The following is a 56209-nucleotide window of genomic DNA, read 5'->3' on the forward strand; positions in this document are numbered from 1 at the left end:
CGGCGTTCAGCGTATTGAGCGATACACTGCTGGATCGGCGCTAGCCTCGCGCGACAGGGTCGAAGCACACTTCGATTCGCCGGCGCGTCACATCGGTCGGTTAGCATCGCCGATGGCCGACTCGAATCGCCGCGATGACGCAGGATCCCGCGTTCCGTTGCATTCGACCGGCCGACCGGTTTCGATGTGCACGCGGCCGGCAGCACGATCCTTGCTCCGCGCCCCCTTTCGATTGTCAACGCGACGGCGGAGTCGGCCGCGTCTTCCTGCCACGGTCGGCCGCCGGCACGAAACTGCACATGCCCAGGAAAAAAACCAGCCTCTGGTTGCGTCCCCTCGAACTGCTCTCCGTCGCCGCCGGCGCGCGCCCGACGAAGCGCACGAGCAAGCCGCGACCGGCCGCCAAGCGGGCGGTCAAGCCGGTCGCCCGGCCAGCCGCCACCGTGCGTCCCGCCGGACGCACCGGCACCGTGCATCCAGCCCGCGCCCCGGCGGACAAGGCGCCCGGCACGTGGCTCCGCTCGTTTCATTCCGCCGGCCCGAGCGCCGGCCGCTACGTGAACCATCTTGCCTACGCGTTGTATCTCCCCGCCGCACCGGCGACGACAGCCGGCATGCCGGTCGTCGTCATGCTGCACGGCTGCAAGCAGAGTGCCGAATCGTTTGCCGCGGGCACGCGCATGTGCCGTCTCGCCGAACGCTCGGGGTTCGCCGTGCTGTTTCCCGAACAGGCCAAGACCGCGCATGCGCACCGCTGCTGGCACTGGCATGGCGACGCGACGGAGTCGGAAGCCGCGGCCGTCACGTCGCTGGTCGACGCCATCGTGCGACAGCACGGCTTCGACCGCGACCGGATCTACCTGGCCGGCATGTCCGCCGGAGCCGGGCTCGCCGCCGCACTGGCCATCCGGTATCCCGACCGCTTCGCGGCCGTCGGCCTGCACTCCGGCCCGGCCATCGCCCCGCCGTCGTCGACGTTGGCGGCGATGAACCTGATGCGTCGGGGCCTGCGCGACGACCCGATACGCGCGGTCGATGCGTGCGCCGACGTCGCGTCCTATCCCGGCATGCCGGCCCTCGTCATGCACGGCGCACTCGATACGGTCGTGACCGACCGGAACGCGACGCAGCTCGGCATCGCGTTCGCGCGGCTCAACCGGCTCGTCGACGAGCACGGCGCGATGCGGGTGGGCGAGCAACGCACCTATGCGCGCGACGATGCCGACTATGTCGACTATCTCAAGGCCGGGCGTCTCGTCGTCCGGGTCTGCATCGTTCGCCGGCTGCCGCATGCCTGGAGCGGCGGCGACCCGCGCGAGCCGTTTCATTCCGCCACGGGGCCGGACGCCACCGCGATGCTCTGGCAATTCTTTCGTCGCCAACGCCGCAAGCGGCTGCGATGACGTGCGACAACCGCGCCGGCCCGCGGCACGCGGCGCCGTCACGCGATCACGCCCGGTGCGCCAGCTCCGCCGTGTTCTCTCGATCGCCGGCCCGCCGGATCGGGATCCGGACGCAGAACGTCGTGCCCCGCCCGGGCTCGCTCGTCACGTCGATGGTGCCGCGATGGCGCTTGACGATGCCATGCGAGACCGACAAGCCCAGCCCCGTGCCCTGCCCGACCGGCTTCGTCGTGAAGAACGGATCGAAGATCCGCCGGACGACGTCGGGCGTCATCCCCGTCCCGGTGTCGCTGATCGCGATCGACACCTGCTCGCCGTCGCTCGACGTGCGGATCGTGATCACGCCGCGCTCGGGAATCGCGTGCGCCGCGTTCACCAGCAGGTTCATGAACACCTGGTTCAACTGCGACGGCAGGCATTCGACCTGCGGCACCTCACCGTAATCGCGCACGATGTCGGCCTTGTACTTGAGTTCGTTGTGGACGACGTTGAGCGTGCTTTCCAGGCCCGCGCGGAGATCGACCACGCTCCACTCGTCGCTGGCCGGACGCGAGAAATCGCGCAGGTCCTGCACGATGCGCCGCACGCGCAGCGCGCCGTCGATCGATTCGTCGATCAGCGTCCCGATCTCGCCGCGCACGTAGTCGAGGTCCGCCGCGCGACCCGTCGCCGCCAGCGCGTCGCGCGCGGCCGGGTCGAGCTGCGGCAGCGCGGCTTCATGCGCGGCGATCACGTCCAGAAGGCTACGCACCCATGTCTTCAACGTGTTGAGGTTCGCACTGACGAAGCCGATCGGATTGTTGATCTCGTGCGCGACACCGGCCGCGAGCTGACCGATCGACGCGAGCTTTTCCGACTGCAGGAGTTGCACGTGGGTTTCCTCGAGCACGTGCAGCAGGCGCCGCTGCTCGTCCTTCTCCTGTTCGAGCCGCGCCTGCGCGGCCTTGCGTTCGTCGATCTCGGTCGCCATGTTCTCGCGCGTGCGCTGCAGCATCGCCGTCGTCTGCTCGTAGCGGTGCAGCGCGCGCTCCAGTTCGACGGTGCGCAAGCGCACGAGCCGCTCGAGCGTGTCGGTCATCCCGCGCAGGAAGGTTGTGCGCGCATCGAATCGGGTCAGCAACAGCGTGACGACCAGGGTTCCCGTCGTGAACAGCGTGACCGTCGTCGCGAGCCAGGGCGTATCGACCCCGTTCGCGGCCCCGCACCGCGCGTCCGGCGCGAAATGCGCGGCCGCCATCGCCGTGTAGTGCATGCCGGTGATGCCGACACCCATGATGAAAGCCGCACCGACCCGCTGGGCGGTCGCATGACGCGCCTGCTGCACGCGCAACGCCTGCGCGATCCAGAGCGCGGCCGTCGACGCGATCACCGCGATGCCGATCGATGCGGCGAACAGCGCGGCATCGTAGCGGATGCCGGGTTCCATGTGCATCGCGGCCATCCCCGCGTAATGCATGCCGGCGATCCCGGCGCCCATCAGCGCGCCGCCCACGAGCAGCCGCCGCCAGCCCAGCCGTGCGCGCGTGACGACCGTCAGCGCGAAGTACGACACGAGCACGGCAATCGCCAGCGACGCGCCCGTATCCGGCCATGCGTAGCCGAGCGGAATCGGCAGCGAAAACGCGAGCATGCCGACGAAATGCATCGACCAGATGCCCGTGCCCATGGCCACCGCGCCGCCGCCCAGCCACGCGCGCTTGAGCTTCGGGTTGTCGAGCAGCGAAATGAAGGCGGCCAGGTCGAGTGTCGTATAGGAGGCCAGCGTCGCGATCGCGAGCGACAGCAGGACGAGCGGGAGATGGTAGGTGCCGTACATGATCGAGCGCCCGGATCGAGGTGAGTGCGTTGCCGCGGCGCGCAGTCGTGCACCGCGGCCATCAGGCCGCGCGGCCGGGCTCAGGCCGGCGCCGCGCCCGCATTCGGCGCGCTCTGCGCCGGCTTCGCCGCGGCCTGGCCGGCCAGCACGAGGATGTCGAACGACGTCCCCTCGCGCGTCTCGAAGCGGCGCACGAGCTCGATCTGGTGCGCCGACATCACGCTGCCCTTGGTCATCAGCAGCACGCCGCGATGCGTGCGCAGATCGTCGGCGAGCTGCATCCCCTCGCGCAGCTGCGCGGACTTGACCTCCGCGACGGACGCCGCGATGCCGAGGCTCGCCGGGTCCCGCATCAGTTCGGTCAGGCCGTCGACGATCCGCGGGTCGTAACGCACGCCGGCCTGCGAGCGCAACGCGTCGAGCGCCTGCTCGACCGAATGCGGCGCGCCGATGTCGCCATTGCGCAGCCCTTCGAAGTCACGCGCGATCGCCAGGATTCGCGAGCCGAGCGGGATCGCGTCGCCCGCCAGGCCGTCCGGCGTGCCGCGTCCGTTGAAGCGCTCGTACTGGTGCAGCACGATCGACGCGACCTTGTGCAGTTGCGCGACCGGTGTCAGCACCATCTGCGCGCGCAGCGGATGCTGCAGGAACAGGCCGTGCTCTTCCGCCGTCATCTTCGCGAGCGGCTTGCGCAGCAATTCGTCCGGCAGCGACAACTTGCCGATGCCGTGCAGCAGCCCCGCGAAATAGACGTCCTGCGCATGCAGCTCGCTCATCCCGGACGCCAGCGCGAGCCGCCGCGCGATCTCGCCGACCCGCATCGCGTGACCGCTGGCCGACCCGCAGCGTATCTCGATCATGCTCGCGCAGACCTGGACCATCGCGGTGAAACTGCTTTTCAGGTCGCGTTGCGCGGCTTCGAGGAACATCACGGTCTGGCCGAGCTCCTCCGTGCGTGCGCGCACCTGCGTTTCGAGTTCCGTGTTGAAACGGCGCAGCGCTTCGTTCTGCGCTTCCGTCAGCGCGGCCAGCCGGGCCGCTTCGCGCCGCAGGTGCCGCTGCTCCAGTGCGTGTTCGATGGTCAGCAGCAGGTCGTGGTCGTCCCACGGCTTGTTCAGGTAGCGATAGACGCCGCCGTCGTTGACGGCCTGCACGACCGACGCGATCTCCGCATAGCCGGTCAGCAAGATGCGCATCGTGTCCGGGTAGAGCGCCCGTGCGCGGGCCAGGAACTCCGCGCCGCTCATGCCCGGCATCCGCATGTCGGACACGATCAGGTCGACTTCGGTCGACGCCAGGATCTCGAGGGCCGCCTCGCCGCTTTCCGCGGTCAGGATCGCGTAGCCGGCGGGACGGAACACGCGCCTGAGCGCCGACAGCACGCTCGGCTCGTCGTCGACCAGCAGGATCGTCGGTACGCCACCCGCATCGTCGGATGTCGCTGCCGCCCCGGTCGTTTCAGGCGATACCGCATTCGGTCCGTTTGTTGCAGATGTCGTCATGATTGGCCTCGGATCATGTATTTGTATTCTCTCTGCATCATCGGCATGCGCCGCGCATTCCGTATCCGGGAAAACGCTGACGCGCTCACCCGGATCACACCGCGGATGCGATCTACACCGTCGCCGAACCCGGTGCGCGCACGTAGTAGATGTCCCACTCCGCTTCGTCGGCCTGCACGAAGCCGTGCCGGGCATAGAAACGGTTCGAATCGCTGCCGCGCAACGCGCCGACGCGAACGGGCACCTGCTGCGAATCGGCGTCGGCAAAGATCTTGCGCAGCACCGCCGCGCCGATCCCCTTTCCCTGATGCTCGGGCACGATGTACAGATGGTCGAGCAGCCAGTGATCCTCCTGCGGCCGGACCACGAAAAAGCCCGCGCTCACGCCGTCGACTTCGATCAAGCGGCATCGCGCCGGATCGAACGACGCGAGAAACCGGTCGCGCGCACGCTGGGGATCGAAGCGGCCGATGCGCTCGAGGCTGTCGCGCATCGCGGCGATGCGGATGGCGACCAGCATCTCGGCGTCGGATCGGGTGGCGAGGGGAAAGGTCAGGTTCATTGGCAAGTTGTGCTCATGCGGAGAAACGCCCGGCATCCCGGCGTGGGCGTCGAAGCCTGCTCGCGACGCCGGCCGGCACGAACCACGCGCGTCAGGGCGTCTCGATGCCGTCTGCCCGCGTCGCCAGGAATCGCAGGTACTTGCCGTCCTCGTCCTCGAACAGTTCCGGCCCGCCGCTCGCATAGGCGCGCATCAGTTCGTCGGCCGCGCGATCGAGATCGCCCAGCTCGAACTGGCACTGATCGAGCCTCAGGTGCAGGAACGGGTTGCCGATCGCGTTGGGGAAATGCATCGACTGGGCGAGATTATCGCGTCCGGCCACGTAGTTCTCTTGATGGAAATTCACGTCGCCGATGGCGGCCATCAACCACGTGCCGGCTTCCCAGTTGGTCCTGGGTTCGGGAAGCAGGTCGAATCCCGCCCAGAATTTCTCGAGCGCGCCTTCGTAGTCGCCGTCTTCCATCAACGCATCGCCCGCGTCGCTCAGCGCGCCGATCCGTTCGTACAGCGCGTTGTCCAGGTCTGCCATGTCGAGTCCCTGTTCCGGAGTTGAAGTCGGCCCGGTGCGGCCGGTGGTTGCGATACGATCGCGGTGATTGTTTGCAGTTTTGCCGTCCTGATCGCTGATCCGGCCGGCATTCATCCAGCATACTCGAGCTGCATGACGTGCGTGCCTCGACTTTCGGCGCACCGTCGTCTGCCCGGGCGCGTCGCTTGCCGCATTACACTATCTGCCGCCACGCTACGCGTCCCGACAATCCGTGTTGCCAGGCCTGCCGCTGACCATGATGCGGGTCGCGCTCACCTGGCGAATTTTCGTTTGACTATCGATCCATGCTCCGCTTCGACAATCTCGGCAAGCGCTACGACAAGCGCGTCATCTTCAAGGGACTCCACTACACATCCGGCGCCGGATGCGTGGCGCTGTGCGACGAAACCGGCAGTGGCAAATCGACGTTGCTCGCCATTCTCGCCGGCACGCTCGACGCGGACGAGGGCGAGGTGTGGATCGGCGGCCATTCGCTGCGCACCGCGCCGCACGATGCGAAATCCGCGCTGGCGTACGTGCCTGACGATTGCCTGGCGTATCCGCTCCAGACGGGCCGCGCGTTTCTCGATCTCGTGGCGGCCGGCAGGAAGACCGTCGTCGACGCCCGCACGCTCGAGCTGGCTGATCGATTCGGGCTCGGCCCGCATCTTGAGAAGCGCTTCGAGCAGATGTCGTTCGGCACGCGCAAGAAACTGTTCCTGACGGCCACGACGCTCGGCGCGCCCGCCGTCGTGATCGCCGACGATCCGGACAGCGGGCTCGATGCTGCGTCGCGTGCGGTGCTGATCGATCTGTTCAAGACACTGGCCGCAGACCGTGCCGTCTTTTTTTCGACTTACGATCCGGCGCTGGCGCGCGCGTGCGACGCAAGGGTCATCACTTTTGCGGAGCTTGGATTCGCTGGATAGACGGCATCGTCGCCGGCGCGCTCGGGGGGAAGGATCGGGGGTGGCTGATGGTTGGAGGGAGAACTACGCAGCGACAATCGATCGCCGTCTTTTGCCGCAAGGAAGTGCGAAACGGCCCCTCCCGCCTCGCACTTCCGTGACCTTCGCGATACGCACGGCCGGCGCACCGGGCCTCGATCAACCGACTGTCCGACACCCCAGCCGGCGATCGCTCGCCCCGCGCACGCGCCCGGCCATGCGCGCCGTCAGGCCTTCAACGCCCCGAACACCTCGTCCAGCATCTTCTTCGCGTCGCCGAACAGCATCCGGTTGTTGTCCTTGTAAAACAGCGGATTGTCGACGCCCGCATAGCCGGACGCCATGCTGCGCTTCATCACGATCGAGGTCTTGGCCTTCCACACCTCGAGCACCGGCATGCCGGCGATCGGGCTGCCCGGATCTTCCTGCGCCGCCGGGTTCACGATGTCGTTCGCGCCGATCACCATCGACACGTCGGCTTCGGGGAAGTCGCCGTTGATCTCGTCCATCTCCATCACGATGTCGTAAGGCACCTTCGCCTCGGCGAGCAGCACGTTCATGTGCCCCGGCATGCGGCCGGCCACCGGATGGATCGCGAAACGCACGTCGACGCCCTTCTCGCGCAGCACCTTCGTGAGTTCATGCACGGTGTGCTGGGCTTGCGCCACGGCCATCCCGTACCCCGGCACGATGATCACGCTCTTCGCATCGCGCAGCAGCTCGGCCGTCTCCAGCGCACTCACCGCCACCACTTCGCCGGCCGGCTGCGCACTGCCGCCGGCCGCCGCGGGCGCACCGCTGCCGGTGCCGAAGCCGCCGGCAATCACGCTGATGAAGTTGCGGTTCATCGCGCGGCACATGATGTACGACAGGATCGCACCCGAGGAGCCCACCAGCGCGCCGATCACGATCAGCAGGTCGTTGCCGAGCATGAAGCCGGTGGCCGCCGCCGCCCAGCCCGAGTAGCTGTTGAGCATCGACACCACGACGGGCATGTCCGCGCCGCCGATCGCCATCACCATGTGCACGCCGAACAGCAGCGACACCACCGTCATCACGATGAGCGGCGTCATGCCGTCCTGGACCGTCTCCGCATGCAGGAACGCGCGGCCGAACACGACCACCACCACCAGCGCGGCCAGGTTGAGCCAGTGCCGGGCCGGCAGCAGCAGCGGCTTGCCGCCGATCTTGCCGGAGAGCTTGCCGAATGCGATCACCGAGCCGGCGAAGGTCACCGCACCGATCAGGATCCCGACATAAATTTCCACCTCGTGGATTGCGTGCTCGGCACCCGTGAACTGCACCGACGTATCGATGTAGCTCGCGAAGCCCACCAGGCACGCCGCCAGGCCGACCAGGCTGTGCATCAGCGCAACCAGCTCGGGCATCTGCGTCATCTGCACCTTCTTCGCGGCGTAGAGCCCGACCGCGCCGCCGACGACCAGCGCAGCCACGATATACGGAACGCCCTCAACCGAGACACGCGGGCCGAGTACCGTGGCAAGGACGGCGATCAGCATGCCGATCATGCCGAGCAGGTTGCCGCGCCGTGCGGTTTCGGGATTGGCCAGCCCGCCGAGGCTGAGGATGAAGAGGATGGCCGCGCCGATATAGGAGACGGTAGTCAGATTGGAAGTCATTGTTATCGTCTCCTTACTTGCGGAACATCGCCAGCATGCGACGCGTCACCGCGAAGCCGCCGAACATGTTGACGGCCGTGAGCGTCAGCGCGCCCACCGCGAGGCCCAGGATCAGCCCGGACGGACGGCCCCCCGCCGCCGCGTCGCCCAACGGCGGCGCGACCTGCACCAGCGCGCCGATCGCGATGATCGACGAGATCGCATTGGTGACGCTCATCAGCGGCGTATGCAGCGACGGCGTGACGTTCCAGATCACCATGTAGCCGACGAAGCAGGCCAGCACGAACACCGTGAAGTGCGCGAGGAACGTGGCCGGCGCGAACTGGCCGACCAGCAGGAACAACAGTGCGCCGACGGCGAACGTGATGGCGAGCGACTTCGCCGACATCGGCGCGCCGCTGCCGTGGCCGTGGCCCTTGGATGCGGTTGCCGCGACCGGCGGCGTGGCGGGTTTCGGGGCGGCGGCCGGCTGCTGGATCGGCGGCGGCGGCCAGGTGACGTTGCCTTCCTTGATGACCGTGAGGCCACGGATCGCGTCGTCGCTGAAGTCGACGTTGATCGTGCCGTCCTTGCCCTTGCACAGCTCCTCGACCACGCGCAGCAGGTTGGTCGCATACAGCGTCGACGACTGTCGTGCCAGGCGCGAGGCGAGATCCGTGTAGCCGACGATGGTCACGCCATGACGTACCACGGCCTGGCCGGGCACCGTCAGTTCGCAGTTGCCGCCTTGCTCGCCGGCCATGTCGACGATCACGCTGCCCGGCTTCATCGACTGCACCATCTCGGCCGTAATGAGCTTCGGCGCCGGCTTGCCGGGGATCAGCGCGGTGGTGATGATGATGTCCGCCTCCTTGGCCTGCTGCGCGTACATCGCGCGCTGCGCCTGCTGGAAGCCTTCGCTCATCACCTTCGCGTAACCGCCGCCGCCCGAGCCTTCCTCCTCGTAGTCGACCTTGACGAATTCGCCGCCGAGCGACTTGACCTGGTCGGCCACTTCCGCGCGCGTGTCGTTGGCGCGCACGATCGCGCCGAGGCCCGCGGCCGTGCCGATCGCCGCGAGGCCGGCGACGCCCGCGCCGGCGATGAACACCTTGGCCGGCGGCACCTTGCCCGCGGCCGTGATCTGCCCGTTGAAGTAGCGGCCGAACGCATGGGCCGCCTCGATGACGGCGCGGTAGCCGCTCACGCCGGCCATCGACGTGAGGGCATCCATCTTCTGCGCGCGCGACAGCGTGCGCGGCAGCGAATCGATCGCCAGCACCGTGGCCCGCTTCGCGGCCAGCTGCTGCATCAGTTCAGGGTTCTGGGCCGGCCAGACGAAGCCGATCAGCATGCCGCCCTCGCGCAACAGCGCGACTTCGTCGCTGCTCGGCGGGCGCACCTTGAGGACGATGTCGCTGCGGCCCCATAGATCGGCGGCCGTCGGCACGACTTCGGCGCCGGCCGTGCGGTAGTCGTCATCGCTGAAGTTCGCGCCGGTGCCGGCACCGCTTTGCACGGCCACCGAGAACCCGAGCTTGATCAACTTTTCGACCACGTCGGGAACGGTCGCTACGCGCCGCTCCTCGTGGGCCGTCTCCAGAGGGACCCCAATCAGTAATGTCATATCCTGAACTGTCAGTAGTGGCCGTCGCGAGGAATTACGGCCTGCGTTTCACGTCACCCAACTCAATCCGTGTACGACTTTGCTCCGCGCGCAGCTTGGCACTCCCGCGCGGATTTCACAAACGATCGCTCCTCTAATCGATGGTCTTGTCAGGGCAAACCGGTTCATGCTTTTGCCTGATTATGCTGACGAATATCCGGCGCAGGTTCCGATCGGATAAAACCCGTCAAGCATATCCCGTGCCAGAGTCTTTCCAAAATTTATCTTTTGAATCGGCGCGCATTCAATCCATGAATCCCCTGTCTGGACACGACGGGCTCGCACCCTCGCGCTCACCGGCCGGAACCGCGCCGCACGGGCCGCCGGCACGTGAATCCGTTTGAAACGTGAATAATCGGCGATCGGCACACGAGCACCGGAATCGGTTTCATCGAGAATGCCCTTGCTTACCGGAACAATGCCATTTGTCGCGCGCCAACGACATAATCCGTGCGGCCGACGCGCTTCAGTGCCGGCGAGTTTAATGGAGAATACTGACTGACTGTTGCCCCCATCCGGTGACGATCATTCACGCAGCGCATTGACGTGGGCACGAATGCGGCGCGCGCCTTCCTCGGGCGTGCAGGTCGATGTGTCGATGCGCAGCGAATAGGGCCGTGAATAAGCCGGATGCCCGAACTGCGATCGCGCCATGCCTTCGCCTCGATCCGGTCTCGCGCGTTCGCGCTGTTCGAGGATGTCCAGCGGGCACGTCACACCGATGACGAAGGTCTGACGCGGCGACAGCGCAGCAATGCATGCGTCGAGCGCGCACTGATCCCGAAGCACGAGGTCCAGCACGATCTCGAAATGGCTGACCGCAATCCGCGCGAGCGTCGATTGCAGGTTGAGGTGGTGAAGTCTCAGCGCCTGATTCAGTTCGTCTTCCGATCGCATGTCACGCCGGCGCGACATTTCGACGAACGCGTCGAGCGATACGTGAAACGTCGGCACGTCCGAACACTGCTGGAGCGCCCGTGCCAGGCTGCTCTTCCCTGCACTGGTCGGGCCGTGCAATACGACAGCGACGGGATTCATGGCGATGGTCCGCGGGAGAGATTGCCGGTTGTCCGGGTGCAGCGCTAGATCAGCTCGGCGACGCGCACGATGACGAGCGCGGCCGGAACGAGCACTGCTTGCGCGCACAACGTGCCGAGCACGCGCGCGCCCGCGAGTGTCGTGATGGCGCGCCGAAAGCTGTTCTCCGAAATTCGCCCTTCGATGACGTCGTCGGTCATGACGGAAACCTGCGGGTCGATGACGACTGCCAGCATGACGGTCGCGAATCCGTTGATGACGGACGACAGGTTCGCGCACGTCACTCTCAGGTCGGGCTTCAGGTAGCCCGCATACAGCGACGCGAACACGCCGACCGTCCAGATCGCCATCGCGGCGACGTTCAGCGCAATGACGCCCCATGACACACCGGTGTTCGCGGTCAGTTGCGTGACGTTCTGGCTGGAAGGCAGTCGTGCGCCGACGCGCAGATAGTTGATCCCCGCGCGACTACACGCATCCAGCAGCAAGCGGGGAATCGAGCGGTTCACCTGGAAGTGTTCGACGGCGCGACTGAAATAACGCTGGAACGTGGGGATCAGGAACGACCCGACGATGGTCGCCACGGTGGCGGACAGCAGGAACCACCGGAAATCGGCCAGCAACCCGCTCCCCATCCGGTGCGCGATATCCATTTCAACGCGTTTCGCGATGAACGGCCCCTGAAAGGAATTGGCCGTTCGCGACACGAGCGCGATGATCCCGAACAACGAAAACGACAACGCGATGCGTCGCGTGCGCACGCCGGCGATCCGCACGGCATACGCCAGCGTCGCGATCACATGGATGACGAAGGTGAGTCCGCAGATGATCCAAAGCTGACTGTCCATGCTGGTGCCGCGTGCGTGACGGGATCACGAGTGTACCCGAGCACGACGCATCAGCCTGGCGATGCCGCCTTCACAAGCGTAACGGTTGGACGATGAGCATCACGCGCTACCGCGCGGCGCCAATCCCCGCGCTTCATCCAGCATCCAGGTCGCGAAGGCCCGCAACGGCCCGTCGGCCAGCTCGATCGGTTCGGGCAGGACGAGGCAGAAGTTTTTCGTCACCGTCTTGCCCTCCGGCCAAGGCGCAACCAGCCGCCCCTGCTCGAGCTCCGCGTCGATGTACAGGCGCGGCACCAGCGCGACACCCAGGCCGGCCAGCGCCGCTTCGATCAGCATCGAATGAAGGTCGTAGCGCGCGCCCACCGCCGAATTGGTCAGCACGATGCCGGCCGCCTGCGCATAGGCTTGCCACGCGTCGGGATTCTGTCGCCGATGAAGACGCGGCAGCGCATCCAGTGACGGCTTCGCCCCGGCGCCGGCGAGCAGCGCCGGACTGCAGACGGGCACCAGCACTTCCTCCAGCAGCGGATGCAGATGCATCCCCGCCCATGCCGGATGCTCGAAATGAATCGCTGCGTCGAAACCGCTCCCGGCCAGCAGGAACGGTTCCATCCGCTCGGCGATATGCACGGTGATGTTCGGATGTCGCGCCTGAAAATGTTTCAGCCGCGGGATCAGCCAGCGCGTCGCGAAGGTCGGAATGGCGGCGATATCGAGGCTCGCGCCTTCGATCGGCTGCCCCATCAGGTACAGGCTGTCCCGTTCGAGCCGATCCAGAATCTCGCGAACCTGCACCGCATAGCGCGCACCGTTCGGCGCCAGCCGTACCCGGTTGCCGATCCGCTCGAACAGCGTGACGCCCAGGAACGCCTCCAGCCGGCCGATCTGACGACTGACGGCACCTTCGGTCCGTGCCAGCTCCTCGGCGGCTCGGGCAAAGCTGCCGTGTCGGGCCGCGGCTTCAAACGCCTGGAGCGCGGAATTGCTTGGGATCTTGCGGGACATGGGCGTCTCGTTGGTCGAAGTGTGTTCGCCATCAGCTTGAGCAAATGTCACTGAAGGCTGACTTTATTTCGTTTTATGGCGCGGAATGGCGAGCTTAGCATTACGTTACCGCACTGACCATCACACTTCCCCAGATGAATGTGCAGCCTGCCCAAAGGACGATCCCATGATCTACACCGTGGAATGCAGCTTCGCCGACCTCGACAGCGAAGCCGAATGGAACGACTTCTACAGCCTTGAAAAGCTGCCCGCGCTGATCTCGGTCACGGGGTTTCACACGTCGCAGCGATTCAAGGCGATCACCGGCGGTTGCCCGGTTTATCTGGCGATCCACACGATCGACGGCCTCGATGTCCTGACCGGCGACGAATATCGCCGCAAAGGCGGCGGCAATTTCGCGAAGTGGCAACGACACATCACCGACTGGCACCGGAATCTCTACAGCGATATCGGCTTCGCGCCGGCCGTAAAGGACGGTGAGCATCTCGCACTGAGCGCCGGCGGCCCTGATTCGCTGATTCGATTGGGCCTCCAACCGCTGGCCATGCAGGCCGTTGCGCTCGAGAAGTGTCCGGCACGCCGTTGGCTCGCCGTCGTGCCACGGAACAGCGCGCGGCTTGTCGAGGCGCTTCCGGAAGACATTCACCTTTACGCGCCGCTGACGGAGCAGTTGACAAGCACACGCGCCCTTTCGATTGCACAGGAGTAGACCGCGATGCCGAACGTCACTTTCTCGATCGATGCAACGCGGATGCCGGCTGATGAAAGCCTTGCCGAGCTGTCGCGCGATTGCGTCGAACTCTGCACGCAGGTGCTTGAGGCTGAACTCAAGAACGTCCATGTCATTTTCCTGGCGGTTCGGCACGGGCACGGACATCCCGTCTTCGCCGACATCCGGTATCGCGTCGGGACGCCTCGCACGCCGGAGGTCATGAACCGGTTCATGGACGCGCTGGATCAGGCGATCGTTCGCCGCACCGGCCTCACCGCGCGCATCCGGTGCTTTGGTTACACCGCGTCGACCATTCACGCTCGCAACTAGCCGATTCGGAGCAACACGATGTCCACCCTTACCTTTCCTGTTCAACAAGTCGGGGATTTCACGATCACCGCCATCAGTGATGGCTATCTCACCGCCAGTCTCGACTTCCTGTCGAATATCGATTCGGATGACGCATCAAGAATGCAAAGTGCTGCCGGACAGAAAGAGCCGGCGGCCGTTCATATCAATTGCTACGTCGTACGCGGAGCGGGCCGCACCGTTCTCATCGACGGTGGGGCTGGCGGGTTCAAGCAATGGGGTGGCCAGCTGAAAACGAACCTGATGCTTGCCGGCATCGAACCCGCTGCGATCGACACCATCCTGCTTACCCACGCGCATCCCGATCACGTCGGTGGGCTGGTGAACGGTGCGGGACAGGCCGCGTTTCCCCATGCGGAACTGGTCGTGCATCAGCGAGAGGTCAGGTTCTGGCAGGACGACGGAAATCTCAGTCGCGCCAGTGAGCGGGCTCGCGGCAACTTTGCGAAGGCGCGTCAGGTGTTCGATGCCTATGACGACCGACTTCGCCTGTTCGAAGACGGACACGTGCTCCCCGGTATCCGCGCGCTGCCGCTGCCGGGACACACCGATGGACACACCGGATATGTCCTTGAATCCCGCGATCAAGGCCTGCTGGTGTGGGGGGACGTGGTGCATTTCCCGCATATCCAGATTCAGCGGCCGGACGTATCGATTGCGTTCGATCACGATGCGTCGCTGGCAGCAGCGACACGGTCACGCCTTCTCGATCAGGTCAGCGCGGACGGTCTTCTGATCGCGGGGATGCATCTGGGGGAACTCGGGTTCGCACGTATCAAGCGGACGAGCGGCGGCTATGAGTTGCTTTACGAGAACGAAGGCTGAAGCCACACGTGTACAGATGTGCGATGCCGCCACCTCACGCCGACATGCATGAGTCATTCGTTTGATCCAGGTGGCGTTTTTTGAGGGTTATACGACCTTTGCGCCATCCGCTTCGCGTTCCATACTGCACGTGAAGATCGAGCAGGGAAAAGCACAAACGCCATCGCGTCTTGCGCTTTCGGCCCGATCAATCACGACGTAGAAAGGAGCAGAAGATGAGGCTTAAAGACAAGTCGGCGTTAATCACCGGTGGTACCAGTGGCATCGGTCTCGCCACCGCGAAGCGTTTCATTGCGGAAGGCGCCCGCGTCGCGGTGACGGGTCGCGACGAGGCGGTGTTCGAGCGCGTGAGGGCCGAGCTCGGCGAGCATGCGCTCGTTCTCAAGGGCGACGTGCGTTCGATCAACGACATGCGGGCGATTGCCGCTGAAATCGGCGAGCAGTTCGGCGGCCTGGATATCGTGTTCGCGAACGCCGGCTGGGCGTTCCCGTCCGCAGTCAACGATATCGACGACGCGCTCTACGACGAGATCATGGACATCAACGTCAAAGGCGTGGTGTTCACGCTTCAAGCGGTGCTGCCGCACTTGCGAGCGGGCTCATCCTTCATTCTCAACACCTCGTTCGTCGCGCAGACCGGCAAGCACGGCATCTCGTTGACCGCAGCCGCGAAGGCCGCCGTGCGATCGCTTGCCCGCAGTTGGTCCTACGAGTTTCTCGACCGGAAAATCCGCTTCAACGCGATCGCGCCCGGTGCGATCGACACGCCGCTGCTGACCAAGTGGGGCATGCCGGACGAATGGGTGCGCAACCGCAAGGCCGAGTTCGCCAACGCCATTCCGGTGGGCCGCATGGGCAACGTCGAGGACATCGCCAACGCCGCACTCTATCTCGCCAGCGACGAATCCGCGTACGTCGTCGGCACCGAACTGGTCGTCGACGGCGGCGCCTCGCAGCTTTGAGCCTGCGGCGCCCGATTCCGGCGCCCTGCGTGTCATCGCGGCTCATCCACCTGTCTGATCTCACGTCCGCCACGCTTTGAGTCGCGGCGGCGATTTCATGCGGCCCAGCCTGGTAGCACGCGCAGCAGGGCCGACCCGCAAGGAGAATTGATCTTGACCGACAGTAGTGAAAACAATACTTCCGGATCGCCACTCACCCGAGCCGGCCAATCACGCCGCGATGTGCTCAAGTTCGGCAGCATCGCGACGCTCGGCGCCGTCCTCGGTGGCGGCGCCCTGCTTGGGCACGCGGCGCCTGCGCTTGCACAGACCGGCAGCGACGGCGTACTTGCCCCGAACGACCCGCTCGATATCCTGATCGTCAATTACGACGGCGGCACGCTGCTCGACTTCGCCGGCCCCAGCGAGGTCTTCCATCGGCTACCGAATACGAACGTTCGCTACGCGAGCCTCGATGGCGGCAACGTGACGCTCGAATTCGGCGTCGTGTACGGCAAGACCGAGCGGCTGGCCGATATCGACAAGACGGACGTGCTGCTGGTCCCCGGCGGGTCCGACCTGTCGGCGCCGATGCGCCCCGCCTATCAAGCGCAGATCCGGCGCCTGGCAGAAAGTGCCCAGCATGTGACGTCCGTCTGCAACGGATCGCTCGTGCTAGCCGCAACGGGAATTCTCAACGGCAAGCGAAGCGCCTGCCATTGGGCCTTCGTCAACAAGCTGGCCGAATACGGCGCCATTCCCGTGCCCGATCGCTTCGTCGAAGACGACAACGGCCGGTTCATGAGCGGCGGCGGCGTGACGGCGGGCATCGACTTCGCCCTTCGCGTGGCGGCGAAGCTGCGCGGTCGACAGGCCGCCGAACTCACTCAGCTCGTAATCGAATATGATCCCGCGCCGCCGTTCCACTCCGGCCATCCGAGAGATGCACGGCCGGAAGTCATCGCGATGGTCGACAAGAAACTGCCCGGTGCATCCAGGGGGCTCGCACGCGTCCCGGGCGTTCGTTGAATCGCTTGCAGGCAATGTGAGCCAACCCATCGACAGACTGCGATGAACACCGCGACCGACATTGCCTGCTTCATCCTACAACTTTCGCAGTCCTTTTCATTCAAACCATGCACGAAAATCACTCGATGCAACAGACCCGTGTTTTCACCGCTGCTCTTGCAGCCTGCTTCACCTTTTTTGCGTTTGCCGCGCCCGCGACTGCCGCTGGTTCGCCACGTCCGCCCGAAGCGGCCATCAAGGCCGAGAATGCGCGCTGGGCGGATGCCTTTGCGCGAGGGGATTACGAGGCGATCGGCCGCCTCTACACCCGCGACGGCACGCTCTTGCCGCCCGGAGGCAACAAGATCACGGGACGCAACGCGATCATCGGGTACTTCACCAAGGGGTATGCCGGATCAAAGCCCGCCACCGTATCGTTCAGCAATGACGAGTTCTACGGTAACGACCGGGTCGTGACAGAGGTGTCGGATGTGGAGGTCCGCGACCACGACGGACAACTCAAATTCCGCGGCAAGCAGACGCTCGTCTTTCTGAAAGAGGGCGGCGCGTGGAAGTTGCATCGCGACATGTGGAACGATGACGGCCCGCTGCCGCCGGATGGTCATTGAGCGTCTGGCGAAACGCAGAGTGACCTGCCCAAAGCGCCGCTAGTCCGTTAGGGATGCTGTTCATAATTCGCTTTGCCGCACTGAGCCATCAGCATAGATGCCGATGGGTGCAAGCAGTGCGGCACTTGCCTGGAATGCAGCGCGACGTTCGGCATAAAGAAGGCGCCGATTGCCTGCCCGCGCGGACGGCTTTTGCGCTCACGCAATGGCCTCGCCCATCAGTCGTCCACGCATCATCCATAGGTTGCTGAGGGCGAACAGCGTATGCCATTGCTGCGTGTTCTTCATCGGACACGATGGCACACCTTTAGATGCCGCCGTGCGCGGCGATGAACATGGCGACGGCCGACCGGGAATAGGATTCGATTTCGTTGTCGTCCATCGCTCTCGCCTCATCGAAGCGTGCGATCAGCAGGAGATCGGATCCTTTGAAAAGCGCGGCAAACAAGCGGGCAGACCTGAGCGCATCGGGTACGTTCAGAATCGCTTTCGCATGCAACTGACGCAACACGGCCTCGATTTGGGCGATGACATGGGCAGGCCCGGCTTCGTAATGGAGCTTGCTCAACGACTTTTGATTCGTCTTGTCGGCCAAGACCATGGCTTCGACACTGCGAACGTCCGGGCTCAACAGCGTGCGAAGCAGGGATGATCCCACCGCCATGAGCTGATCTTCGGCCGAACCGTCGACGCCTTCAAAAAGGGCCTGTGGTGCGAACTGATGACAGTGGGCCGCCATGGCCGCGCTGAACAGCGCCTCCTTGTTCTCGAAGTGCCGATAGATGCTGAGCTTGGATATCCTCGCCCGCTGGGCGACCTTGTCCATCGTCGTCGCTTGAAAACCCAATTCCACAAAGAGTTCGCAGGCGGCGTCGACTATCGTTTGGCGCAGCGCCTCGTTGGCGGGCCGGCCGCGCCGGCCCTGGTTATGTTCGGTCACGACAATTCCAGTACTTGACAGTATTCAAATTCTCACACTACGATACCATTCAGTATCTTAAATGTGCAAGCCAAGGGTAGCTTTCAACCGGGTGTCCCAGCCAGGTTTCCCTGGGCTGTCCAGCGCTATCGAATGCGGCATTGTCCAGCCGGTGATGACAGCCATGGGCAATTTTCACGCCAATGCCGAAGCACTGCTCGCTGACCGTCTCAAGCTGGTATCGCCGGACGATATTGCCCACCACGTCCAGTTCGCCTTCATCCACAACCCGGAGCCCCTCACCATGAATGACGTCATCATCATCGGCGGCAGCTTTGCCGGCCTCGCCGCCGCCCTGCAGCTTGGCCGGGCCTGCCGCAAGGTCACGGTTCTCGATACCGGCCGGCCTCGCAACCGCTTTGCCGGTCATTCGCATGGCCTGCTCGGCCACGATCACAAGCCGCCGCTGGACATCCTGGTCGAGGCACGGCAGCAGTTGTCGCGCTATCCAACCATCAGGCTCGTCGATGCCCGGGCGGAGAGCGTGACGGGCGCCATCGACGATTTCTGCGTCGTCACTGACGATCACGAAAGCCTGAGGGCGCGCCGCTTGATCCTGAGCTATGGCGTCGCCGACCAGATGCCTGATGTTCCGGGCTTTGCCGAAAGCTGGGGCACGTCCATCGTACCCTGCCCCTATTGTGACGGCTTTGAAGTCGCTGGCCAGCATTGGGGCCTCGTATGGTCCAGCCCGCAGTCGCACCAGTCTGCCAGGCTGTTCCGCGATTGGACCGACAAGTTGACCGTCTTCGCCGATGGCCATGACATTGCGCCCGATATCCAGGCCGATCTGGCGCGCCGCAACATCCCTGTCGTCGATGGCCGGATCGTCGAGATCGCCCATCACAACGGCCGTATCGCCACCGTCAATCTCGATACCCGCCGCAATGTCGCGGTCGACGTCCTGTTCGCCCATCCGCGCAACAAGCCGTCCGCAAGCCTGCATGAATCGCTGGGCCTCGCCACGGTCGACACACCCACCGGCATCGTCCTCAAGGTCGACGAGCGCCGCCAAACCAGCATGCCCGGCATCTACGCCGCCGGCGACCTCACCACGCCCTTCTTGCCCTCGGTCACCCAGGCATCATCGCAGGGCGCGATGGCGGGTATTTTCGCCCAGCAGTCGATGCTGGTTTGATCGCACGGATTCCCTTCCACGTTTGCATCGTCACCTTCGAAAGGTTGGCGTAGATCGGCGCGGTGAAGGACGGATCGTCGAGTCAAGGAGACGACATGGCAGAGCAAAGTGCGGATCAGGTCGGTGACTGGAATGGTCAAAGCGGGGCGCGCTGGGTCACCAACCAGGCCCGGCTCGACGCCATGGTGGCGGTGTTCGGCCAGGCCGCGATAGAAGCCGCCGCGCCCGCGACGGGTGAGCGCGTGCTGGACATCGGCTGCGGCGCGGGCGCGTCGAGCCTGGCGCTGGCTGCCCGCGTCGGCGCGGGAGGGAAAGTGCTGGGCGTGGACATATCCGAACCGCTGATCGGCCGAGCGCGCGCGCTTGCGCGACCGGATACGCCGGCCCGGTTCCAGGTGGCCGACGCCAGCAGCGCCGAGCTGCCCGAGGGCGCGTTCGACATCCTGTTCTCGCGTTTCGGGGTGATGTTCTTCGACGATCCGACAGCGGCGTTCGCTCACATGCGACGCGCGCTGCGGCCTGGCGGGCGGGTCGCTTTCGTCTGCTGGCGCGGCGCGGCCGAAAACGATTGGGTGCGCCTGCCGATGGGCACGCTCAAGGGTATCGTCCCGTCAAGCGCGCTGCCCTCTCCCGAAGCGCCCGGCCCATTTTCGTTCGGCGACCGGGGGCGCGTGGCACGCATCCTGACGGCGGCCGGCTTCACCGATATCGCTATCGCGCCCTTCGATGCTTCCGTCCCGTTCGGCGAGGGCGGGACGCGAGACGCGGCGATCGACGACGCGGTGAAGATGACGCTCGAGGTCGGCCCACTGTCGCGTGCGCTCGCTGGTCAGCCCGACGACATCCGCGCCCGCGCCTCGGCCGCGGTTCGTGTCGCCTTCGCGGGCCTCCCCGGCGAGCGGTCGGTGATGATCGACGGCGCGGCGTGGATCGTCATGGCACGCAATCCGGCACGCTGACAGCGATTAACAGGGGAGACGCCCCGCTCCGTGGAGCTGTGCGTCATTGGGCGCTCAGACTGGTATCCCTTCTGGTTTGGAAGCCGCCATTGGCGAGCTAGGGACTTTGATGGCAAGGTACGGCGCCGCGCGACACTCGAAATCGTGGGCGCACATGATTAGGAATGCCATTCAAAAATTCTGACGGCATCGCCAGTCGAAGAAGGACGCCCGGACAGAGCATTTCGCATCATCAATTGCCCGTTCGGATATCTGAACGTATCCTTGGAAAAACTTCGGCCAGGCAGCGCGCAGATCGTCCGGCTGACGGCGGTCGATCAGCGCGCGCCGTTCGATCGGCTCTCGCGTCGAATCGCTTGCGGCGGGTGCCCATGCAGTTTGATGAAGGCCCGCCGCATCCGCTCCGGGTCGGTGAACCCGACCGCCAGCGCAATCTGTTCGATCGGTTCGCTGCCGCCCTGCAGGCGCAGCCGCGCCGCTTCGACACGCAAGCGCTCGACCGCCTTCGCCGGTGTCTCTCCGGTTTCCCGGCGAAATGCGCGCCCGAACTGCCGCGGACTCAAACTTGCGGCTTCGGCGAGCCGCTCGACAGGCAACGCTTCCGCCAGGTGTTCCCGCGCAAAATTCAGCGCGATGCGGATGCGATCCGATTCCGGCTCCATCTGCGACATCGCCGAGAATTGGGACTGACCGCCCGGCCGGCGATACGGAACCACCAAAAGCCGGGAGACAGCGCGCGCAACCTCCGCGCCCATATCCTTTTCAATCAAGCCGAGCGCCAGGTCGATGCCGGACGCGATGCCCGCCGACGTCCAGATGCGGCCCTCCTCGATATAGATACTGTCGCCCTCGACCTTGGCGCGCGGGAAGCGCGACTGCAATTGAGCCGCGTATCGCCAGTGCGTCGTCACGCTCACGCCGTCCAGCAAGCCGGTTTCCGCAAGCAGAAACGCCCCCGTACACACGCTTGCCACCCGCGCAGCCCTGGCGCCCAGTTTTTTGGCGGCGGCGATGTTCTCCGGCGTCTGCATCGGATCGATGTCACCGCCCACGAAGATGACGGTGTCGAACGTGCGCCTTCCGATCGGCTTCGTGTCGACCGACAGGCCCGTATTGCCGGGAACCGGGCCGCCGGACTGCGAGATGACGTGGAGCTCATAGGGCGCGTGGCCCGCCGCCGTGGCGACCTGGTTGAAGGCCGACAGTGGCCCGCCCAGATCGAGCGCATCGTAGCCACGGCAAACGAAGAATCCGATTCGATGCATGACGAAGTCGTTAACTGGAAATCCCGAAAAGTCGCATTTTATAAGGAACCCTCAAATGGCGCCATCCAGCCTGAAATGAGGGAAATACGTCGTTTACGTCGTGATCGATTGTCCGTATGTCCGCTGAGATCCGAAGCAGGCAGCGCGACTTTTTCAGCAGCATCCCCATCTTCCCTGCTGAGCAATCGAGTCATGCGCTACGCTGCGAGTGACGCCAACCCGTTCCATCAGCCACTTCCCTCAGAGTTCCCTCAAACATGCACGGTACAGAATTGAAGGTGACCCCGCTGCCACGTCCGTTTCTCGACGCAGCGCTGGCTTTACTCTATTCGGCGTTCGAGCAAGACCCTACGCTTGGCTGGTGCCTGCTCGCCGGAAGTCCGGGATTCGACCAGCGGCGGGCACACTATCTAGAGCGCTACCTGAAGTATCACTACGATGCTCGCATGCCGGCCTTGGGCGCCTGGCGCAATGGCGACCTGGTGGCGGTCAGCTACTTTGCACCGGCCTCCTGCCGCGAATCGCCTCGCATGCTTGCTGCGCTGGGGCGCGACATCGAGATCGGTTGCGGCGCATCATCGTTGAGCAGGATTGATCTGCTTCGCGAGACTCCGCCCGCCAATTCTCCGGACATCGATTGCAGCCGGATTGAATTCATCGGTGTAGCCCCGGGCCGGCAAGGCGAAGGAATCGGATCGGCGCTTCTACGTGCGACGTTGTCACATCTTCGTGACATCGATCCGTCGGGGAACACATCGTTGGAAACGGGAGAGCCGCGCAATATCCCGTTCTATGAACGTCACGGGTTTTCGGTCAAGGCGTGCATGGAATATGCCGGACTGACGCAATACAGGTTGGAGACCATCTAACCGCCGACATCTGCCGTGCCACGATGGCGATCCGGTCCACCCTACTCCGCATTCACCTTCCGCCACTGCATCGGCGACATCTCGTACCGTCCTCGAAACGCGCGACTGAACGCCGCTTCCGACGTATACCCAACCCGACCGGCAATATCCGAAATCGGCGCGCGGCTGTACCGCAACAACTCCGCCGCCCGGTCGAGGCGCCAGGTCGTGAGATAGCTCAACGGCGGCTGCCCCACGACACGCTGGAACCGGTCCGCAAAAGCCGACCGCGACAGATTCGACAACTCGGCAAGATCACTCACGCTCCACGCCCGCCCGGGATCGGCATGAATGGCCGACATCGCCGGGTTGATCCGGCTGTCGATCGCGCCGGATAGCCACCCGTGCCCTGCCGAGCCCTCCGTCGCCCAGGTGCGCAGCAACTGGACGAAGATGACGTCCAGCAATCGGGAGATCATCGCGGCGGCGCCCGCGCGCGGACTCAACGCCTCGTCGAGGATGAAATGGCAGCTCAGCTCCAGCCACTCGAACGGCCGTTCCCGCAACCCTTTCAGCACCAGCACCGGCGGCAGCACGGACAGCAACCGTTGCGACAGCACGCCGTCGAATCCGAAGTCGCCGCACAGCCAGGTAGTGTCGCCGCTCCCGATCGTCAGGCGCTCGCGATCGTAGTACTGTGGCGCGAGATCCGTGACGAGACTCGCGGAGCGGCCCGGCCGGTCGGAGATGACATGGCCGTGGCCATGCATCAGCATGACCAGGTCTCCCTGCGACGCGTGATAGCGCTCGTCGATCCCGTCCACTTCGATCGCCACGCTGCCGCTGCGGATGATGTGCAGACGATACTTGCCGGCAGGAAAGCGCAATCCGAAAGGCGCCGATGCCGCGCACGTGAAGACCGTATTGCCGCGGATGCGGATCAGCTCCAGCACGTCGGAAAAGGCATCCCGCTTGAAGGCGAACGGATCTGCGTCATCGTCCAGCGCCGTCGGCGTTTGAGCAAAGAATTCCGGCTTTTTGGCCATGTCGCGTACCCGGATGGTCTTTATGATGGGCACATCATTCACGCTGAATGACGCCGGTGTCAAAGACTATTCTCGAGGTGCGTGGCATACGGCAATCGCGTAGTACCCCTTGTTTCGTTGCTGGCAAGCACGGGGCAGACGGCTCCGGAAATACCGAGGTGTCGTGGGCGTGACGTTGGTCATTCAGCGATCACAGGAGCAGGGATATGAATCCGGAAACGCGTACCGACACGGTTGTACTGATTCACGGTCTGTGGATGACACCGTTGTCGTGGGAACATTGGGTCACGCGCTACGAGCAGCGCGGCATGCGCGTCATCACGCCGGGATATCCGGGCGTCCAGCCGGGCACGGCCGGCGTCGAGGCGCTCCGCCGCGACCCGTCGCCGCTGGTGAATCTCGGCGTGCGCGAGATCTTTGACCACCTGGCCCGAACGATCGCCGCGCTCGACACCAAGCCGATCATCATGGGGCATTCGTTCGGCGGCGCGTTCGCCCAGCTTCTTCTCGACGCAGGCTACGGCTCGGCCGGTGTCTCGATCGACGGCGCCGGGGTGAAGGGTGTATGGGCGCTGCCGTTCAGCCAGATCAAGGCGGCGTTCCCGGTCCTGCGCAATCCGGCCAATCTGCATCGTGCGGTGCCCATCACCGAGCACGAGTTTCACTATGCGTTCACGAACAACCTGAGCCTCGAGGAATCGAAGAAGGTCTATGACCGCTACGCGGTGCCCGTGTCGGGGCGGATCCTGTTTCAAGGCGCGTTCGCGAACGTCAACCCGAATGCCCCGACGCGCTACAACTTCGCAAACGACACTCGCGCACCGCTGCTCTTTATCGCCGGCGGCAACGACAACATCCTGCCGCCGGCCGTACAGCGCGAGAATTTCGAAAGGAATGCGAAGGGCTCGCGTGCGATCTCGGCGTACAAGCTGTTCGACGGCCGCAGCCACTACACCTGTGGCGAGAAAGGCTGGGAGGAGGTTGCCGACTTCGCGCTCGACTGGGCGCAGGCGCCTGCGGCAGGGGATCTCGGCAAGGGTTGAGTTGCTGGTCAACGGCCCCACACGGCTATGGCCGTGAACCCGCCTACTCTCGTTCAACAACTCTACCGGGCGGCCGATCCAGCCTGGCACGTCGATTCTTTTATCGCTCGTGCATGAGGCGAGTCGCGCACGATTGGCCGGGAACATGTGAACACCGTGGAATCCTGAACGACGTCTTGTAGCGTCAACAGACCGTTGAACGACTTGTCGGCCTGACGCATTCTCCGGTTCGCCATTCGAGGCAGGCACCCCGTCGCGTTCCGTTTTCAATGCGCGAGCGGCACGTCGGCGGACATGGTGTTGGATTGCCCCGTCCTGGCACCCTCGGCCACGGGTGCAGGTCAGGCAATCCATCCTGGCACGCGTCACGCGCGCCGGCTTACGCGGCCTTGGCCAGCTCCGCGTCGATGGCGGCGACCAGCTTCGGGTCGTCCGCGGTCGTATCGGGCGAGAAACGCGCGACCACTTCGCCCGTGCGGCTCACGAGAAACTTCTCGAAGTTCCACAGCACCTCGGGCGCCGGGTTCGGTTGAATGCCGTAGCCTTCGAGGTGCGCACGGAACGGGCCGTCGCCAGCCGCCTGCGGCTGCGCCTGGGTGAGCGAGCGATAGAGCGGATGCTTGTCGTCGCCGATCACGGAGATTTTCGAGAACAACGGAAACTTCACGCCGAAGGTGCCGGTGCAGAACGACTGGATCTCCGCATCGGTGCCCGGCTCCTGGCCCTTGAAGTTGTTGGCGGGGAACGCCAGCACTTCGAGACCTTCCGCACGCTTGCCTTCGTAGAGCGCCTCAAGACCTTCGTATTGCGGCGTCAGTCCGCATTTGGACGCCACGTTCACCACCAGCAGCACTTTGCCTTCGTAGGAACGCAGGGTTGTTTGCGCGCCGTCGATGGCGTTGACAGGAATATCGTAAATCGTGCTCATGTCTGCATCCTTCAATTGATCAAATCGGTTGGCGAGCCGCGGGAATCGCGGTGTATCGCGTTCATTGGAAAACCTTGGACGTCGGTCGGCAAAGGCGCGTTGTCGACGCTCGTGATCTGCGCGTGGCAGAGCCCTATCCTACTTCGATCGGTCAACTTCCTGCTTGCAGCCGCGGGCCGTGGGGTCCAACAGGCGACCTGGAAAGGCCCAGGCTTCGATACAACGGCAGAATGGCTGCATAAGCATCGCCCCGTTGCCGGGGTACGCCATCAGCGGATGCGGTGCGTGGCAATATCCGAACCTTGGTCAGACTTCGGAACGCTCTACAACCACCTCGCTGATTTGAAGCACGGGCTGTATATCCGTGTACTTGGCGATGTCGGCCATGATCTCCTGCGCATGCGGGTCGCGCGCCGCCTGGAAAGCTTCGATAGAAGTGCAGACGAAGTCGCACTTGGCTACGTAGACAGGATCAGTGCCCGGAGCACCGCCTGCGATGCCCTTGTCCACCGTGTAGTACAGACATGCCGCACCGAGCCGCTGCTTCACCATTGGCATGTGCTTGTCGCGATAGTAAGCATGATCGAATCGCGCGCCTGCGGCGTACGGGTACATGACACTGACTTTGATCATCGGGTTCTCCTGTTGCTGCATGGGAATCGAGGCGCCAACGCTCGCGAGATGGCGTCGAGGTCGCTGATACAGAGCGCGGCGAAGGCTTCTTGCAGAATCGGCGTACCGACTCTTCTGATTGTAAGCACGGGCGAACCCGTCTTGCCAGTTCGGTGGCGCCGGGTGTCCAACGATGCGGGCGCAGTTCGGCGAGGTCGGACGCTTTGAGGGGCGGCAGTCAGGTGGGTACTCTTTCAGACAACTGCAGATCGTCATCACCGACAACCGACCGAATGGTGAAGCTCGAGTCGTCCCGTTTGGACCGCGATACACTCGGGTGGCCAAGCAACTTTTTGCGTTCACATGGGCACGCTCCTCACCGGAGCACCTGTACCCGTCGCTCCAATGATGCAGCAGTACTTGCGCCTTATTTGATAAGGCGCGGCGCGTAACCTTCGCCGCGACCTACGCCTTCCCTTTCGAGAATCGACCGTTTCCGACCCGGGGCGGTCGGTCACATGTTTCGGAGACGAATGTAGGCGCGTCCACGACTCGCGGTTGCTCATAAGTTCATCACCTGCCGTTTCGGAGTCGTGTATCGTGAGCGTCTACACTCATCGCTATTCTGCGCTCGAATACAATTTCACCCGACGCAAGTAGCCAGCCAATAAGACACGTGAGAGAGACCTACGCATGGAGAGCAAGACCAAGCTAGCGACGTTTGCCGTGGCGTACGGTGTGTTTATCGCAACTTGCTACCTTTGGACGTACTGGGGCGCATTCGGCATCAATGTGTTCGAGTACGCGAGCATCAGCGACGTGGCTACTCGGGCGATTCTTCCTGTAGCGGCTGCGTTTTTACCGTTGGCTGTCGGATCTGGCATTGCGGAAATCTCCCCACTAAGGCAAACGTTCCCCGTAGGCGGCGGACGAGATACCCGAGTCGGTCGTGTTTTGAACAAGCACCTGCGCCTTCTATCCACACTCAGCATAGTCGCGGGGCTCACTGTCCTTGGGATATCGAATAGCCCATGGCGCTGGTTTTCGGTAATCCCGTTCTTTTGGCCGGTGCTGTTCGTCGTAGAAGGTCATCCGCTAGCGGTCGAACTTTTCCCAGACGGACGGTTCCGAAGCCAGCTGCTAATGTTGGGGGTGGGTGCTATCTTCGCCGCAGCGGGGAGTGGAGCGCAAAACGCCGACAAAATCCTACGTGGCAACAGTGATCGCGTCGTTGATGAGTCAACCGTAGGAGTTCCCCTCAAGGCAACGCAAGCCCGCCCAGTGGAATACGTCGGCTACGTGGGGGGCACCTACTTCCTGTACGAAACGCAAACGCGAAGCGTGGTTATCTTAAAGCAGACCGATCACAACGCTCTCGTATTGAAGCCTAGAAACGTATCGGGAGCACAAACGTCAGACTGAAAGGTTTCATGCTTGGGGCGCCGTCCACTCCATTCGATTAGTGAACGCGATACCCCCAACCCCTTCACCGCAACTCAAGGTGCATTGCCCTGGCGGTTACCGGACAAAAACAGCCGCCTGAGACGAGCCCGTTGGGTGACTGCCCTTGGCCGAACTCGGCCGGCCGCCGCCCAGCGCACGCGACCGGCGCGGATCGACTCAAACCGGACCTTCGGAGTTGCGTGAATCGGTCAACTCGAGCGACTCCGGTAAGGGGCAGGCCCCCCCTGAATAGTGCTTTCGAGCACCTTGCAAAACGTTATTTCATCAACCTGCTAATCCTGTTCTAGGTCGGTGTCCTACGACAAGTATTTTTGTCGTCCCTGCGTGTCAAGACTTCATATACTAAATTTGCGCATTTGATGAACTGGGCCACGCAGCACGACCCTGTGCCGGCTACGAAGCCGCAGCAGGACCGGCGAACATTCTACTTGCGGCTAGGAAAGGAGACTGCACCCTGAGCCGGTGCGCTCCCAACGATCACTCGCCTCCGACCTCATCAGGTCGCCGCGCGGCCGCGGGAGATATCATGACCCACCAAGAGGAACTGTTTCGAACCGCTATGGACGGATTCGAGCATTTTGCACACTTTTATTTCGACACATACGAAAAAGAAACTCCGCAGGAACAAGCAAAGGTCCGCTCGGATCTGATTGAACATGAGGCGAGGGGCGACTGGCGATCAGACATTGGCGCCCAAGCGCAACTCCGTGTCATTGAGTTTCTTGACGCCCATCCCAGCTTGCATGCAGCGGTCCAGGGCTATTTGGAAGCTCGTGAGAAGGATGATCAAACGACTGTCATGACCGGCGACGGCAATGAAATGACGCGTGGCGAGGAGCGCGCGCGCGACGCAGCCGACGTGGCTCGGGGGCAATTAAACAACCTTACGGGAAATAGCATCGGTGCGGCCCTTCAAGGGCTAGCTAACGAAATCTGGCACGATCCTGCGGTGGCCCTGCGCTACGCGACGCCATTTGTCATCGCATCAGAAATGCTCGTCGCGCACTTTGAGGCGCGTGAAGCCGGGGAGGAGAAGGCACGAGCAATTGGGGCGGACGTCGAAGCCGGAAAATTGGGTGCGCTTGGTGAGCGCGGGCTCGACCTGCCGGGTTTCCAAGACTACCGTGACGTGGAAGAGAACGACCGGGCACTTCCAGACGAGTTAGGAGAGGGGCGGGAGCAAACACAAGCGCCGGACGACGACGGGATGGTCGTGACGCCGGACGACGCTGGAGTGGCACCGGACTACGACGGGATGGTCGTGACGCCGAACGACGCCGGGATCGCGCCGGACTACGACGGGATGGTCGTGACGCCGGACGACGCCGGGATCGCGCCGGACTACGACGGGATGGTCGTGACGCCGGACGACGCCGGGATCGCGCCGGACTACGACGGGATGGTCGTGACGCCGGACGACGCCGGGATCGCGCCGGCCGACGACGGGATGGTCGTGACGCCGGACGACGCCGGGGTGGCGCCGGACGACGCCGGGGTGGCGCCGGACGACGCGAGGGTGTCGCCGGACGACGCGAGGGTGTCGCCGGACGATGCCGGGGCGACGCCGGACGACGCCGGCATGCCCGGGCCGTGAATCGATGGCTCGGTCTGCCAACTCAAGAAAGGGAGTGTCGACGATGGGAAATGAAAAAGAGTTGCTCGCTCTCGCGCGAAAACTGTATGCCGAAGGTAAGCTCAAAGAGAGTGAGGTCGTATTCAACCAACTTAAGGTTTCAAATGATTTCGCGTCCGAGGCACTTTCCGGCTTAGGCATGATCCGGTTGAGAGCAGGGAACAACTCGGCAGCGAGCGAATTATTTGAAGCGGCGCTAGCGCGGAAAGCGACGAATGCAGATGCACACTATGGGTTGGGTGTCATTGCAGAGAGGCAGAGTACCTTGGAGGCAGCACTGGCTTACTATCAGGAGGCGCTGAGACTAAATCCGAAACATCGCGGAGCGGCCGATGGGATTAACAAGCTACAGAAAAATCCGAGTGGCCGCTCATCGGAACTGATGCACGATTCAGTATCGAGCCAAAGGGATACTGACGCGATGCGCAATGAGGTGGCTCGCGCAAGGACGCAGGGACAACCGGTAAGTCCCAACCCGAGTCCGGACGCCTCAGCTTTAGCGCTGGAATCTGGTGAATTGCTGGATTCCAAACACCGGACGATGAACTCGTTTTCATTTCATTTCCTGTTCACATTGATTGTGACTGTTCTGCTGGGATTGGTGTGCGGTTGGCTTAGTCTATTGGCACTATTCGCCTTCTCTAGTGGCACTAAGGATGAACACGTTGCCGGAGTTCTTGCATTTGTTGGGGCACTGTCGATCATCGTTATTTCTTGGAAGGTGCTTCGAATGAGAGCCAAGCGGACTGTCTATGATATTTACGAGCGCAGAATTGACATACGTGAGGGGCTCCTCATTCGCAAGGAGTCTTCGATTTGGACTTTCGAAATCACCAATCCGACGCTTCATCGGAGCCCGCTTGACGTAATATTGGGGAATGGGCGAATTAGCTTGATCGACAATCCCAGTGGGGAAACGAATAATGCAAAAATCATCGGTTTCGGTTCATTCGAGGACACCCGAGCGCTCTGGCAAGCATTGCGTGACACCGCAATTAAAGACCGGCTCACTATCAAACGCATGTGGATTTAATGTTGTGTTCCTGCGGCCGGCAGCTTTCGCTAGAAAAAACCGGTAGCGGCGTGCGTCTGTCGTCGATCGCCGGCCCGTGCCAACCGTGAAAGTCTTCTCGGTTGCAAGACCGATTGTCGACGATTCATTCGCCAGCTTCGATTGACCGCTTGTGGCCGAACTCGGCCGGCCACCGCCTGGCTCTCGCGACCGGCGCAATCGACCCTCAGCCGTTCTTCAAATCGAGCGTAATCGGTCACCCATCGATCACTAGCGGAGGGTACAGCGGTACGTAACGATCCCGTGGAAACCGACCTCTGCAAGGTCAGTCGCGAGTTGCTTGGCTGATGCAACGTCCCTTGCTGCGATCACTGTCTCCCGCCCCGCTAGACATCCATCGACTGAATGCTTTGCCTCCGCAAGACTCATGGGTGAATGCTGACGAATCAACCGCGTCGCTTGAACCTTATTCGCCCCGGCAGACCATGCCGTTAGACGAATCTGCGACTCTTCATAACCGTTAGGGTCACCGCACGCACGGTAGGCTTGGACGGACTCGGTAATTGGCCTGTGATAACTGACGGATATGATCTGGCCATCGTCCCGGCTGACAAACAACGGCGCATTTCCCGCCAACCTATCTCGGACGTCACCTGTCTCAAGGAAGCGCGATGATTGATAGAAGAAAACCCAACCCACATCGAACTCAAGGGTCGCTGCATCGATGATAGTAATGTCGACCGGCCCAGCCAAAGAACACAGCATGTGGCGAGCCTGTTGCGTCGCTTGCTCAAGCGTCCAACTCATCGTGACCATTCCAAACGGTAGGGGTGCATGTGTAGCGATGACTATTTGCGCATTGATTGTCAGCAATTCAGGTCATTGTGTCGAGTGACGCCTCATGACCGAACTCCGCCGGCCACCGCCCGGCCACGCGCAACCGACACCGATCGCCCAGAAAGGGACACTCGAGCTTCTCGATATCGGCCATTCGTTCGAGCAGAAAGTGAAGCGGGTGCGGAATCGCAGGATACTGGCGGCAGACGGCACCAAGAGGCACCAAACCAGTCCCTGCATATGGCCAGCCAGACGTCGCCGCGCTGCTGCGAACCGCACCCGTCACATACGCCTTAAAGCCCAAGCTCCTGTTCCAGTCGCCGCATTTCTTCCCGCCACTGTTCCTGTCGTTGCGGCTTCTGATGTTTCGGTTTGCGTGCGATTTCTGCCGCCAGTAGCGCCTCCAACTGACACCACCGCTGCCACTGTGCCTCAGCGTCACGGCTTGCGGACTGAACGCCGGTGTTGTTCGGTGTAACCGGAATCTGCTCAGGCGCCGCGGGAGCGCGAGATGTGAACAAATTTCGATACGCGCTTTCAGCATCGGGCAATTCCTGCAAGCGCCCGTTACGGATTGCCCAGAAGCGATTGCAACTGTGCTCGATCAATTCGCGGTCGTGCGAAACCAGGATGAAACCGCCATCGAACGCCGCCAGCGCGGCAGCAAGTTCGCGCTTGCCTTCCATATCCAGGTGATTGGTCGGTTCGTCCAGCCACAATAGGTGGTAGCTGGCCATGGACAGCGCGAGAAATAGCAGACGAGCCCGCTCGCCGCCACTCAGTGTGGCCACGGTCTGACCATGGCGTACGTACGCAAACCCGGCAGAAATCAGAGCCTGTCGTCGCTCCTTGTCGCCGACTGGCGCGAATTTATATAACGCGTCCGGCAAAGTGGCGTCGTCGGCCAGTTGATGCAATGACTGATCGTAGTAGGCGATGCGCGCCGCCGGATGATAACGCCAACCCATGGGCGTTTCTCCCTGCTGCAGATCGCTCCAGCACTGGCGCAGCAACGAGGATTTGCCCGTGCCATTGCTGCCCAGGAGTGCGATCTTGTCACCTGGCCGCACCCACAAATCGTGAACCTCAAACAGGATCGGCTCTTCTGCCTGGGCGCGTACATGCAGGCCTTCGAATGCCATCAGACGGTCCGCCGCTAATGGTCGTCCTTGTAGCTTCAAGCGCCATGGGCTGCCACGACTAACAAAGGTCTGGTCTTCCTTGAGCTTTTCGACACGCCTTTGCATGGACTTGGCTTGGCGCGCCAATTTCTCATTGTCGTGCTCGCGCCCCCAGATGGCCAGGCGTTTGCTGCTGGCGGCCAGCCGGTCGATCTCGTTTTGCTCGCCTGCATGACGCGCTTGTGCCGTTGCGTCGGCCTCGGCCAACGCGACCAGGGCCCGGCTGCACGGCATATCGAAACTGTACAAGCGCTGGTCGCGCAGAATCCAGCTTGTGTCGCTGAGACTGTCCAGAAGTCGCGCGTCGTGCGATACCAAGATGAAGCCACCCTGCCAGCGGCGCAGGAAATCTTCCAGCCACAATAACGAGGGGAGATCCAGATGATTGCTTGGTTCATCAAGCAACAGGAAATTCGGCTGCGCAAGTACTGCTCGTCCCAGCAGCAAACGAGTGTGTTGACCGCCGCTCAGGTCGGAAACGGGTGTGTCCGCCGCAATGGCCAGCTCCAAATCGTCCAGTAGGCTGTCTACCCGCCAATGCTCGGCCCGTTGCTCGCCGACGCTTGCCAGCAACGCCTCTCGCGTCGTCAGGTCGGCCAGTCTTGACGGTAGATGCTGCTCGACGTGTTGCAGACGGCACATTGCCGCATATTGCACGCTACCGGCGCTGGGTTCGCGGCTGCCCGCCAATACATCAAGCAGACTGCTCTTGCCGCAACCGTTGTGGCCGATCAGGCCGATGCGGTCGCCCAGTTTTACAGTAAAGGAAAGGTCCTGGAATAGCGGGCCGTGGCCGGTTTCCAGTTTCAGGGAAAGTGCGGAAATCAGGGTTGTCATGCTCTTGCTCTCGTTTTTTCGGGACGTGTTTGTCCCTGTCAACAGGAGCGCTGGCGACAACCTTGGAGTCGAGAAAGGACTCGGGAGGAGAAGGCTTTGCTCTGACTGGGCTATCGCAGCGCGATGGAACTCAGGCAAGAGCGGGCGAATGTGCTGAACCAATGTGCCAACATCAGTTGGCGCACTAACAAAACCATATTTACCTCCTTTTTAAAAAAGAGTTGGATGTCGCGGCGGAGTTTATCTCGGCTCACGTCGGTTATACAAGCCGCTGGCGTTGCGGCTCGCAATTCCTTCCAAGAAAGATCGCCGAACGCTTCGCGACAACTCGACGCCTGCTTTGAAGAATGTGTTCCGAGTGACTGCTCCTGGCCATCGGCGGCCCTATCCCGGCAGGCCAGGTCACCTTCGATCGCCGATGTTTCCAGGTTGATCGCAGAAACCCACGGACATCACGCGCAATCGGAGACGACTTGGCGCAGAAACGCCGGACTAGACCACGCAGACACCATCTGGTCATCTGACGTCAGTAGCAAACGAAAATCAGCCCCCGATCTGGCGCTGCATGAGATAGAACCTCATGTCGTCGCGCCCCTGCATTGAAACCGGTTTCGGATCGCGATTAAAGCCGAGCATTTCATAAAATGGGTATGCTGATTCGCGCGCCGTACACCAGAGCAATAATCCACGTTGTTCGCGGACATGGCGAATGGATAGATTGACCAGAAGGCGTCCGAATCCCAGACCACGCACCGATGAATGGACGGCCATGCCGCGAAGGCGCCAGGCTTCAGCGTTCAAAACACCGGATTGTCCTTCTTGACACACCGACGCCACCGCCACAATGCCGTCGTTATCACGCACGGCAAAGTGCCTTGTCGTCGGGGCGAGGTCTCCGGGTAGCGCACTCCCTTCTTCATCTCCGGCCATCAAGATCGCGGCCCTGAGGGGATAGGTTTCTTCCGCGCGAACGGCGCAGATGGTAAAGCGCACATCTTGTGAAGTCATCTAATTGTCAGCTCGCTTCATGACGCGAATAGTCTTCCGGTTCGCTTTCAGCATACCCACTCGCAAAATTATCAGTTGCCGGGCGTTACCAGTAAGGGTAATTTCCTATCCGTTATCTCTTTTTCAATCATACGCTAACTGCGATCACAGATGACGTCGAAAGTCTCGACAGATGCAGAGCTTGCCTACGACGAGATCCGATCGAGGATCTTTGACGGCCGCCTTGCGCCTGGGCAGAAAGTATCCCATCGAGGATTATCGGACGAACTCGGTTTCGGCCAAATGCCCGTGCGCAGCGCATTGCATTTGCTCGAGTCCGAAGGGCTGGTCGTCGTGATCGAAAAGAGTGGGACCTATGTCGCTTCGCCAACTACGAGTGATCTCCGCGAAATTTTTGAAATGCGGCTGGCCCTCGAGAGTACAGCTGCGTTTCTAGCAGCCAGGTCGGGCGTAACGGCAGATCTTCGCGACGCGGCAGAGAAAATGCAGGTGCTGATTGATCAGGACGTCGCGGACATCATGCTCGAGCAACGTGTCGGTTGGGTGTTTCATCAAGCGTTATTTGCCGCCGCAAGGAACGTGCGAATCTCATCCGCGTATAGTCTATTGCGAGCCCAAACCTTGGCGCTAAACGAACTCCCGCGTAGCGACGCCGAAACCGTTCGGCGCGGCACGATCGAGCACCTGAAAATCTTTCACGCAATCGAAGCAAACGACGGCGAGCTTGCGCGTCAGCATATGTGGAATCACATCGTTGACGGCACGCCCGCACGGATAAAACTACTAAAGGCGCGGCATGAACACGAAAAATAAGGGGCTTTCCCTCCCGCTGCAAATGCTTGGCGGGCTTGTCCTGGGCGTCGCTTGCGGCGTATTTGCTCCTGGCTTTGCCGGGAAGCTGGGCTTTCTCAGCGCGATGTTCGGCCACGCGATCAAGATGGTCGTCATGCCGTTGATCTTCCTGTCGGTCACGGTCGGTGTCTTTCGTGCGGGCCGACTGCGCGAACGGCTCGGAAAAGTCGCACTATCCAGCATCGTCTTCTTCGTTTTGATGACTGGCCTGGCTGCGTCGCTCGGCCTGCTGCTCAACTTCGCATTTCGACCGGGTCTCGGTGCGAGCCTCACGCACTCCGGATCGATGCCCGCAGCACTCGCATCCAGCATCGACTGGACGAAATTTCTCGTTGATTTGATCCCCGCGAACATCGTCGCCGCGCTCGCCGCAGGGAATTCTCTCCCGGTACTCGTTTTCGGCGTCATTTTCGGTGCGGCATTGGCGGCTGCCCCGGAGCGTGCCGAGCCTGCGATTGCCGTTTTCGAGGCACTGCTGTCCGGCCTGTTCAAGATGACCCAGTGGGTGATCGCATGGTCGCCGCTCGCGATCTTCGCCGCGATCGCGCAGCTGTTGTCGGCCAAGGGCTTTGCCGGCGTGCACTCGCTCGTCGAGCTTCTGGGCGTGGCCTATCTCGGCATGGCGATTCTGGCGGTGGTACTCACCCTCGTCATTCGCGTCGCCGGTCAGTCGCCTCTCGCCGTTCTCAGGAAAGTGAAGGAACCGCTGATCCTGGGTTTCACGACGCGGTCGTCCGAAATTACCTACCCGTTGCACCTGAAGAAGCTGGTTGAATTCGGCGTTCCCCACGGCGTGGCGTCCACGATTTTGCCGCTCGCCTATATTTTCAATCGCGACGGCGCGGTCCTCTACACGGCCCTCGCGGTCGGCTATCTGGCCGACGCCTATCATCTCGCCTGGTCCTGGCCGCTGGTGATCACGATTTTGATTTTGACGATCATCACCATCGACGGCGCAGCCAATGTGCCCTCCGGAGCAATCGTCGCCATCACCATCGTGCTGACGTCGATCGGGTTGCCGGCCGATGCGGTGCTGCTGCTGTTGGGCGTCGACGCGTTTTTTGACATGGGGAGAACCGCCCTCAACGTCTACGGAAGCACGGCGGCGGCGGCTGTCGCGGTGAGACTTTCCGGTTCGGAGGACGGTATCGCCGCCGAAACCGTAACGCGTCAGGCAAGCGTGTGAGTGCATCGGAAGCGACGGGCACGGGGCGCTTCACTGTTGCGCCCGCCCATTGCAAGGCGCCGGGGCACATCCACTCGGGCATCCAGATACGGCGACGAGAACAGGATTGGATGGTCGTTCGTTTCCATTGATCTTCGGTTAGCAGAACGACGGATCTTTTGCAGGAGAAACAGTATGGTTGGTTCAGAGTCCGCAGATTATTTCATGCTGCGCCTAGGCACGCCGCATCCGACATGGGCGTTGACTGATGACAGCAACATGATTGGCATCGGCAATCGTGACGGCGTGGTGAGTGCCCTGTTCGAGCTGGATCGCAACCAGATCGCACGGATTAGAGCATTGGGCCAATCGGTGGAGAGAATCAGGTGTATTTGCGACCGCGCGGGCCGGGAGCTGCACTTTTATCTCCACGGCAGACAGGTGTCTCCCGGCGTGTGGGCCGGAGTCGCGTCGGCCGATCCCGACTATCTGCCGACCGCCGCGATGATCGCAACATGGACAGTACCGAAGAAGCCCTGCGATGCCTTCAAGTTTCCGAGCGTGAGTGCACGTGTGGTCGCATCCGTTAGCCTAGCCTAAACTGCGATCACAGATTATTGCGCAAGGTCGAGCCGGATAAGCCCCGACTTTCGGGGGCCGATCGTTTGACATGTTCGTCCGGCTGCGCGCGCACGCCGTTCAGTGCCTTTGGTTCTGGCACACTCAACCTCGGATCGCCAGGACCATTTTGCTGGCCAGTTCATCGGCCAGCACTTTTCATTCATGGGTATTCGGACATCGAGCGACGCCCTTTCGTCGCGAAGCTCAAGCACGAGACTACGCGGAAGCCCGCAAAAAACATCCCGCCAACCCTGCAGCAGAGCCTGCGCCGCACGTGACGAGACGCAACGCGTGACGCTCGCCAAGCCCCACGCCCGCCCGCTCCAAGACCGAAAACTCCGCGCCCCTCAACCGCCCTACGGCGCTCACCGCATCGCAGCCCAGGCCCCCTGCTCGCCCCGAGCGCTCCCCGTTCGAACAAAATCCGAAACATTCAGCGAAACCGTATCGGCCTTCGCCTTCGAGCGCGTCTTCCGCGCGACTGCCAGGATCGGCGTCAAATGCTCGTAAAAGCATTCGAGCTGTCGTGCGTCAGACGCCAGTCGCTCAAGATCGCACGCCCGCTCGAGAATCAATCGAGCGATATGAAAACGCTGAAGTCCGGGGCCAACCCGAATCTGAAACACGACGCCATCGCTGCTATGCGGCACCCCCGCCCACACAAGCGAACTGCGATCCATAAAGCCTCCGAAAAATCCCAATCGTCACACCAATATGCCAGCCATCTCCGACGTTGCATATTTGTATTTCAAAATTGTGGCGTTTCACACATTGGCATTTTCGTAAAACACGAATATTGCGCCGCAGCAAAAGTATCCGTAGACTGGGTTTGCGCGTCCGATGTAGTTGCCCCGCAGTCGTCCCATGACGGGAGAGCACGCGATGACGACTTCTTCACCAGCACTGAACCAGGCCCCCCCTGCGCTCCACGTGTTCCAGCAAGATGGCGGCTGGCACTGGGGCATCACGGTTCCTCGCTCCGCGGGATCCGGCTTCAAGCTGATCGCCTTCAGTACCGACATCTTTTCCACGGAAGACACCGCCCAACGCGACGGCGATCGGGCGTTGGCCTCCATCGTCGACAGTGACGTGCATTGATTCTGGCGGATCGGGCAATTGCGCCTTCCTTGAATTTTCACAGCCAACTGCAATACTCCTATCACCCTTCGTTGCGGGACCCTTTACCGCGCGCGATGACGATCTTCGCCCCTTGTCTGACCTACCCGATCGTCGGTGACGATCCAGGCCAGCCGGTCGCTGCCTGCGGCCTCGGTTGCGGTACGTTGCAATCCAGCTCCCGGCGAACGTCATACGAGAAAAATGCGGCACAACGGCTGCTGCAACCACGCAATGACGCACCGTGCTCGAAAGCAATCGAGAGACGATCACTGCCGCGGTCAATCGACAGGCGTTGCCGAAAGGCGGCCGACAGCCCCCACCCGACCCGTCAGACTTCTCAACCGAGGCCCGCTTGCGGGCCGGCATGCCGATAGCAGACAGGAGACGTTACGTGAACATCCGGATCTTGATGCCCTGCGCCCTGGTTCTTGTTGCCCTCCATGCTCACGCGGCAGATATCACCGGCGCAGGCAGCACTTTCGCAGCACCGATTTATGCAAAGTGGGCCGATGCGTACAAGAAGGCGGGCGGCGGCAAGGTCAACTATCAAGGCATCGGCTCGTCGGGCGGCCTGAAGCAGATCAACGCGAAGACGGTCGACTTTGCCGGTTCGGACGCTCCGCTGAAGGATGACGAGCTCGCGAAGGCAGGCCTGTTCCAGTTCCCGACGGTGGTCGGTGGCGTGGTGCCGGTCGTCAACGTGCCGGGCGTGAAGGCCGGCGAACTGACGCTGTCGGGCCCGGTGCTCGGCGACATCTACCTCGGCAAGATCAAGAAGTGGAACGACCCGGCGATCGCCGCGCTGAATCCGAAGGTCAAGCTGCCGGACACGGACATCGCCGTGGTTCGTCGTGCTGACGGCTCGGGCACGAGCTTCATCTGGACGAACTACCTGTCGAAGGTCAGCGGCGAATGGAAGTCGAAGGTCGGCGAAGGCACGACGGTCAACTGGCCGACGGGCACGGGCGGCAAGGGCAACGACGGCGTCGCAGCGTTCGTGCAGCGCCTGCCGGGCGCAGTCGGCTACGTCGAATGGGCGTACGCGAAGAAGAACAACATGGTCTACACGGCCCTGAAGAACTTGACGGGCACGGTGGTCGAGCCGAAGACGGAAACGTTCAAGGCCGCCGCTGCAGGCGCGAACTGGTCGAAGTCGTTCTACCAGATCCTGACGAACCAGCCGGGCAAGGACGCGTGGCCGGTCGTCGGCGCGACGTTCGTGCTGCTGCACGCAACGCAAGAGAAGCCGGCACAAGGTGCGGAAACGCTGAAGTTCTTCGACTGGGCGTTCCACAACGGCAACCAGGCCGCCACGGAGTTGGACTACATCTCGCTTCCCGAATCGGTGGTGTCCGAAATCCGCACGCAATGGAAAGCGAAAATCAAGGATGTGTCCGGTAAGGCGGTTGCAAACTGAGGATTCCAGATGAGACGCGCAATCGCCCGCATTCGCCTCGCAGCGCAGGAGGACGCAACCGCCGATCGACGCACACCGCGATGGCGAGCGGGCCTGATTGAAGCATGAGACGGACGCACTGCCGATTACGTTGCAATCAGCGGACGATTTGAGCCATGCGCGAAGAAAGCGCTTCACCGAACCAACGCGCTCCTGAAAAGCTGACCCCCATGCCTTGCGAAGCCTGCACGACCATGCACGCGACTTCCGATCCTGTCGCCCATCGGGAACTGGTGGAATTGCACGAGCCAACGAAACTGCGGCCGCTAGGACGGCCCGCAATCGTCGTGCGACAGTATCGCTGCCGTCTTTGTCATACGAACTGGCTGGTGGAGTCCGATCCGTTGCAAGCCGGCGTCACTGAATGGCTCTGCCTGAACGGGTCAGCGAACATTCTCGCGCCCTCTTCCACACCGCAGCCGGATGACGTGGCAACCGGGCGCGCCGAAGAAGCCGCTATCGGGAACACGACGTTGCGGCTGAACCCGGCGCCTTGCGATGGAGGCAGCGCCATCTTTTTGCGCGCTACGGCAGGTAAGGCGTGATGTTCGTCAACGCGCGAGAAACGTACTCCTCCTTCTCCCCCACCGGCGCCACGTAGTGCAGTGCGCTCCGTGCGGCTTCCTCGCCTTCCAGGCGCGCGATGATCCACGCGGCCAGATACTGCGAAGCAAAACAGCCACCTGCCGTTGCGACGTTGCCTTGTGCGAAGAATGGCTGATTGAGGACTTCGACGCCCGCCTCGACGACCCAGGGTTTGGTCGTGAGGTCCGTGCATGCCGGGATGTTGTCGAGAAGGCCCAGCTTTGCCAGCACCAGCGTGCCCGAACATTGGGCGCCAATCAGTTGCCGGGTCGGATCGAGATTGAGCTGCTCCATCAGCGTCGCGTCGTTGACGACATCCCGGGTTTGAATACCGCTCCCGACGATGACGGCATCCGCCGCGCGTGCGTCCGCCAACGTCGACTGCGCCTGCACGGTCACCCCGTTCATCGATGTGACGAAATGCTCCGGGCATGACAGCGTCACCCGCCAGTCGGGCTTCTTGATTCGGTTGAGGACGCCCAGCGCGATGAGGGAATCGAGTTCGTTGAAGCCCTGGAAGGTCAGAATGGCGATGTGCATGGGGTGCCCTGGCTGAGGTCTGTCGATGCATATTGCCAGATCGGCGCGATGTCCGGATTCACGTTGGCGAAAACTGACGGTTGCTGTTTCGGCCACGGGGGCGGGGTCGGAAGATGCACGTCGCGTTCTCACATCGGCGCTGCTTTCCGGGGCGGCAGTTCATGAAGCGTAGCCTCACCGGGGAATCGCTTTCCGTTTGGCCCGGTGGGTTCGGAAAGTCAGCGGATAGGCTGTCCGACAACCCGGGCCCACATCGCCCGAACGCGTCGCGCGCGGTCTTCGAAGAGATATGACGCCGCAAGCGTCAAGACACCTGAAATGGCACCCGTCACGATGTGCTCGACGTAGGGGATGCGGTAGTGACTCGTGTGCGAGTAGGCATCGCCCAACATGGTCAGGACGCCAACGACCAGCGCATTGCCGTATCGATGCGCGTAGAGTTTTGCCACGGGCGTGAAAGTCAGAAGGACAGCGAGCAGGCCGGTCAGCAGCCCCGTCTGAAATGCGATAGTCCAGTGGGCGAGGCTCATGATATTTCCCCAGCTCCCCGGCATGCACGTCATGCACGCACTGGTCGGCTGCCAGAAACGCTGGACAAACAGTCTGACGCGGTGATTCCACTCGGTTGACATGATGCATTCCCATCCATGCCGTCGCCGCGGCCGGAGCCGCCATACGTATCGTTGAAGCAGTTTTCGAACTTTTCGGCGAGCTCGCCGCCGTCGTCACGGATGGGTCGGCTGTGTGCCGTGGAGACTTGGCAATGCCGGACATGGGGGAATACTACTCCACGATTAGACGGCCGCTGTCTCGATCGAGACCGAAATTTCAACGCTCGAGTCTATCGGGGCGGCCCCGTCCGTGATGCCTGTCGAACGAGGTGCTTGCGCGCGAAGTCGCCGGCCGGCATCGACCCGAAGCGGTCCTTTCGTGATTTTGCAAGCGGTCATTCGATCGACCTACCACGTCTTTCATGGCCAATCACCGGACGATGTCTATAAGCCGTCAAACATAACAAATCCTTTCGTCCACTCGATTTGACCGATTTGGTCCACTTTCCAATAGACTTCCGCGAACACACCATAAGACAGGAAACCCTTACCTTTACGGTGAAAGTCGGCAGCATGAATCGACCGGTCTGTCTTGCAGACACCGTCAAAGTGGAATCCTTGTTCAGCAAGGGTCCTTTCGAGTATCCGAGCATCCGATCCAGGAGGGAAACCGGCATTCAATCGGGCGTCAAGTTCCGGCGATGTTCCAAGCCGCCCCATGGTTTTCAACGTTTCCTGCCCGGTCCTGTCCTTAGGCGGGCATGCACCCCAGTAACCGCCACTCGCCGTCAAGTTTTGCAATAGAGCAGGCCACTCGTCCTGTTCGTGCTTGCAAGCACCGAGACACAGGCAAAGTACAAATGTCGCAGCAATCAAAATGGACGAGTGAAGACTGGATCGCATATTTGTGCCACCTCCCCTGTCTCATGCACTTTGTTCTAGTTGTATCTCGATTGTTTGTTGGCGATGTACATTTCCCAGACCCGCGAGAATCGGATTAATTGTTGCCGATCTCTCCGATACTGTCGATTGACCGCTCCTGGCCGGCCGCTGTCCGACGCGGCCGCCCAAACACGCCCCATTGCTGCAGATCGAGCCGTTGCATCTCGACGGCAAGTGTCAGAGCACAACGGTCACGCGTTCCGAAGATCTGAACGCTTGCCCTCCCTTGACGGATCGGCTTCAGCAACTGAAAGCCCGGCGCATCTCGCGATTGACCTGACTCCAGCCCCGCACGCAGCACGACTTGCGCCCCCAATGGCAAGCAACGATCAGAGATCTCCGCGCACCTCACCGGTTCCCAGCGCGCTCCGCTGCCGGTTGACTTCCGCCCAAAGCTCGTCGCTGTCGTCGTTGCGCAGCACGACCATCCAGTCCAGTTGATCGTCGGTCACGCCGAAGTATTCGAGGATTTCCTGCCGAGCCGCGTCGATGAACTGCGCGTATTCCGGAGTTGCCTGCGCCCGCGCGTGCAAGGCGTCATATTCGGCATCGTCCGCGCCGCCGCCGTGCTCGTCGATATAGCGCGAGATCCACTGGTCCCGTTCGTGGTCGTAGTCCGCTTCGGCGCGCATCGCCTGCAAAGCCGTGTAAAGATCCAATTGGGCAAACGCGGCGATCGCCGCCGTTGTCGCCTCGTCGAATGGTGTCGTCATTTCATCTCTCAAGTCAGTCATCGCACATCATCGCACGGGCCGCACCCGGGCCAGCCCCTCGAATACGAACCGCGCGCACATGCCATAATTCGCCCGTTCCCGAGCTACCGGATGCATCGTGTCATACGCGAAATGATTTTGATCAGATCACTTGCCGCCTGTCTGTTGATGGCTGGATCTCTTGCTGCAGCGCACGCCGAGACGTATCCACCCGAAGTATCGAGAAACATCGACAAGCTTCAGTCCCAATGTTCCCGCAAGTCCAACGATCCCAAGGCGCCAGCCTGCATCGAATACAAGGCCACGTTGGCCCGCACCATTCCCCCTGCCGTCCAGGCATTGATGCATCAGGAAGAAGTCGCCAATGACCAATGCCGGAACGGTCCGGCACCGAAGTTGTTGCCTGACGGGCAATATGCGCCGGGAAGCGCGTGCGCACAACGCGAACAACTGATGAAGACCCTTCACCAGCACAACTGGTGCTGGGGTCACACGGACATGGATAGCTACCTTCCGGGTTGGGTGATCTGTCATCCCGGTGAATGGCAGTAAGGCCGCACCGATAGCGGGACAGCATTCCGGCAAGGCTGCGGCGGCGGATTGCAGATCCCAGCCTTCGCCGGCGAAGCTCGCACCCGCTGTTGCCGCAGCAAAGAGTCGAACAGGTTTCCCGGCCATCCGTACAGTCGCTCGATCTGCCTTTGCAGCGCTAATCCTCGCCGCCGTCCTGGCATCAGCAACGGGCGCTTGTCCCGGCGGACTTTCCTGTACCTCCCGTTTCAGCCTGAAACGGTGGTCCTGAACCTTGCGTCGACGGATCGCAATGGGCTGCAGATTCAACCCGACGACGCCACGCACTCGAAGTTGCCTTCAGCCGCCGAACCGCCAGCCATATTCAATGGCTGGCGAGCCGCATCCCCACGAATCAGGACGGACGTTTCCCGCGGGCACCAGCGGGTTTGCCAGCCGGCTTGCGCGCGCCCGCCGCCGGCTTGCCGGCAGATTTGCCACGCGGCTTCTGCACGCTGAACGGGCTGCCAATGGTGTAGTCCGGTCCGTTACCGGCCGGCTTCGCATGCGGCGCCGCAGCCTTGTGCTTGTTCTCGCCACCTTGCGGACGCGGCTTTTTACCCGGCACCGGCATGGCAGCCGACGCAGCGTGCGGCACTTTCGGCTTCTTGGGCTTTTTGGGTTTCTTGATGATCTCGCCCGTCGCGCTGGTTTCCGGCACGCGGTGTTCGGCCTCGAAACCCGGCTCTTCTTCACGGCGCAGCGTTTGCTTGATCAGCGCTTCGATCGCGGCCAGTTGCGGCGCTTCATCCGCGCACACCAGGGACACCGCCACGCCACTGGCACCCGCGCGTCCGGTACGGCCGATGCGGTGCACATAGTCTTGCGCCACGATCGGCAAATCCACGTTGATCACCAGCGGCAGGTCGTCGATATCCAGCCCGCGCGCCGCCACATCGGTGGCCACCAGCATCTGGACTTCGCCCGTCTTGAAGCGCTCCAGCGCACGCAGGCGCGCCGGTTGCGGCTTGTCGCCGTGAATGGTGTCGACGGCATAGCCCGCTTCGTCCAGCATCGCCGCCAGGTAATCCACGCCGTTGCGCGTCTTGACGAATACCAGCGCATGCGCCCACTTGTTCTCGGCCACGAGGTGCATGAAAAGATCGGGCTTGTTCCGCTTGTCCACCGTCACCACCCACTGCTTGATCTTGCTGGCCGTGGCATTGGGCGGGCTGACGCTGATGTTGACCGGACTGCGCAGAATGGTCGCCGCCATCGCGCGGATATCGTCGGTAAACGTGGCCGAGAACAGCAGCGTCTGACGCTGCGCGGGCAGCGCGGCAAAGACGGCGTTGAGTTCGCGCGCAAAGCCGAGATCCAGCATGCGGTCGGCTTCGTCCAGCACCAGCGTCTGCACCTGATCGAACTGCACCGCGTTCTGGCGATTGAGGTCCAGCAAACGGCCCGGCGTGGCCACGAGCACATCCACGCCCTTGCGCAACTTCATCATCTGCGGATTGATGCTCACGCCGCCGTAAGCGGCCAGAAACCGCAAATCGAGACCCTTGCCGTACGCGATGAAGCTTTGCAGCACCTGTTCGGCCAGTTCCCGCGTGGGCACCAGCACCAGCACACGTGCGCGGTTGCTGGACACCGCCGGGCCGTGTTGCACCAGCCGCTGCAGCAGCGGCAGCGCAAAACCCGCCGTCTTGCCCGTGCCGGTCTGGGCGCCCGCCATCACGTCCTTGCCACCGAGCACGGCAGGAATCGCCTTGGCCTGCACCGGCGTGGCGGCCTGGTAATTGAGGTCCTGCAGGTTACGCAGCAAGGGATCGATCAGGCCGAGCGAGGCAAAAGACATGGACGTATTCCGGACTAAAACCGCAATTCTAGCGGGTGCCGGGAGAATCAAGGCCCACTGCGCCCGGCTGGACGGCGCCGACGGGGAGCAACGCCACGGCCAACCGACAGCCGCCGCTGGCGCGAAGCAAGCAAATCGCCTCCCTCTTCCCGCATCAAATCGCCTCTCGCAGCCACGCAATCCCTTTGCCCGTCCATCACTGTTGGGGTCACAGGATGAGGGGAACGCATCTGTCTCGCGTCGCCCAATTCGCGCCGAAGGCAGGCTTGCGCCGCTCGACGCCGCTCGATGGCGAAAGCCAGGGTGATAAGCTCGATGCCGACGCGCGGTCGCACATCGCCGCGCGCCAAACCCTGCCCCTACGACCGTCACGAGCCTGCCATGCCCCTCGCCCCCTCCGTCCTCTCCGCGTTCACGCCGACCGGCAAGCTGCGCGCGTCGATCAACCTCGGCAACCCGATCCTCGCGAACCGCGACCCGGCGACGGGCGAACCATTCGGCGTGTCGATCGACCTTGCACGCGCGTTCGCCGAGCGCCTGTCGGCCGAGCTGGAACTGGTCGTGTTCGACACTGCCGGCAAATCGGTGCAGGCGCTGACCGACGAGCGCGCCGACTTCGGCTTCTTCGCGGTCGATCCGCTGCGCGGCGAAACGGTCGCGTTCACGGCGCCGTACGTGCTGATCGAGGGGTTCTATCTGGTGCGCGACGCGTCGCCGATCCGCACGAACGCGGACGTCGACCAGCCCGACAACCGCGTGACCGTCGGCAAGGGCAGCGCCTACGACCTGTTTCTCACGCGCGAACTGAAGGCCGCGCAGATCGTGCGTGCGCCGACGTCGCAAGCCGTCGTGCAGACCTTCGTCGAACAGCAACTGGAAGTGGCCGCAGGCGTGAAGCAGCAGCTCGAGGCCGACGCCGCCAAAGCGCCCGGCCTGCGCCTGCTCGACGAGCGGTTCATGGTGATCCGGCAGGCCATGGGCGTGCCGAAGAGCCGCGGCGAAGCGGCCGCGGCGGCATTGAATGCGTTCGTCGAGGAAATGAAGGCGTCGGGCTTCGTCGCGGATTCGCTGCGGCGGCATGGCATCTCTGGGGCATCCGTCGCGCCGCAAGCGTGACGGCACGGGGCGTGACGCAGCGATCCCCCCGCTTTGCGGCCGCCCGACTTCGCGCGGCCGCGTCGGGTGCAGGAAGCCACGATCGAGATGAAGACGTCGGGCATGGGCGGAACCGGCCTTCGCGACTGCCGCTACAGATCGGACCGCAGATCGGCGCTTTCGCTTGTCCGACTCGGCATGGCGGATACGACCGGCCGGAACAAGGCCCCTTCGCTCAGTACGACTTGACCGCCACCGTGGCCGGCGACTCGCTCAACGGGACAAATTGGCGCGTCGCGCCGTCGAGTGCGTCGATGCGCCCCATCTCGATGTCGTAGACCCAACCGTGCAGATTCATCCGTCCTTGCTCGAGCGCGAGCGCAACCGACGGATGCGTGCGCAGGTTGGCGAGCTGCGCGATCACGTTCTCGCGCACCAGACCGTCGAGCTTGTCCCGCGGGGAGTCGAACTGATGCGCGGCATTGATGGCTTTCGCGGCATCGGAATGGCGCAACCAGTTCGCGACAGCCGGCATATGGTCGAGACACGTACACCGTGAGATCGCGCCCATCGCGCCGCAATCCGAGTGCCCGCAAATGACGATATCCCGCACGCCGAGCACGGCGACCGCATACTCGACGGTAGCCGACACGCCGCCCGGTTCTGGCCCGTACGACGGGACGATGTTGCCCGCGTTGCGAATCACGAACAGTTCGCCGGGCTCGCGCTGCGTCAGCAGCTCGGGCACCACGCGGCTGTCCGAGCACGTCACGAACAGCGCCTTGGGATTTTGGGCGGTGGCGAGCTGCTTGAACAGCTCGACACGTTGCGGATAGACCTCGCGCTGAAAGCGCAGGAAGCCGTCGATGATGTCGCGCACGGGACTCTCCTGATACGAATTCACGGCGGGCGGGCAACGAGATCGTACGCTGCCGTCCGCCAAGGCGGCCGACATTATCGCAGATCGGCGACGTCGTGATGAGGCTGGCGCGGACGTCGGCCAGCCGGACTACCTCGGCGCACGCCCATGCGCGCACGGCGCATTCGATCCGGTCCGCCCGGGACCGAAAAACCGGCACGATCCGGGGACCTCCGTCGCACCGACGCACCACCCCAAGTGGGCGGCGGCGCCCTTGATTCGATCCCGGGTTTCGGTATATTTGCGGGACACACGAGGGGACGGCGCACTCGCAAAAACAGGGCGCCCTCAAACGACCAAAAGCCTATAACCGAGAATAACGATCATGTCCGGCACCTACGACCCTACGCTCGTCGTACTTTCCTGCTTTCTTTCGATCCTCGCATCGTTCACGGCACTCAATATCTCCGATCGCCTGAATCTCATCGGGAATCGTTCGATCTGGCCCTGGATCGCGTTCGGCGGATGCATCATGGGGCTCGGCATCTGGTCGATGCATTTCGTCGCCATGCTGGCATTTCACCTGCCGGTGGCTGTTGGATACGATATTCCCACCACCGTCGCTTCCTTGCTGATTGCGATTGCGGCTTCGGCCGTCGGCTTCGTCCCGCTCGCCCGCTTCGCGCTGCACTGGCCGCAACTCATCGTCAGCGCAATCGTCATGGGACTGGGCGTCGCCGGCATGCACTATCTCGGCATGCAGGCAATGAGCATCTGCTCCGGTATCCGATACCAGCCCTGGTTGGTCGTGCTGTCCGTCATCATCGCGATCCTGGCAAGCGGCGCCGCCTTGTTGCTGGCCTTCGACCTGCGCCGGCCGAGCACATTCGGCAGAACACGCCAGATCGGTTCGGCCATCGTCATGGGCGTGGCCGTGTGCGGGATGCACTATTGCGGCATGGCAGCGGCCAGTTTCGAACGAGGCAGCGACGCGACGGCAACCCTCTCCAACCTACCCGCACCGTGGCTGGCCGGTATCGTCGTGACGGTCAGCCTGGTGATTTTCCTGGTCGCCGCCGTGATCATGGTGCTGGATGCCAGGATCAACACCCAGGCGCGAGAACGCGTTCAGGCGACATTGAGCACCCATCTCGATCGACGGAATCCGACTCGCTGACAGCGCACGCTCGGCTTCATCCGGGCACGTCAAAACGGGCTTTTCCCCGCTCTCCCGGCCCGGCACACCGAGTGCACGGGTGGACGGCCGCTTCGGCGCGCCGGCCTGTCCCGCCGGGGTAAGACCGCACGTGAGGCGGCTCACCCCGACAACACGCTCGCCCTAGCCCAGCCAGCGCGCGTCCGGCCAGTCGCCCTGGTCGAACGTCGCCTTCACGCAATCGAGCAGCACACCGACCACGCAGCGCACCGGCGCCGTGGCCTGCCGGCTGCTGGGCGCCGCGAGCACGATCGTGCGCCGGACGCCCGGCGACGCGAGCGGCGCCGCGCTCAGGATGCCGCGCTCGACCTCATGCGTCACGCCGACGGCCGGCAGGATCGTCCAGCCGTGGCCTTGCGCGACCAGTTCCTTCTGCACGCTCAACGCATTGGTTTCGGCGAACACCTGCAACGTCACGCCCGCCTCGGCCGCCGCGTGCTCGATCGCCGCGCGCAGGCCCTGCGGCGCGGAAGGCAGGATGAACGGCTCGCGCGCGACCCGATCCAGCGACACCGGCCGCTTGCGCGACAGCCCGGCCGACGGCGCCGCGACGGCCCACAGACTCTCGTCGATCAACGCCTTGACGTGCAGCGCGGGCGTCTCCTTCTGCCCGTACAGCAGCGCCGCATCGACGTCCCCCGCTTCGAGCCAGTCCTGCAGATGGCCCGCGTAGCCGATCGTGAGCCGCAGGCGGATGTGCGGGTAGCGCCGTGCCACCTCGCCCGCCAGCCGCGTGGCCAGCAGGTCCGACGTGCTGGCCAGCAGCCCGATGCTCACGATGCCCGCCACCGGCCCGTCGGTCGGCTGGATCTCGGCCTTGGCGCGCGCCACCTCGTTGAGGATGCGGCGTGCGTATTCGAGCATCGTCTTGCCCGACGACGTGAGCTGCATGCCGTGGCGGCTGCGGTCGAACAATTCCGTCCCCATGTCCTCCTCGAGCAGGCGCAGTTGGCGCGACACGGCCGGCTGCACGAGATTCAACAGGCTCGACGCCCGGGTGACGTTGCCCGTTTCGGCCACGGTGACAAACGCGCGCAATTGCTTGAGATCCATCGCGGATACCTCGATACCAAAAACTGATTCGACGATCAGGAAATTCTATTGTTTAAGAAATCCATCAAAACTTATTATGGACTCGACCCATGCCAATGACGAGACACGATTCATGAGCGCCTCCGTTTTTTCCGCCCCCGACCAGTACCAGGCAATCCGCGACGCGGTACGCAGCCTGTGCAATCAGTTTCCGGCCGACTACCACCGCAAGATCGACGAGGCGCGCGGCTACCCCGATGCGTTCGTCACGGCCCTCACGCAGGCCGGCTGGCTGGCCGCGCTGATTCCGCAGGAATACGGCGGCCCGGGGCTGTCGATGGCCGAGGCGTCGGTCATCATGGAAGAGATCAACCGCTCCGGCGGCAATTCGGGTGCGTGCCACGGCCAGATGTACGTGATGAACACCATCGTGTTCAGCGGCACCGAAGCACAGAAGCAGCGCTACCTGCCGCGCATCGCGGCAGGCGAGCTGCGTGTGCAGTCGATGGGCGTGACCGAGCCGACCACCGGCAGCGACACCACCAAGCTCAAGACCACGGCCGTGAAAAAGGACGGCCGCTGGGTCATCAACGGCCAGAAGGTGTGGATCTCGCGGGTCCAGCACAGCGACCTGCTGATCCTGCTCGCGCGCACGACGCCGCTCGACCAGGTGCAGAAGAAGAGCGACGGGCTGTCGTGCTTCATCGTCGAGCTGGACAAGGCGATCGGCAACGGCCTCACGGTGCGCCCCATCCTCAACATGGTCAATCACGAGACCAACGAGCTGTTCTTCGACAACCTGGAGTTGCCGGAAGACGCGTTGCTCGGCACTGAAGGCAAGGGGTTGAAGGTGATCTTCGACGGCCTGAACGCCGAGCGCACGCTGATCGCGGCCGAGTGCATCGGCGACGGCTACTGGTTCCTCGAGAAAGCGCGCGACTACGCGAGCGAGCGCAAGGTGTTCGGCCGCCCGATCGGGCAGAACCAGGGTATCCAGTTTCCGCTCGCCGAATCGTTCATCGAGCTGGAGGCCGCGAACCTGATGCGCTGGCGCGCCTGCGAGAAGATCGACGCGCGCCAGAACGCCGGCGTCGAGGCCAACATGGCCAAGTACCTGGCCGCCAAGGCCAGCTGGGAAGCGGCCAATGCGTGCCTGCAGACGCACGGCGGCTTCGGCTTCGCGTGCGAATACGACGTGGAGCGCAAGTTCCGCGAAACGCGCCTGTACCAGGTCGCGCCGATTTCCACCAACATGATCCTCGGGCATGTGGCCGAGCACGTGCTGCAGCTCCCGCGTTCCTACTGATTCCGGAAGGATTCCTCTCCATGAAGATGCTCGTACCCGATCGGCAAGATCGCCGCGCCGCAGCTTTACATCGCGGTCGGTATCTCGGGGGCGATCCAGTATTTGGCCGGCATGATGGATTCGACGGTAATCGTCGAGATCAACAAGGATTCCGAAGCACTGATCTTCATCGTGACCGACTACACCCTCGAAGCCGACCTGTTCGCGGCCGTGCCCGAACGGGTCAACGCACGCTGCCGGCACGGGCGACCGGCACCCGACATGCTGGCGCCGGCTGCCTGCCTGACGCTTCAATCATCGAGCACCCAATACCATGAGTGTCGAACCTTCCGAATCCTTCGACGCGTGGGTCGGCCGGAGCGTTGACAGCGCGGACCGGATTACCCGGGCCCCCGTCCGTCTGCTGCAGGCGGCACTGGACTACGCGAACCCATCCGAACTCCCCGCGACACTGCCGCCGCTGTGGCACTGGCTGTACTTCCTGCCGGGCGAACGTCAGTCGAACATCGGTGTCGACGGTCACCCGCGGCGCGGCGGCTTCCTGCCGCCCGTCACGCTGCCGCGCCGCATGTGGGCCGGCGGACGGTTGCAGTTCCTGCGCCCGCTGGCCGTCGATGCGCCCGTGCAGCGCCGGTCGACGATCCTGAGCGTGCAGAGCAAGTCCGGCCGCAGCGGCCAGCTGGTGTTCGTCACCGTACTGCACGAAACGAGCGATGCCGAGGGCGTGGCCATCCGCGAGGAACAGGACATCGTGTACCGCGACGCGCCGCCTCCTGCCACTGCCGGCATACCGGCACCCCAGCCGGCACCGGCACCGGCGCCGACGGACGAACAGTATTCGCGCATCGTCACGCCCGATCCGGTGCTGCTGATGCGCTTTTCCGCCCTCACCTTCAACGGCCACCGGATTCACTACGACCGGCCTTACGCGATGCAGGAAGAAGGCTATCCGGGCCTCGTGGTGCATGGCCCGCTGATCGCGATGCTGCTGCTGGAGGAACTGCGTCGCACGCACCCCGGCAAGACCATTCGCCGCTTCGAGTTCAAGGCCGTCAGCCCGCTGTTCGACACCGCGCCGTTCACGGTGAACGGCAAGCTCGAAGGACATGCCGCCCGCCTGTGGGCGCGCGGCCCGCAAGGGCAGTTGGCCATGCAGGCCAGCGCCGAACTGGAATAACCATCCGACCATGCAAGCTCGCAAAGCTCAACCCGGCCCGCTCAGCGGGATGACCGTCGTCACGCTCGAACACGCGATTGCCGCGCCGTTCTGCACGCGCCAGCTCGCCGATCTCGGCGCCCGCGTCATCAAGGTGGAGCGCCCCGGCGTGGGCGATTTCGCGCGGGCGTACGATCACCGCACCCGCGGTCTCGCGTCGCATTTCGTGTGGACCAACCGGTCGAAGGAAAGCCTCACGCTGGACCTGAAGCAACCGGCCGCGCAGGCGGTGCTGGGCGAACTCGTGGCCCAGGCCGACGTGCTGGTGCAGAACCTCGCGCCCGGCGCGGCCGCGCGCATGGGCCTGTCGTTCGATGCGCTGCACGCGAAGCACCCGCGGCTGATCGTCTGCGACATCTCGGGCTATGGCGCCGATGGCCCCTACCGCGACAAGAAAGCGTACGACCTGCTGATCCAGAGCGAGGCGGCATTCCTGTCGATCACGGGCACGGCCGATGAACCCTGCAAGGCCGGCAACTCGATCGCCGACATCGCGGCGGGCATGTATGCGTACACGGGCATCCTCAGCGCGCTCCTGCAGCGCGGCGTCACGGGCATCGGCTCGCACGTGGAAATTTCGATGCTCGAGGCGCTGGCCGAGTGGATGGGCTTCCCGATGTACTACGCGTACGACGGCCAGCAGCAACCGGGCCGCAACGGCGCCGCGCACGCGACCATCTATCCGTATGGCCCGTTCAAGGCCGGCGACGGCCGCGTCGTGATGCTCGGCCTGCAGAACGAGCGCGAATGGAAGACGTTCTGCGACGTCGTGCTGCGCGACCCGGCGCTCGCGACCGATCCGCGCTTCGACGCCAACGTGCACCGCTCGGAACACCGTGCGGAACTGAAGGCCGTGATCGAACAGGCGTTCTCCTCCCTCACCGCGCAGGACGTGATCGCGCGCCTCGACGAAGCACAGATCGCGAACGCCGCCGTGAACCAGATCGGCGATCTCTGGACGCATCCGCAACTGCACGCGCGCCAGCGCTTTCGCACGATCGACTCGCCGGCCGGCGAACTGCAGGCGCTGCTGCCGCCCGCCACGATCGACAGCTTCGACGTGCGCATGGACGCGGTACCCGCGCTGGGCGAGCACAGCGCGGCCATCCTGCATGAACTCGGGCGCACCGACGCCGATATCGAACAACTGCGCGCCGCCGGCGTGATCTGAGCCATGTCCAAGCCCCTTTCCCCCGTCCGTCACGCGCGCAGCCTGCTGTTCGTGCCGGCCACCCGCCCCGAGCGCTTCGCGAAGGCGCTCGATTCGGGTGCCGACTGCATCATCGTCGACCTCGAGGATGCCGTCAGCCCCGACAGCAAGGACGACGCCCGCGCGCAACTCGCGCAGCACCTGCCGCTGCTGACGGACGAGCAGCGTGCGCGCACCGTCGTGCGCGTGAACGCGGTCGGCACGCCGTGGCACGACGCGGACATCGCGCTGCTGCGCGACTGGGCCGCGCAACGCGTGGCCGTGATGCTGCCGAAGTCCGAAGATGCGGGCGCGCTGCGCCACGTCGCGGCGCAGCTCGGCGAGCACGCGCAACTCGTCGCGCTGATCGAATCGCTGGCCGGGCTCGATGCGGCCGACGCGCTGGCGCGCGACCCACAGGTCGTGCGTGTCGCGTTCGGGCATCTGGATTTCCAGCTCGACCTCGGCATGCGCGCGACGCCCGACGAGCCGGAGCTGGCCTTTGCGCGCAATGCGATCGTGGCCGCGTCGCGTCGCGCGCAGTTGCCGGCGCCGATCGACGGCGTGACCACGCGCACCGACGATGCCGAGCGTCTGACGGCCGATGCGCGGCGTGCGCGCGCGTTCGGGTTCGGCGGCAAGCTGTGCATCCACCCGGCGCAGGTCGCCGGCGTGAACGATGCGATGGGCTATTCGGAAGACGAGCAGGCGTGGGCGCGCCGCGTGATCGACGCAACCGCGAAACACGGCGGCGCCGTGTTCAGCCTGGACGGCCGGATGGTCGATCTTCCGGTGATTCGGGCGGCCGAGGCGATCATCGCCGGTACGCGGAAATAATCGATCGCGACTACGCGGCGCGCCCCACCGGTGCGCACCCGCGCCGCCGCTCAGGCCGCCGCTTGTTCGCGCCGATCGGCGGGACGCCAGCCGAGTGCCGGTGCGATACGCGTGATGACATCGTCGAGGATCTGCAGATAGTTCTCGAACGGCAGGTTGTAGGGCAGTTCGACACGCAGTTCCCGCACCTGTCCGACCACCGGATCGGCCAGCAGCCGCTCCAGGATTTCGTCCGAGGGGCCGAAGAGATCCGGCGCGTACAGTGTGCGTCGCTCGCCCTGCGGCGCCAGCGTGCGGGCATGACGCCCGTCTGCAAACGCGCGATAGCGTTCGCGCTCTTTCGCGCTCGCGCCGTCGGTCGGGACGATCACGCGCCCCAGCGAGATACGCGGTGCGCGGGCTTCATGCCAATGGTCGCGATACAGCGCCAGTTGCCGCGACTGGGCATCGAGATAACTGTCGGTGCCCTCGCCCGTGGTCACGTTGGCGATCAGCAGGTTGAAGCCGTTACGGGCCGCCCATTCGGCCGAGCGCGCGGACCCCGCGCCGTACCAGAGCCGCTCCGTCAAGCCCGGTGCGAAGGGGCTCACGCGCGGCCGGACCTTGCCCGCAGCCGATTCCACGAACGTGTCTTCGTCACCGAGCCAGTCGCCGGCCAGATTGCGGCGCAACCGGGCCACGCGGGCATGCGAGAAGTCGACCCGTTCCGGATCGGTGTCGAACAGGCGTTCGCCCAGCAGCGCCCCGTGAATTGGCGCCCCCGCGCTGAGCCCGACGTTGAGCCGCCCGCGCGACAGCACGTCGACGGTGGCGAGATCCTCGGCCAGCCGGAACGGATTCTCGTATCCCATCTGGATGACCGCCGCGCCCAATCCGATCCGCGTCGTGCGCTGGCTCGCCGCCGCGAGAAACGTCGCGGCCGACGAGACGGCGCGCTCGAGATGGCGTTGCCGTATCCAGGCGCCGTCGTAGCCGAGCGCCTCGCCCGCGTGGAACAGGTCGAGCGCCCGCTCGAATCCCTCCGCTGCGTCTTCGCCGGGGTAGTTTCCCGCTGTCAGGAAGGAAATTTGATCAATGCGTACGTTGCTCACTTTCGTGTCCTTCGCTATCAGTCGAAATTCGAAAGGAAATGAGACATCGCGCTCGACCTCGAAAAGGTCGAGCCCATCGGATTCAAGCGGTCACGAGAAAGCGTGGAAGGGACTGGCGACTTCACATGCGTCGTCGATTATGGAGAATGTGCGACTGACCCGTTGCGGTCATTTCTTCTATGGATATGACGCGCGCATCCATAATGGAATGCGCGATCGAGGCTGGGCGGTTCGACGCCCGTTGCCGATCGCCGAGCGGCTGCGCGCACGCGGCCTCGGCCTACGCGCACCGCGTCGGGATCGACCGGCGAAATCGGGGCGCCCGGGCGATACGGCGCCGACGGCTCGGGCTTCAACAGCTTGCGTGACAGCGCTGCCGGAAAGCCCCGCTCGCCCTTGCACAGCGACACGATCCTCCAGCCGAAGGCGGAGTCGCCGCGACGGTCGACAAGAGACTCACGCCCCGTCAGACGCCTTCGACCAGCACGGCCCGAAAGCGTGCGCCCTTGAAGCGGTGCGGAACGATGGCCTGGTATGCCGGGCTGCCATACCACGCATGCGCGGCGTCCCTGGATGGAAACTCGACGATCACCACCCCTTCCGGGCCGTCGCCCTCGAGCGTTTCCTGCGGGCCATACGCGGCCAGCACCTTCAACGGGTGGCCGGCGATCGTCGCGCCGACCTTGTCCTGGTAGAGATCGAGTTCCTGCTGATCCTGCGTGCTTTCATGCGTGAAGACGATATAGGTCGCCAAGATTGCACTCCTGATGCGTTCGAGAATGATGGGACGATCCGCAGATCGTCCGCCGGACAACGGCACTCATCCTAACCATCGGGCGCGCTTTCTCTTATCCCCCTGCTTCCAACTCTCTATTCGAGCCGGATTAACAATGGACGCACCCGGTCGGTCGGGCGCATGTCGCAGCCCCAAAAGAAAACACCTCTCGACGAGGGGTGCATGAACCGGAACGCAGTGCGCCCCCAGCCGCTGGCAAGTGAGCTGGGGGAACTCACCGCCCGGCACCGGAGCCGTCGAGACGCAGCGTCGCGCTCACCCTACCCGCGCTTCGCCCTCGCGCTCGGCTTCGCCTTCGTCCGACCCCGTTCGCGCCAGCACCGGCTTGAGCGCCTGCCCGGTGTGGCTTGCGCGCACCTGCACGAGCGCTTCCGGCGGCGCCGCCGCGACGATCGTACCCCCGCCCACGCCGCCTTCCGGCCCGAGATCGATGATCCAGTCGGCTTCG

The 56209-nt window shown here is 63.3% G+C and carries 56 protein-coding genes and 1 pseudogene (2 of these 57 cut by a window edge); 30 read left to right on the plus strand and 27 right to left on the minus strand.

The features are described from left to right. Both CFB39_RS33700 and CFB39_RS33705 read left to right on the plus strand, forming a co-directional pair. Positions 1-44, plus strand: the end of a protein-coding gene (locus CFB39_RS33700; RefSeq protein WP_089476211.1) for a cobalamin biosynthesis protein CobT. The gene continues 1666 nt to the left of window position 1, outside the view; 44 of the gene's 1710 nt are visible here — the last part of the coding sequence; the start codon falls outside the window, past its left edge; it ends in the stop codon at positions 42-44. Between the two features lie 255 nt (positions 45-299). Beyond that, positions 300-1403: an alpha/beta fold hydrolase gene (locus tag CFB39_RS33705; RefSeq protein WP_089476212.1), complete on the plus strand. Its 1104-nt coding sequence runs from the start codon at positions 300-302 to the stop codon at positions 1401-1403. Between the two features lie 46 nt (positions 1404-1449). Here CFB39_RS33705 and CFB39_RS33710 read toward each other — a convergent pair whose 3' ends face one another. The 4 genes from CFB39_RS33710 to CFB39_RS33725 form a co-directional block, all read right to left on the minus strand. Continuing rightward, entirely contained in the window at positions 1450-3219 is a 1770-nt protein-coding gene (locus CFB39_RS33710) for a histidine kinase (protein WP_089476213.1), read from the minus strand. Positions 3220-3299: 80 nt separating this feature from the next. Next, positions 3300-4721, minus strand: coding sequence for an HD domain-containing phosphohydrolase (locus CFB39_RS33715; protein WP_089476214.1), 1422 nt, complete (start codon positions 4719-4721; stop codon positions 3300-3302). Positions 4722-4833: 112 nt separating this feature from the next. Then, positions 4834-5283 carry a GNAT family N-acetyltransferase gene (locus CFB39_RS33720; protein ID WP_089476215.1) on the minus strand — a complete coding sequence of 150 codons (450 nt, stop codon included), beginning with the start codon at positions 5281-5283 and terminating at the stop codon, positions 4834-4836. 91 nt (positions 5284-5374) lie between these two features. Then, on the minus strand, positions 5375-5926 hold the full coding sequence (locus CFB39_RS33725; RefSeq protein WP_256991514.1) for a tol-pal system YbgF family protein: 552 nt from the start codon (positions 5924-5926) through the stop codon (positions 5375-5377). 191 nt (positions 5927-6117) lie between these two features. On the opposite strand from CFB39_RS33725, the gene CFB39_RS33730 reads away from it, so the two are divergent. Then, positions 6118-6741: an ATP-binding cassette domain-containing protein gene (locus CFB39_RS33730; protein ID WP_089476217.1), complete on the plus strand. Its 624-nt coding sequence runs from the start codon at positions 6118-6120 to the stop codon at positions 6739-6741. A 245-nt stretch (positions 6742-6986) separates the two neighbouring features. On the opposite strand, the gene pntB is transcribed toward CFB39_RS33730, so the two are convergent. The 5 genes from pntB to CFB39_RS33755 form a co-directional block, all read right to left on the minus strand. After that, the gene (gene pntB, locus CFB39_RS33735; protein ID WP_089476218.1) at positions 6987-8399 is read right to left on the minus strand and encodes a Re/Si-specific NAD(P)(+) transhydrogenase subunit beta; all 1413 of its coding nucleotides are present in this window, start codon (positions 8397-8399) and stop codon (positions 6987-6989) included. Positions 8400-8412: 13 nt separating this feature from the next. Beyond that, positions 8413-10005, minus strand: a complete 1593-nt coding sequence (locus tag CFB39_RS33740) for a Re/Si-specific NAD(P)(+) transhydrogenase subunit alpha (RefSeq protein WP_089476219.1) — start codon at positions 10003-10005, stop codon at positions 8413-8415. A gap of 564 nt (positions 10006-10569) precedes the next feature. After that, positions 10570-11061 carry a chloramphenicol phosphotransferase CPT family protein gene (locus tag CFB39_RS33745; protein ID WP_179257773.1) on the minus strand — a complete coding sequence of 164 codons (492 nt, stop codon included), beginning with the start codon at positions 11059-11061 and terminating at the stop codon, positions 10570-10572. Between the two features lie 65 nt (positions 11062-11126). Continuing rightward, entirely contained in the window at positions 11127-11930 is an 804-nt protein-coding gene (locus tag CFB39_RS33750) for a lipid II flippase Amj family protein (protein ID WP_089476221.1), read from the minus strand. Between the two features lie 99 nt (positions 11931-12029). After that, the gene (locus tag CFB39_RS33755) at positions 12030-12935 is read right to left on the minus strand and encodes a LysR substrate-binding domain-containing protein (protein ID WP_089476222.1); all 906 of its coding nucleotides are present in this window, start codon (positions 12933-12935) and stop codon (positions 12030-12032) included. A 166-nt stretch (positions 12936-13101) separates the two neighbouring features. On the opposite strand from CFB39_RS33755, the gene CFB39_RS33760 reads away from it, so the two are divergent. From CFB39_RS33760 to CFB39_RS33785, 6 genes are all read left to right on the plus strand, one after another. Next, the gene (locus CFB39_RS33760; protein ID WP_089476223.1) at positions 13102-13644 is read left to right on the plus strand and encodes a sugar ABC transporter; all 543 of its coding nucleotides are present in this window, start codon (positions 13102-13104) and stop codon (positions 13642-13644) included. Between the two features lie 6 nt (positions 13645-13650). Beyond that, positions 13651-13977 (plus strand): hypothetical protein, encoded by a 327-nt coding sequence (locus tag CFB39_RS33765; RefSeq protein WP_089476224.1) that lies wholly within the window; start codon positions 13651-13653, stop codon positions 13975-13977. 18 nt (positions 13978-13995) lie between these two features. Beyond that, positions 13996-14841 carry an MBL fold metallo-hydrolase gene (locus CFB39_RS33770; RefSeq protein ID WP_089476225.1) on the plus strand — a complete coding sequence of 282 codons (846 nt, stop codon included), beginning with the start codon at positions 13996-13998 and terminating at the stop codon, positions 14839-14841. A gap of 215 nt (positions 14842-15056) precedes the next feature. Further along, the gene (locus tag CFB39_RS33775; protein ID WP_089476226.1) at positions 15057-15803 is read left to right on the plus strand and encodes an SDR family oxidoreductase; all 747 of its coding nucleotides are present in this window, start codon (positions 15057-15059) and stop codon (positions 15801-15803) included. Between the two features lie 153 nt (positions 15804-15956). Then, a complete protein-coding gene (locus tag CFB39_RS33780) occupies positions 15957-16811 on the plus strand; it encodes a DJ-1/PfpI family protein (RefSeq protein WP_089476227.1) in 855 nt (284 codons plus the stop codon). Between the two features lie 125 nt (positions 16812-16936). After that, positions 16937-17419, plus strand: coding sequence for a DUF4440 domain-containing protein (locus tag CFB39_RS33785; RefSeq protein WP_089476228.1), 483 nt, complete (start codon positions 16937-16939; stop codon positions 17417-17419). A gap of 307 nt (positions 17420-17726) precedes the next feature. On the opposite strand, the gene CFB39_RS33790 is transcribed toward CFB39_RS33785, so the two are convergent. Then, positions 17727-18359, minus strand: coding sequence for a TetR/AcrR family transcriptional regulator (locus CFB39_RS33790; RefSeq protein WP_089476229.1), 633 nt, complete (start codon positions 18357-18359; stop codon positions 17727-17729). 283 nt (positions 18360-18642) lie between these two features. On the opposite strand from CFB39_RS33790, the gene CFB39_RS33800 reads away from it, so the two are divergent. Both CFB39_RS33800 and CFB39_RS33805 read left to right on the plus strand, forming a co-directional pair. After that, positions 18643-19536: an NAD(P)/FAD-dependent oxidoreductase gene (locus tag CFB39_RS33800; protein WP_089476230.1), complete on the plus strand. Its 894-nt coding sequence runs from the start codon at positions 18643-18645 to the stop codon at positions 19534-19536. A gap of 95 nt (positions 19537-19631) precedes the next feature. After that, positions 19632-20495, plus strand: coding sequence for a class I SAM-dependent methyltransferase (locus CFB39_RS33805; protein WP_089476231.1), 864 nt, complete (start codon positions 19632-19634; stop codon positions 20493-20495). Positions 20496-20812: 317 nt separating this feature from the next. On the opposite strand, the gene CFB39_RS33810 is transcribed toward CFB39_RS33805, so the two are convergent. Further along, positions 20813-21760 (minus strand): GlxA family transcriptional regulator, encoded by a 948-nt coding sequence (locus CFB39_RS33810; protein WP_089476232.1) that lies wholly within the window; start codon positions 21758-21760, stop codon positions 20813-20815. A gap of 257 nt (positions 21761-22017) precedes the next feature. On the opposite strand from CFB39_RS33810, the gene CFB39_RS33815 reads away from it, so the two are divergent. After that, positions 22018-22629, plus strand: a complete 612-nt coding sequence (locus tag CFB39_RS33815; protein ID WP_089476233.1) for a GNAT family N-acetyltransferase — start codon at positions 22018-22020, stop codon at positions 22627-22629. Positions 22630-22670: 41 nt separating this feature from the next. Here CFB39_RS33815 and CFB39_RS33820 read toward each other — a convergent pair whose 3' ends face one another. Continuing rightward, a complete protein-coding gene (locus CFB39_RS33820; RefSeq protein ID WP_144030354.1) occupies positions 22671-23696 on the minus strand; it encodes an AraC family transcriptional regulator in 1026 nt (341 codons plus the stop codon). Positions 23697-23860: 164 nt separating this feature from the next. Here CFB39_RS33820 and CFB39_RS33825 point away from each other — a divergent pair, with 164 nt between their 5' ends. Beyond that, a complete protein-coding gene (locus CFB39_RS33825; RefSeq protein WP_089476235.1) occupies positions 23861-24697 on the plus strand; it encodes an alpha/beta hydrolase in 837 nt (278 codons plus the stop codon). A 379-nt stretch (positions 24698-25076) separates the two neighbouring features. Here the strand turns inward: CFB39_RS33825 and CFB39_RS33830 are convergent, their stop codons facing one another. Both CFB39_RS33830 and CFB39_RS33835 read right to left on the minus strand, forming a co-directional pair. Further along, on the minus strand, positions 25077-25625 hold the full coding sequence (locus CFB39_RS33830; RefSeq protein WP_089476236.1) for a glutathione peroxidase: 549 nt from the start codon (positions 25623-25625) through the stop codon (positions 25077-25079). 306 nt (positions 25626-25931) lie between these two features. Continuing rightward, a complete protein-coding gene (locus tag CFB39_RS33835; RefSeq protein ID WP_089476520.1) occupies positions 25932-26258 on the minus strand; it encodes an EthD family reductase in 327 nt (108 codons plus the stop codon). A 672-nt stretch (positions 26259-26930) separates the two neighbouring features. Between CFB39_RS33835 and CFB39_RS39820 the strand changes: the two genes are divergently transcribed. The 3 genes from CFB39_RS39820 to CFB39_RS33850 all read left to right on the plus strand — a co-directional run bounded on the left by CFB39_RS39820 (position 26931) and on the right by CFB39_RS33850 (position 30367). Beyond that, positions 26931-27659: a hypothetical protein gene (locus CFB39_RS39820; RefSeq protein ID WP_144030355.1), complete on the plus strand. Its 729-nt coding sequence runs from the start codon at positions 26931-26933 to the stop codon at positions 27657-27659. A gap of 568 nt (positions 27660-28227) precedes the next feature. Further along, the gene (locus tag CFB39_RS33845) at positions 28228-29295 is read left to right on the plus strand and encodes a hypothetical protein (RefSeq protein WP_144030356.1); all 1068 of its coding nucleotides are present in this window, start codon (positions 28228-28230) and stop codon (positions 29293-29295) included. Positions 29296-29338: 43 nt separating this feature from the next. Further along, positions 29339-30367, plus strand: a complete 1029-nt coding sequence (locus CFB39_RS33850) for a tetratricopeptide repeat protein (protein WP_179257774.1) — start codon at positions 29339-29341, stop codon at positions 30365-30367. A 249-nt stretch (positions 30368-30616) separates the two neighbouring features. Here CFB39_RS33850 and CFB39_RS41295 read toward each other — a convergent pair whose 3' ends face one another. The 3 genes from CFB39_RS41295 to CFB39_RS33865 form a co-directional block, all read right to left on the minus strand. Beyond that, entirely contained in the window at positions 30617-31162 is a 546-nt protein-coding gene (locus CFB39_RS41295) for a YrhB domain-containing protein (protein WP_089476239.1), read from the minus strand. A gap of 314 nt (positions 31163-31476) precedes the next feature. After that, a complete protein-coding gene (locus CFB39_RS33860; RefSeq protein ID WP_089476240.1) occupies positions 31477-33201 on the minus strand; it encodes an ABC-F family ATP-binding cassette domain-containing protein in 1725 nt (574 codons plus the stop codon). 543 nt (positions 33202-33744) lie between these two features. Next, positions 33745-34209: a GNAT family N-acetyltransferase gene (locus tag CFB39_RS33865; RefSeq protein WP_089476241.1), complete on the minus strand. Its 465-nt coding sequence runs from the start codon at positions 34207-34209 to the stop codon at positions 33745-33747. 150 nt (positions 34210-34359) lie between these two features. Between CFB39_RS33865 and CFB39_RS33870 the strand changes: the two genes are divergently transcribed. From CFB39_RS33870 to CFB39_RS33880, 3 genes are all read left to right on the plus strand, one after another. Continuing rightward, a complete protein-coding gene (locus CFB39_RS33870) occupies positions 34360-35022 on the plus strand; it encodes a GntR family transcriptional regulator (RefSeq protein ID WP_089429767.1) in 663 nt (220 codons plus the stop codon). Further along, on the plus strand, positions 35006-36247 hold the full coding sequence (locus CFB39_RS33875) for a dicarboxylate/amino acid:cation symporter (RefSeq protein ID WP_089429768.1): 1242 nt from the start codon (positions 35006-35008) through the stop codon (positions 36245-36247). Before CFB39_RS33870 ends, CFB39_RS33875 begins: the two co-directional genes overlap by 17 nt. A gap of 174 nt (positions 36248-36421) precedes the next feature. After that, positions 36422-36826 (plus strand): hypothetical protein, encoded by a 405-nt coding sequence (locus tag CFB39_RS33880; RefSeq protein WP_089476242.1) that lies wholly within the window; start codon positions 36422-36424, stop codon positions 36824-36826. Between the two features lie 386 nt (positions 36827-37212). On the opposite strand, the gene CFB39_RS33885 is transcribed toward CFB39_RS33880, so the two are convergent. Then, a complete protein-coding gene (locus CFB39_RS33885) occupies positions 37213-37527 on the minus strand; it encodes a hypothetical protein (RefSeq protein ID WP_089476243.1) in 315 nt (104 codons plus the stop codon). A 202-nt stretch (positions 37528-37729) separates the two neighbouring features. Here CFB39_RS33885 and CFB39_RS33890 point away from each other — a divergent pair, with 202 nt between their 5' ends. From CFB39_RS33890 to CFB39_RS39825, 3 genes are all read left to right on the plus strand, one after another. Further along, complete coding sequence (locus CFB39_RS33890) at positions 37730-37945, plus strand: hypothetical protein (RefSeq protein ID WP_089476521.1); 216 nt, start codon at positions 37730-37732, stop codon at positions 37943-37945. Positions 37946-38375: 430 nt separating this feature from the next. Beyond that, complete coding sequence (gene pstS / locus CFB39_RS33895) at positions 38376-39383, plus strand: phosphate ABC transporter substrate-binding protein PstS (RefSeq protein WP_089476522.1); 1008 nt, start codon at positions 38376-38378, stop codon at positions 39381-39383. A 155-nt stretch (positions 39384-39538) separates the two neighbouring features. Further along, positions 39539-39967 carry a hypothetical protein gene (locus tag CFB39_RS39825; RefSeq protein ID WP_144030358.1) on the plus strand — a complete coding sequence of 143 codons (429 nt, stop codon included), beginning with the start codon at positions 39539-39541 and terminating at the stop codon, positions 39965-39967. Here the strand turns inward: CFB39_RS39825 and CFB39_RS33900 are convergent. The 3 genes from CFB39_RS33900 to CFB39_RS33910 form a co-directional block, all read right to left on the minus strand. Further along, complete coding sequence (locus CFB39_RS33900) at positions 39948-40547, minus strand: DJ-1/PfpI family protein (RefSeq protein WP_089429772.1); 600 nt, start codon at positions 40545-40547, stop codon at positions 39948-39950. The genes CFB39_RS39825 and CFB39_RS33900 overlap by 20 nt on opposite strands. Before the next feature lie 218 nt (positions 40548-40765). Continuing rightward, a complete protein-coding gene (locus tag CFB39_RS33905) occupies positions 40766-41179 on the minus strand; it encodes a hypothetical protein (RefSeq protein ID WP_089476244.1) in 414 nt (137 codons plus the stop codon). Between the two features lie 1190 nt (positions 41180-42369). Further along, positions 42370-42753 carry an ATP-dependent protease gene (locus CFB39_RS33910; RefSeq protein WP_089476245.1) on the minus strand — a complete coding sequence of 128 codons (384 nt, stop codon included), beginning with the start codon at positions 42751-42753 and terminating at the stop codon, positions 42370-42372. Between the two features lie 111 nt (positions 42754-42864). Between CFB39_RS33910 and CFB39_RS33915 the strand changes: the two genes are divergently transcribed. Then, complete coding sequence (locus CFB39_RS33915) at positions 42865-43305, plus strand: hypothetical protein (RefSeq protein ID WP_256991515.1); 441 nt, start codon at positions 42865-42867, stop codon at positions 43303-43305. Positions 43306-43678: 373 nt separating this feature from the next. On the opposite strand, the gene CFB39_RS33920 is transcribed toward CFB39_RS33915, so the two are convergent. Next, positions 43679-45124 carry a DEAD/DEAH box helicase gene (locus tag CFB39_RS33920; RefSeq protein WP_179257776.1) on the minus strand — a complete coding sequence of 482 codons (1446 nt, stop codon included), beginning with the start codon at positions 45122-45124 and terminating at the stop codon, positions 43679-43681. Between the two features lie 381 nt (positions 45125-45505). Between CFB39_RS33920 and CFB39_RS33925 the strand changes: the two genes are divergently transcribed. Then, the gene (locus CFB39_RS33925; RefSeq protein ID WP_089476247.1) at positions 45506-46240 is read left to right on the plus strand and encodes an ABC transporter substrate-binding protein; all 735 of its coding nucleotides are present in this window, start codon (positions 45506-45508) and stop codon (positions 46238-46240) included. Between the two features lie 214 nt (positions 46241-46454). Here CFB39_RS33925 and CFB39_RS33930 read toward each other — a convergent pair whose 3' ends face one another. After that, positions 46455-47099, minus strand: a complete 645-nt coding sequence (locus tag CFB39_RS33930; protein ID WP_089476248.1) for a carbonic anhydrase — start codon at positions 47097-47099, stop codon at positions 46455-46457. Between the two features lie 364 nt (positions 47100-47463). On the opposite strand from CFB39_RS33930, the gene CFB39_RS33935 reads away from it, so the two are divergent. Further along, complete coding sequence (locus CFB39_RS33935; RefSeq protein ID WP_089476249.1) at positions 47464-48255, plus strand: MHYT domain-containing protein; 792 nt, start codon at positions 47464-47466, stop codon at positions 48253-48255. 162 nt (positions 48256-48417) lie between these two features. Here the strand turns inward: CFB39_RS33935 and CFB39_RS33940 are convergent, their stop codons facing one another. Then, complete coding sequence (locus CFB39_RS33940; protein WP_089476250.1) at positions 48418-49347, minus strand: LysR family transcriptional regulator; 930 nt, start codon at positions 49345-49347, stop codon at positions 48418-48420. A 112-nt stretch (positions 49348-49459) separates the two neighbouring features. Here CFB39_RS33940 and CFB39_RS33945 point away from each other — a divergent pair, with 112 nt between their 5' ends. The 5 genes and pseudogenes from CFB39_RS33945 (at position 49460) to CFB39_RS33965 (ending at position 53874) form a co-directional block, all read left to right on the plus strand. After that, complete coding sequence (locus CFB39_RS33945; RefSeq protein ID WP_089476251.1) at positions 49460-50632, plus strand: acyl-CoA dehydrogenase family protein; 1173 nt, start codon at positions 49460-49462, stop codon at positions 50630-50632. 42 nt (positions 50633-50674) lie between these two features. After that, a pseudogene (locus tag CFB39_RS41005) lies at positions 50675-50863 on the plus strand (FAD-binding protein); the annotation flags it as partial. Positions 50864-50945: 82 nt separating this feature from the next. After that, a complete protein-coding gene (locus tag CFB39_RS33955; protein ID WP_089476252.1) occupies positions 50946-51809 on the plus strand; it encodes a MaoC family dehydratase N-terminal domain-containing protein in 864 nt (287 codons plus the stop codon). A 10-nt stretch (positions 51810-51819) separates the two neighbouring features. Further along, entirely contained in the window at positions 51820-53019 is a 1200-nt protein-coding gene (locus tag CFB39_RS33960) for a CaiB/BaiF CoA-transferase family protein (RefSeq protein ID WP_089476253.1), read from the plus strand. Positions 53020-53022: 3 nt separating this feature from the next. Next, complete coding sequence (locus CFB39_RS33965) at positions 53023-53874, plus strand: CoA ester lyase (protein WP_089476254.1); 852 nt, start codon at positions 53023-53025, stop codon at positions 53872-53874. Between the two features lie 50 nt (positions 53875-53924). Here the strand turns inward: CFB39_RS33965 and CFB39_RS33970 are convergent, their stop codons facing one another. The 3 genes from CFB39_RS33970 to uvrA form a co-directional block, all read right to left on the minus strand. After that, complete coding sequence (locus CFB39_RS33970; RefSeq protein WP_089476255.1) at positions 53925-54965, minus strand: LLM class flavin-dependent oxidoreductase; 1041 nt, start codon at positions 54963-54965, stop codon at positions 53925-53927. Positions 54966-55431: 466 nt separating this feature from the next. After that, a complete protein-coding gene (locus CFB39_RS33980) occupies positions 55432-55719 on the minus strand; it encodes a DUF1330 domain-containing protein (RefSeq protein WP_089476256.1) in 288 nt (95 codons plus the stop codon). A 297-nt stretch (positions 55720-56016) separates the two neighbouring features. Continuing rightward, positions 56017-56209, minus strand: the final stretch of a protein-coding gene (uvrA, locus tag CFB39_RS33985; RefSeq protein ID WP_089476257.1) for an excinuclease ABC subunit UvrA. The gene runs 5702 nt beyond the window's last position; only the last 193 of its 5895 coding nucleotides appear in the window; its start codon lies beyond the right edge, outside the window — the gene reads right to left on this strand; its stop codon occupies positions 56017-56019.

This window comes from Burkholderia sp. AU6039 (assembly GCF_002223365.1).
Lineage (GTDB): Bacteria > Pseudomonadota > Gammaproteobacteria > Burkholderiales > Burkholderiaceae > Burkholderia.

What these genes read in the sequence shown, in the direction of transcription:
- CFB39_RS33955 (WP_089476252.1), top strand. Translation starts at nt 50,946, where the DNA reads ATGAGTGTCGAACCTTCCGAATCCTTCGACGCGTGGGTCGGCCGGAGC.
- CFB39_RS33815 (WP_089476233.1), top strand. Translation starts at nt 22,018, where the DNA reads ATGCACGGTACAGAATTGAAGGTGACCCCGCTGCCACGTCCGTTTCTC.
- CFB39_RS33750 (WP_089476221.1), bottom strand. Translation starts at nt 11,930, where the DNA reads ATGGACAGTCAGCTTTGGATCATCTGCGGACTCACCTTCGTCATCCAT.
- CFB39_RS33835 (WP_089476520.1), bottom strand. Translation starts at nt 26,258, where the DNA reads ATGATCAAAGTCAGTGTCATGTACCCGTACGCCGCAGGCGCGCGATTC.
- CFB39_RS33805 (WP_089476231.1), top strand. Translation starts at nt 19,632, where the DNA reads ATGGCAGAGCAAAGTGCGGATCAGGTCGGTGACTGGAATGGTCAAAGC.
- CFB39_RS33920 (WP_179257776.1), bottom strand. Translation starts at nt 45,124, where the DNA reads ATGTCTTTTGCCTCGCTCGGCCTGATCGATCCCTTGCTGCGTAACCTG.
- CFB39_RS33725 (WP_256991514.1), bottom strand. Translation starts at nt 5,926, where the DNA reads ATGAATGCCGGCCGGATCAGCGATCAGGACGGCAAAACTGCAAACAAT.
- CFB39_RS33960 (WP_089476253.1), top strand. Translation starts at nt 51,820, where the DNA reads ATGCAAGCTCGCAAAGCTCAACCCGGCCCGCTCAGCGGGATGACCGTC.
- CFB39_RS33755 (WP_089476222.1), bottom strand. Translation starts at nt 12,935, where the DNA reads ATGTCCCGCAAGATCCCAAGCAATTCCGCGCTCCAGGCGTTTGAAGCC.
- CFB39_RS33800 (WP_089476230.1), top strand. Translation starts at nt 18,643, where the DNA reads ATGAATGACGTCATCATCATCGGCGGCAGCTTTGCCGGCCTCGCCGCC.
- CFB39_RS33940 (WP_089476250.1), bottom strand. Translation starts at nt 49,347, where the DNA reads ATGGATCTCAAGCAATTGCGCGCGTTTGTCACCGTGGCCGAAACGGGC.
- CFB39_RS33705 (WP_089476212.1), top strand. Translation starts at nt 300, where the DNA reads ATGCCCAGGAAAAAAACCAGCCTCTGGTTGCGTCCCCTCGAACTGCTC.
- CFB39_RS33910 (WP_089476245.1), bottom strand. Translation starts at nt 42,753, where the DNA reads ATGACGACACCATTCGACGAGGCGACAACGGCGGCGATCGCCGCGTTT.
- CFB39_RS33845 (WP_144030356.1), top strand. Translation starts at nt 28,228, where the DNA reads ATGACCCACCAAGAGGAACTGTTTCGAACCGCTATGGACGGATTCGAG.
- CFB39_RS33765 (WP_089476224.1), top strand. Translation starts at nt 13,651, where the DNA reads ATGCCGAACGTCACTTTCTCGATCGATGCAACGCGGATGCCGGCTGAT.
- CFB39_RS33935 (WP_089476249.1), top strand. Translation starts at nt 47,464, where the DNA reads ATGTCCGGCACCTACGACCCTACGCTCGTCGTACTTTCCTGCTTTCTT.
- CFB39_RS33860 (WP_089476240.1), bottom strand. Translation starts at nt 33,201, where the DNA reads ATGACAACCCTGATTTCCGCACTTTCCCTGAAACTGGAAACCGGCCAC.
- CFB39_RS33890 (WP_089476521.1), top strand. Translation starts at nt 37,730, where the DNA reads ATGACGACTTCTTCACCAGCACTGAACCAGGCCCCCCCTGCGCTCCAC.
- CFB39_RS33720 (WP_089476215.1), bottom strand. Translation starts at nt 5,283, where the DNA reads ATGAACCTGACCTTTCCCCTCGCCACCCGATCCGACGCCGAGATGCTG.
- CFB39_RS33770 (WP_089476225.1), top strand. Translation starts at nt 13,996, where the DNA reads ATGTCCACCCTTACCTTTCCTGTTCAACAAGTCGGGGATTTCACGATC.
- CFB39_RS33825 (WP_089476235.1), top strand. Translation starts at nt 23,861, where the DNA reads ATGAATCCGGAAACGCGTACCGACACGGTTGTACTGATTCACGGTCTG.
- CFB39_RS33810 (WP_089476232.1), bottom strand. Translation starts at nt 21,760, where the DNA reads ATGCATCGAATCGGATTCTTCGTTTGCCGTGGCTACGATGCGCTCGAT.
- CFB39_RS33865 (WP_089476241.1), bottom strand. Translation starts at nt 34,209, where the DNA reads ATGACTTCACAAGATGTGCGCTTTACCATCTGCGCCGTTCGCGCGGAA.
- CFB39_RS39825 (WP_144030358.1), top strand. Translation starts at nt 39,539, where the DNA reads ATGCGCGAAGAAAGCGCTTCACCGAACCAACGCGCTCCTGAAAAGCTG.
- CFB39_RS33965 (WP_089476254.1), top strand. Translation starts at nt 53,023, where the DNA reads ATGTCCAAGCCCCTTTCCCCCGTCCGTCACGCGCGCAGCCTGCTGTTC.
- CFB39_RS33850 (WP_179257774.1), top strand. Translation starts at nt 29,339, where the DNA reads ATGGGAAATGAAAAAGAGTTGCTCGCTCTCGCGCGAAAACTGTATGCC.
- CFB39_RS33785 (WP_089476228.1), top strand. Translation starts at nt 16,937, where the DNA reads ATGCAACAGACCCGTGTTTTCACCGCTGCTCTTGCAGCCTGCTTCACC.
- CFB39_RS33740 (WP_089476219.1), bottom strand. Translation starts at nt 10,005, where the DNA reads ATGACATTACTGATTGGGGTCCCTCTGGAGACGGCCCACGAGGAGCGG.
- CFB39_RS33775 (WP_089476226.1), top strand. Translation starts at nt 15,057, where the DNA reads ATGAGGCTTAAAGACAAGTCGGCGTTAATCACCGGTGGTACCAGTGGC.
- CFB39_RS33715 (WP_089476214.1), bottom strand. Translation starts at nt 4,721, where the DNA reads ATGACGACATCTGCAACAAACGGACCGAATGCGGTATCGCCTGAAACG.
- CFB39_RS33945 (WP_089476251.1), top strand. Translation starts at nt 49,460, where the DNA reads ATGAGCGCCTCCGTTTTTTCCGCCCCCGACCAGTACCAGGCAATCCGC.
- CFB39_RS33710 (WP_089476213.1), bottom strand. Translation starts at nt 3,219, where the DNA reads ATGTACGGCACCTACCATCTCCCGCTCGTCCTGCTGTCGCTCGCGATC.
- CFB39_RS33915 (WP_256991515.1), top strand. Translation starts at nt 42,865, where the DNA reads ATGCATCGTGTCATACGCGAAATGATTTTGATCAGATCACTTGCCGCC.
- CFB39_RS33870 (WP_089429767.1), top strand. Translation starts at nt 34,360, where the DNA reads ATGACGTCGAAAGTCTCGACAGATGCAGAGCTTGCCTACGACGAGATC.
- CFB39_RS33830 (WP_089476236.1), bottom strand. Translation starts at nt 25,625, where the DNA reads ATGAGCACGATTTACGATATTCCTGTCAACGCCATCGACGGCGCGCAA.
- pntB (WP_089476218.1), bottom strand. Translation starts at nt 8,399, where the DNA reads ATGACTTCCAATCTGACTACCGTCTCCTATATCGGCGCGGCCATCCTC.
- pstS (WP_089476522.1), top strand. Translation starts at nt 38,376, where the DNA reads ATGCCCTGCGCCCTGGTTCTTGTTGCCCTCCATGCTCACGCGGCAGAT.
- CFB39_RS33885 (WP_089476243.1), bottom strand. Translation starts at nt 37,527, where the DNA reads ATGGATCGCAGTTCGCTTGTGTGGGCGGGGGTGCCGCATAGCAGCGAT.
- CFB39_RS33730 (WP_089476217.1), top strand. Translation starts at nt 6,118, where the DNA reads ATGCTCCGCTTCGACAATCTCGGCAAGCGCTACGACAAGCGCGTCATC.
- CFB39_RS33925 (WP_089476247.1), top strand. Translation starts at nt 45,506, where the DNA reads ATGCCCCTCGCCCCCTCCGTCCTCTCCGCGTTCACGCCGACCGGCAAG.
- CFB39_RS33905 (WP_089476244.1), bottom strand. Translation starts at nt 41,179, where the DNA reads ATGTCAACCGAGTGGAATCACCGCGTCAGACTGTTTGTCCAGCGTTTC.
- CFB39_RS33900 (WP_089429772.1), bottom strand. Translation starts at nt 40,547, where the DNA reads ATGCACATCGCCATTCTGACCTTCCAGGGCTTCAACGAACTCGATTCC.
- CFB39_RS33880 (WP_089476242.1), top strand. Translation starts at nt 36,422, where the DNA reads ATGGTTGGTTCAGAGTCCGCAGATTATTTCATGCTGCGCCTAGGCACG.
- CFB39_RS33760 (WP_089476223.1), top strand. Translation starts at nt 13,102, where the DNA reads ATGATCTACACCGTGGAATGCAGCTTCGCCGACCTCGACAGCGAAGCC.
- CFB39_RS41295 (WP_089476239.1), bottom strand. Translation starts at nt 31,162, where the DNA reads ATGGTCACGATGAGTTGGACGCTTGAGCAAGCGACGCAACAGGCTCGC.
- CFB39_RS33875 (WP_089429768.1), top strand. Translation starts at nt 35,006, where the DNA reads ATGAACACGAAAAATAAGGGGCTTTCCCTCCCGCTGCAAATGCTTGGC.
- CFB39_RS39820 (WP_144030355.1), top strand. Translation starts at nt 26,931, where the DNA reads ATGGAGAGCAAGACCAAGCTAGCGACGTTTGCCGTGGCGTACGGTGTG.